This window comes from Pseudohalocynthiibacter sp. F2068 (genome assembly GCF_023015645.1).
Taxonomy (GTDB): Bacteria; Pseudomonadota; Alphaproteobacteria; order Rhodobacterales; family Rhodobacteraceae; genus Pseudohalocynthiibacter; species Pseudohalocynthiibacter aestuariivivens.
The window spans coordinates 1-56843 of the sequence record NZ_JALKAK010000014.1 but is presented as its reverse complement, the minus strand read 5'-3'; the positions used below and the strand labels follow the sequence as shown (position 1 = coordinate 56843).

The window sequence follows — 56843 nt, the reverse complement described above, 5'->3', positions numbered from 1 at the left end:
AGAACAATATGGGCATCCATACCGCCTAGCCGCGTGGAACCTACCGCCACCTTTCCATCATCAGGTCCTGTAATGACGGCTGAGTAAATCGGGTTTAGCGATCGGTTTCCCGCTATTACACCCAATTCGAACCGGGCCGCGCCAAGACGGTTGGGCATGCTTTCTGAATCTGTCCCAAGTTCCAGCCCCGCTGGGCCATTTATCCAGCGAAAAGGACCCAGATCGCCAAAAGCGTCTACCAGTTCCGAGCCATGATTTGGAGGCGCAAGCATAACGACGCGACCCATGGTTTTAGGTCGGTTGTTCTGAAGCCATGCCCGAACAAGTATTCCCCCCATGGAATGCGTTACAAAATGTGTTCGCTGCGCATCACATGCTGCGACTGCGTCGGGCAGCGTTTCAGCAACCAGTTCTTCAATCGGCGCGTTGGTAGATCGATGAGCGGGTACAACTGTTTTATACCCTGACCGTGTCAGCGCCTCTTCCATCACGGCCAGTGATGCGGGTCCACGCGCCAACCCATGTAGAAGGATCACGCAATCCGCAGCCGCCTGAAGCGGCCACATAACAAAGATCAGAAGTGTAAAGAGATACCGCATTGAGGTGATATAGGTGAATTGAATGATGGTTTCGAGACCTACTTGTACGCGCCGGGGTTCAAAGGCATTCTGCGGCCATGGACCATTTACTCAGCTCAAAGTCGCCACGGCTGGCAGCGCGCGCGATCATATTGCACGAAGAAAGGTTGCTATTGGTTAATGCTTACCCTGCAGGCCTGTCAGATCTATGGTGCGCGCCGGGTGGCGGAGTTGAGCGCGGAAGCTCGTTACACGACAGCCTTATCCGGGAAGTTTACGAGGAAACTGGCTTTTCAATCACTGTCGGCACACCTGCGCTCGTCAATGAATTTCACGACCCATCGCGGGATTTTCATCAGGTCGACATTTACTTTCGTTGCCATATCACATCTGGCTCTCTGGATATTAAGTGGCAGGACCCGGAAGGTATTGTTTCGTGTCGTAAGTTTTTCACACGGGCTGACATGTCGGATATTCGTTTCAAGCCAGACAGTCTGGCAGATGTTGCATGGAGCAAGGACGACGCGATTTCTTATGACCCGATAGAGCTCATCGTGCGATAAAATGTTTAAGTAGTCGAACGCGTGAAGCACATGCTAACGCCGGATCGAAATCGCGATTCCACCCAAAACCAATACCGCTGCGATCAGGAACCTCAGGGTAAGAGCCTCTCCCAGAAAAACCATTCCGCCCGCCAATGCAATAATAGGCACCGTAAGCTGCGCGACCGCAGCAATGCTCGCATCAAGCCGGGGAAGAACCGTGTACCACAGAGCATAACCAAGCCCTGATGTTACAACACCCGAAAGAACAGCAAGGACTACGCCCCAAAAGGTGATCGGCAAAACATCTGGGAAAACCAGCAATGGGAGCAGCCCCAAGGGCACGGCGAGTATAAAATTTACAGCGGTTGCCGCCAGCGGGTCTTTTGCTTTTCGACCATGAAGGGAATAGATACCCCATCCCAGAGCTGCGGCTGTCATAAGGATTGCACCCAGGATTTCCGGAGCAGCGGCACCCCCTGGCCACAGCAGATAGACCAGACCGGCAAACGCGACCCCAGCCCCAAGCCAGCGCGTTGGGGGAAGCCGTTCAGACGAAAGTATTGCACCCGCGAACATTGTGATCTGGACACCACCAAATAGGATCAGCGCGCCAACACCAGCTTCTAGCGTGACATAGGCAAACGAGAACCCAATGATATATAAAACAAGCGAAAGAGGCCCAGTAATGCCCCCAAACTGGCTGCTTGAACTCGCCCCATTTCGCACCCAGACCATTAAGGCCAGTGCTAAAGCCCCCGATACCAACCGGATCGAGGCAAAACCAGAAGGTCCGATTGCCCCATCTGCCAAAGCGAGGCGATTCAATACAGAATTTGCCGCAAAGGCGACCATCGTCAGAACTGTAAGAAGGATCAGGCGTAAAGGACCGTTGTGCGAGGCTTTCACTTTAACTTCATTTCTTTCCAATTTGGGCAGGCCCGCGACTTAGAACGTCTTCGACATTTTGACTTTGTTTCCGCTTCGCTCAACCTCTTGCCATCCAAGATGGATGTAAAGTGAAACATTTTCCGGCATACCAACATGCGTGGAAAGGCGCATTTCAGCACATCCCAGCCCGATGCATTCGCGCTCCGCGAGCAAGATCAGGGCTCGTCCTAGTCCCTGCCCTTTTGCTTTGGGGTCTACCGCAATATTCGCGAGGCGTAGGGCAGCACCCTCGTTAACAAGGACGATTCCACCCCAAATTTCACCGTTACTTTCAGCAACCCAGACATTGTGGTTTGCGATGTCGTCCTCAATTCCTTCGGTCACAGCAGGCAAATCAGCTATCCGGTCGCGATAAGCTGCGTAAGCGGCTGCAATACACTCTCTGAATTGAGTTGCGTCTGATGGCTGGGCCCGCCTTATCTGCCAGTTCTTCATTGTATTCTCAGTGGCTTCAAATTCTTACCATGTATAAAGATTGCTACGCGCAAAAGAAAAGGGGCCTCGAAAGACCCCTTTCCGTTAACCAACAGGTTGGCGTGACTTACATCATGCCGCCCATGCCGCCCATGCCACCCATGTCTGGCATACCGCCACCAGCGCCAGCACCTTCTTTAGAAGGCTTGTCAGCAACCATAGCTTCGGTTGTGATCAGCAAGCCAGCGATAGAGGCCGCATCTTCGAGTGCAGTACGAACCACTTTGGCAGGGTCGATAACGCCGAATTTGAACATGTCGCCATATTCTTCGGTCTGAGCGTTAAAGCCAAAGGTCGGGTCTGTGCTTTCACGGACTTTGCCCGCTACGACAGCACCGTCAACACCAGCGTTTTCTGCGATCTGACGCAGCGGTGCTTCGAGTGCTTTACGCACGATCGTAATACCAGCGTTTTGATCAGAGTTATCGCCAGTCAGCCCTTCGAGCGTTTTTGCTGCCTGAACCAGAGCAACACCACCGCCAACGATAACACCTTCTTGAACGGCTGCACGGGTCGCGTTCAGGGCATCGTCTACGCGGTCTTTGCGCTCTTTCACTTCGATTTCGGTCATGCCGCCAACACGGATGACTGCAACACCGCCTGCGAGTTTCGCAACACGTTCCTGCAGTTTTTCACGATCGTAATCAGAAGAAGTTTCTTCGATCTGACCGCGGATCTGCGCAACACGTGCTTCGATCTCTGCTTTTTCGCCAGCGCCGTCGATGATTGTTGTTTCATCTTTGGTGATGGTGACTTTTTTGGCAGAACCCAGCATGTCCATAGTGACAGATTCAAGTTTCATGCCCAGATCATCAGAAATTACCTGGCCACCGGTCAGGATAGCAATGTCTTGCAACATGGCTTTGCGGCGATCGCCGAAACCAGGTGCTTTAACAGCTGCAATTTTCAATCCGCCACGCAATTTGTTAACAACGAGAGTTGCAAGCGCTTCGCCTTCAACATCTTCAGAAATGATAAGCAGTGGTTTTTGCGACTGAATAACAGCCTCGAGCAGCGGCACCATTGGCTGAAGCGAAGACAGTTTCTTTTCGTGCAGCAGGATGACGACGTCTTCCAGATCTGCGATCATTTTGTCAGGGTTAGTTACAAAATAAGGTGACAGGTAGCCACGATCAAACTGCATACCTTCAACAACATCGGTTTCTGTTTCCAGACCTTTGTTTTCTTCGACGGTGATTACACCTTCGTTGCCTACGCGCTGCATAGCGTCTGCGATTTGGCGGCCAATTTCAGCTTCGCCGTTTGCAGAGATCGTGCCAACCTGAGCAACTTCGTCGCTGTCTTTGACAACCCGCGAAGCAGCTTTAATCGACTCAACAACTTTTGAAACAGCGATGTCGATACCGCGCTTCAGGTCCATTGGGTTCATGCCAGCGGCAACCGATTTCAGGCCTTCTTTAACGATAGCTTGGGCCAGAACAGTCGCGGTTGTTGTTCCGTCGCCTGCTTCGTCATTGGTGCGAGAGGCAACCTCTTTCACCATCTGGGCGCCCATGTTTTCGAACTTGTCTTCAAGCTCGATTTCTTTTGCAACGGTAACACCATCTTTGGTGATGCGTGGTGCGCCAAAGGATTTGTCGATAACAACGTTACGGCCTTTGGGACCAAGTGTTACTTTCACAGCATCTGCGAGGATATTAACGCCGCGCAACATACGATTGCGGGCATCGGTATCGAATTTGACTTCTTTAGCCATATTGCAAACTCCTAAAGTCTGTTTCTATTTTGAAGGGGACAGGGGGCGGATCAGGTAATGATGCCCAGGATGTCGCTTTCCTTCATCATCAGCAGCTCTTCGCCGTCGACGGTAACTTCGGTGCCGGACCATTTGCCGAACAGAATCTTGTCGCCGTTTTTCACAGCCATTTCGATCAGTTCGCCAGAATCTTTCCGCGCACCTTCGCCACAAGCGATAACTTCGCCTTCAGCTGGTTTTTCTTTTGCGGTGTCTGGAATGATCAGGCCGCCTGCTGTTTTCTCATCGCCTTCAACGCGACGAACGAGCACACGGTCGTGCAGCGGTTTCAATGCCATCTCTAGAACGCTCCTTGGTTCGAAGTTTATGTACTGTTGTCACTCGTCTCTGCCGAGTGCTAACGACATGGAAATAAGGATGACAGACGGGTGAGTCAACCAGAAGACTGCGAAATTTTGTTATTGCAATTTGGGTTTGCGAAAATCCGACCCAACGTTTCACGTTACTTGGGCGCAAACCCATAGGATTTCAGGCCACTTAAGCCCGTCGGCGTAACGGTATAAACCCCCGTGGAAACGCGTTCAAACCAACCATAGTGATCGTCAGACATAATTCGAGTCGCATTCTCGACGCCTGTTGTATGGGCAACCTCTGCACCTTTGGTGGCCCCGTTCTCAGCCAGATACCCAGCGCAACGCAGCGCATCCTGTCGATAGGCTGTAACCAGCCCTTTTCGCGTTGCACCGCCAGTGTTCGGATCACCCTCACGACGCGCGAATTCGCGAAGCAGACGGGTTTTCTTCGTCTTAGATTTGCGTGGCTTGAAGGACCCCGGATCAAGATGCACCTCGACCAGTTGATCACGCAAACGAACCGTAATCAGACCTAACCCCAATCGACGACAAAGGCTGATATTATCTTTTAGTGTTTTGCTGAACAAACGCCCCTTCCCCATGGGAACCGCCAGATACACAATATCTGTAACCGACTGACGCGCGACACCCTGATGAAACAGCGAAAGGGAAAAACCGGTTTTCAGTTCTACAATCACAGGCTCTTCTTCGTCACGACAAGCCACAACATCTGCAGCCAGAACCTCACTTTTGACAACATAACCCTGTGACTGAAGATATGCTTTAATAGGAGGATAGAGTTCAGTTTCGCGCAAACGGGTCATAGTTTCTTTTAACTTCAAGAAACCTGCGTGTCAGGAAAAACTGCCCGGTTTTGTTGAATGTTTTTTATGGGCCAAAAAGCCACAGCCAGGCCGCGTGACAACCTAGGGCCACCCCCCTATAAGGACGACAAAATTTACCCTGAAATGGACCGCAACATGACAACCTTAGTTTTTGGCCACAAGGCCCCCGACACTGATTCAACCGGCTCGCCTATTATCTGGGCATGGTACCTGAACGAAATCAAAGGAACGCAGGCCAAACCGGTGTTGCTTGGAAGGCCGAACACTGAAGCTGCCTTTGTCGTGAACCGCTGGGGGTTTGAAACACCCGAGATCATTTCGGGCGTCACCGCCGATGACACCTGCGTTGTTGTTGATACCAACAATCCTGCTGAACTGCCCGAAGCAATCAACGACGCGAACGTTGTGCAGATCATTGACCACCACCTCCTGGTCGGAGGCTTGAAAACACGGGGCCCAATCGACATTACGATCCGCCCGCTCGCCTGCACCGCAACCATCATGTATGACCTGATGGGTGACAACGCGGCGAAAATGCCCGACAATATCAAAGGCGCAATGCTGTCCTGTATTTTGTCTGATACGCTCGCGTTCCGCTCACCAACAACAACCGATGCAGATCGTGCACTGGCAGAAAAACTCGCAGGCGAACTGGGCATCAATATCACTGATTATGCTTCTGAAATGTTCGAAGCGAAGTCTGACGTTTCTGCCTTCTCAGACGCCGAACTGCTGCGGATGGATTCAAAAGAATACACTGTTGGTGACACTAAATTCCGTGTCTCGGTTCTGGAAACCACGGCACCAAAAATCGTCCTCGACCGTAAAGCCAGCCTGATGGAGAGCATGACCACCGTCGCAGCCGAAGATGCTGTTGATCAGGTCTTGTTGTTCGTCGTCGATATTCTGAACGAAGAAGCAACCATGCTAGTCCCGAATGAATTGACAAAAACCGTGGCTGAAAAAAGCTTTGGTGCGACTGTCGAAGGCGACGCTGTCGTTCTGCCGGGCGTGATGAGCCGCAAAAAACAGATCATTCCTAATCTGGCGGTCTGATCCGAACCAAAGTAAGAACAACGGGGCGCTTTTTAGCGCCCCTTTTTTCTGCATCTGCAATAAGATCATTTTGCGCATATGATGCGCGAAGAACATATTTACCTGCCGAGGCCCAAATGACGCAAATTATCGAAGCACTCGACGACGTATCTGCACGCTATGATGCGCTGTTTGTCGATCTCTGGGGATGTCTGCACAACGGTCTGGAACCATTTCCGGATGCAGTAAACGCGTTACAGCGTTTCCGAGCAGGCGGAGGAAAAGTTGTGCTGCTTACCAACTCCCCTCGTCCCCGTGCCAGCGTTGAGGTGCAGCTTGAACAGATAGGTGTCCCAAAAGACTGCTGGGATACAATCACCACATCCGGCGACAGTGCGCGCGCAGCTATGTTTCAGGGTGTCGTTGGCGAAAAGGTCTTTCACATCGGCAAGAAGGATGAGGAAGGCTTTTTCACCAAGCTAAAAATCATCGAAGATGCCGCAGAAATTTTGCTGGTGTCACTGCAAGACGCTGAAGGCATCGTCTGTACTGGCCCGGAAGACCCGCTTGCCCTGCCCGAGGTTTATCGCCCGCAATTTTTGTATGCGAAACAAAAAGGTCTAAAACTGCTTTGCGCCAACCCGGATATCGTTGTCGACCGAGGGGAGCGGCGCGAATGGTGTGCAGGTGCATTGGCGGCGCTTTACACGGAAATGGGCGGTGAAAGCCTGTATTTTGGCAAACCGCACCCTCCGATCTACGACCTCGCACACCGAAGGTTGTTGGCGCTCGGCTCCGATTATCCCGACCATCGCATCCTGTGCATCGGTGATGGAATCGCAACCGATATTCAGGGTGCCACAGGTGAGGATCTTGATTCGCTGTTTATATCTGGTGGCTTAGCAGCAACAGAAACCAAGACAGTCCGGCAGCCTGACCCAGCTGCGCTTGACGCGTATCTTGAGGCTGCACAGCTCACGCCGCGCTATTCCATTGGGTTTTTGCGCTAATCGTTGCCAAAACAGCAACAAAATCCGCCACGCAATAATATTTCACCAGAAACACGAAATTTGCCGTTTTATTACTTTACGACTTGCCTGCACTGCAGCACTCCTTTATGCTGCAGTGCAACATAATCCTTCTGGAGAGACGGGATGCTCGACAATATGCCGCGTGGAACAATCTGCATAGAAGACATCGAAATCGGCATGAGCCGACATCTGAGCAAAGAAGTCACTGACCGTGATATCGAAATGTTTGCAGAAGTGTCGACAGACCGAAATCCGGTGCATCTGGATGATGCCTATGCTCAAGACACGATATTCGAGGGGCGTATTGCACATGGTATGCTGACGGCCGGGCTGATCTCTGCAGTTATTGGCGAGCAGCTTCCCGGGCACGGCACAGTTTATCTTGGTCAGACATTGAAATTCATGGCCCCCGTTCGCCCCGGCGATATTGTCTATGCCGAAGTCGAAGTCATAGAGATCGACTATTCCCGTCGCCGGGTAAAAATGGACTGCCATTGTGCTGTTGATGGCAAAGTTGTGCTGAAAGGCGAGGCAATCGTACTTGCCCCAAGCCGGAAATTCGACTGACGACTTGCAAGGGCGCTTAGGCCTCGGTAGTTGGTCTTATGCGTATTGTTCGAGACACCCAGTTTGTGGAAGAAATAGATCGCGGCGCCAGTGCCGCGATTGGCAACTTTGATGGGGTGCATCGCGGCCATCAGGTTGTCATCGAAATTGCCCGTGAGCAGGCCGAAGGACTGGGCTGCCCGCTTGGCGTTATGACGTTTGAACCACACCCGCGCCAGTATTTTGCGCCCGACGCCCCACCCTTTCGACTGATGAATGCCGATGCGCGCGCGCACCGGCTTGAAAAACTCGGGGTGGAACGGCTTTATGAACTTAATTTCAACAGTGTTTTATCTTCACATTCCGCTCGTGAGTTCGCGGAACAGGTGATCGTAGAAGGTCTTGGATTACGTCATATTGTGGTTGGCGAGGATTTCTGCTTTGGCAAAGGACGGTCCGGAAACGCGGAAGACCTGAAGGCCTTTGGCGAAGAACTAGGGTTTGGTGTCACGGTTGTTCCGCTCGTTTCTGATGGTAAGGGTGAGTTTTCTTCCACCTCAATCCGCAACGCCCTAACCGATGGCCGACCTGGGGATGCCGCGCGAATGCTGGGCCACTGGCACCGCATTGAAGGAGAAGTGATCCACGGCGAACAGCGCGGACGAGAGCTTGGCTATCCAACGACCAACATGTCAATCGACGGGCTTCACCCGCCAAAATTTGGGGTCTACGCCGTCAAAGTTGAAGTTCTGGATGGACCGCACGCAGGCCAATACGACGGTGCAGCCAGCATGGGTGTGAGGCCAATGTTTGGCGTCAATCAACCAAACCTTGAAACTTATCTATTCGATTTCAAAGGCGATCTTTATGGAGCAAACCTATCTGTCGCGCTTATCGAGTATCTGCGACCAGAGCTGAAGTTTGACAGCCTTGACGCCCTGATTGCACAAATGGATGCAGATTGCGCCAAAGCGCGCGCACTTCTCGCTGACGTGTGATCCTATGAAAGATCCGATAAACCGCGATGGGCTACGACCGAAATTCTGGGAAAAAGTAGCGTTAAAAAACCTAACCGCCAAAGAGTGGGAAGCGCTTTGCGACGGCTGCGGAAAATGCTGTCTGAACAAGCTGGAAGACGAAGAATCCGGTGAAGTTGTGTTTACTCGTGTGGCCTGCCGGTTGCTTGACGACCAAACCTGCCGCTGTGGGCAATATGATATCCGCAAGCAGTTTGTGCCTGAATGTGTTGTTCTGACACCTAAGACATTGCCTGATGTTGCGTATTTTATGCCCGCCACATGCGCCTATCGCCTTTTGCACGAAGGCAAGCCGCTTTACGACTGGCACCCGCTTATTTCCGGAACACCCGAGTCGGTACATGAAGCGGGCCAATCAGTACGTGGATGGACGGTACCTGAATTCGAAATCTCAGAAGAAGACTGGGAAGATTATGTGATCGAGGAACCCTGCTGATGTTTTTTGCCTCCGACAATTCTGGCCCGGTGCATCCAAGTGTTATGGAAGCCCTAGCACACGCGAACGAAAGCTACGCGATGCCTTATGGTGCAGATGTCCTGATGGTCAACGTTCACACCCGCATCCGTGAAATATTCGAGGCACCAGAAGCTGCGGTCTATCTGGTAGCGACAGGGACAGCAGCGAACTCCCTCGCACTGGCCACACTCTGTAATCCCTGGGAGACAGTATTCTGTTCTACGGTCGCCCATATCCACGAAGACGAATGTAACGCACCAGAGTTTTACACGGGCGGTGCCAAGCTGACCCTAGTCAAAGGCGACGACGCAAAGTTTACAGCAGACGCGTTGCGTGAAGCCGTCGAAAAAGAAGAAACCCGTGGTGTGCATGGCCCTCAGCGCGGACCGGTATCAATGACCCAGGCGACAGAGCGTGGAACGATATACAGTCTGGATGAAATTCGTGCCATTGCCAAATCGGCCAAGGCCTTTGGTTTGCCTGTCCATATGGACGGCGCGCGGTTCACAAATGCGCTTGTTGCGCTGGGTTGCAGTGCTGCTGAAATGACCTGGAAAGCAGGAGTTGACGTTGTCAGTTTCGGAGGTACAAAAAACGGCCTGATGGGCGTCGAAGCAGTCATCTTTTTCGACCCGAAACATGCATGGGAATTTGAGCTGCGTCGCAAACGCGGAGCGCATCTTTTTTCCAAGCACCGGTACCTTTCGGCTCAGATGGCCGCCTATCTGGATGATGATCTGTGGCTTCGATCGGCTAAAGCCGCAAACGACGCGACAGCGCGGCTGGCGCATGGGCTAAAGCAAATCGAAGGGACAACCTTTGTGCATGAACCCGCTGTCAATATGATCTTTGCGGGATGGTCGCGTGCAGGGCATCAACGTCTTCACGACGCTGGCGCTCAGTACTACATCTGGGAAGGTGCATTAGACGGAAGTGACCCGGATGAGATTTTGACAGCCCGGCTGGTGACCGACTGGTCAATGACGGATGAAAACATCGACCGGTTTCTTGATCTGGTTCGGGGGTAACAGTACCCCCTTCTCAACCGCTACCAAAACCCTGCAAACCTAGATCTTTCCAGCGAGGTGCAGATCCAGATCATCTAGTCTGTCCTGTCCCCAAAACCTTTGGTCTGAATCCGTGACATAAAAGGGTGATCCGAATGCACCACGCTTCACTGCGTCTTCCAAGTTTGCCGCATAGGTTTCCGCCCCGGCAAGCAAGCCACTGTCAGCCAATGACGGGTCGAACCCGGCGGTTTTCAGGCAGCCTTTGATCACCTCATCTTCGGCTATATTTTTATCTTCGGCCCAACACGCTGCCAAAATACCATGTGCGAGTTTCCCCAAATCGCCACCACCAGCATTTTGTGCGGCAATGATAGCGTAGGCACTGGGTGCCATATTCGTTGGAAAGAACGCGGGCTTCGGATTAAGCGGCAACCCGGTTTTTTTCGCCTGTCTTTCTATTTCCTGTGCGCGCATTTCAATTCGCGAAGGATGCCGATCTTTTGGTGGAACGCCACCCGTGCGCGAAAATAGCGCCATAAGATCCAAAGGTTTGTAGGTAATGGTTGCCCCGTGCTTAGCAGCAATTTCTTCCAACCGGGTCCCCGCGAGATACGCAAAGGGTGAAATTGTTGCGAAATAGTAATCTATATGAGCCATTTGGCCCTCCTGGCGTGTTGCATTCTTTGCAAGACCCTAGCTGGGTGGTAAGCGGTGTCAACGTCACGATTCTGTCATCTCGACGACTTCACCTGAGGACCAAAAACATGCCGACCGTAACTGAACCGAAACTCATTTCCGGTAATGCCAACCTAAGTCTGGCAAAATCTATTGCCCGCAGAATGTCGATGCACCGTGGTGTTAACATTGACCTGGTAGATGCTCGCGTAGAGCGCTTCAATGATCAGGAAATCTTTGTTGAAGTCTACGAGAATGTGCGCGGCGAGGATATGTTCATAATCCAGCCAACGTCTAATCCTGCCAATGACAACCTGATGGAACTGCTTATCATGGCGGATGCGCTGAAACGCTCTTCAGCGGCACGTGTCACAGCAGTGATTCCTTATTTTGGTTACGCCCGGCAAGATCGCCGCACAAAGGCACGCACCCCCATTACCGCGAAACTTGTCGCAAATATGATTACCGGAACAGGTATTGAGCGGGTTTTAACGATGGATCTGCACGCGGCGCAGATTCAGGGTTTCTTTGATATCCCGGTCGATAACCTGTATGCATCCCCTGTCTTCGCACTCGATATTCAGCACCAGTTTAAAGACAAACTCAACGATGTGATGATCGTCTCTCCCGACGTAGGCGGGGTTGCACGCGCGCGCGAACTGGCGCAGCGGATTGGCTGCCCACTTTCGATCGTTGACAAACGACGTGAGAAGGCAGGCGAAGTCGCGGAAATGACAGTAATTGGTGATGTGACTGGAAAGACATGTATAATCGTTGATGACATCTGCGATACCGCTGGAACGCTCTGCAAGGCGGCTGAAGTGTTGATTCAAAGCGGCGCAAAAGAAGTACATTCCTATATCACGCACGGCGTTCTGTCTGGCCCGGCTGTAGAGCGTATTACCAATTCAGTCATGAAAAGTCTGGTGATCACAGACTCGATCGAGCCAACTAAACAAGTTAAAGCTGCCAAAAATATCCGTATTGTACCAACTGCGCCAATGTTTGCGCAGGCAATCCTGAACATCTGGCACGGCACTTCGGTTTCGTCTCTATTTGACGTAAAAACACTCGGGCCAATTTATGAAGGCATGTACAGCAGCTAACCAAGCCTAAAGGCTTTGATGCCTCGTCATGCCGAAACTTAGAAGATTTGGCGTGCGTTTCTTCGCACCAACGGGGCTTTTTTAGTAAAGCTCCCATTCTTCCTCGTCAGGCAAATCGCCAATCGCAATCCAGGACGCCCGAATACGGGCGACCCTGCTGTCAGCCCATGTACGAAAAACAAGATCAAAGCCAGTTTTTGAAATATTTTCTGCCTGTATGTCTGCGCGCATGTTTGTGAGACGGTCCATGTCCCACATCGACATGGATACCTGCACAACAGGAATTGATTGAAATGAAGATGAGAATTTCACTCTTGCACGCGATGCACGCGGGCCGGTTCCGGTCCACATGTCACCGCCATCCTCAAAATCAGAGAACAGCGTTTTTTCCCCTTGGTCGACACCAACCAGATGGCTGTGCAATCGCTTCATTCAAAATACCTTTCGGACTGAACCTTATCCGGAGAAATTGGCAAAACATTGCCCCGAATACGTCAAAGCCCCGCAAAGAAGTAGCAGGGCTTTGAAATCTGTTCAGAAAACCGAATATCAGCTTGAGGCTAGCCCGATTTCAGATGCTAGCGCCGCAATATCGGCAACGCGCTTAGCAGTCACATCCTTTTCCTCAGGTCTTGCCTGTTGTTGCTTTTCAGCTGCGTCGGCAGCAAACCCGTTCAGAATGTCCTGCGTCATCTCAGACACTGGTAGTGCGTGTTCTGCCAATACAGAGGCCGCACCGCTGGTAATTTCAGCAAAACCGCCACTGACGACGTACTCTGTTGTTCCCTCAGAACTGACAACCCGCACGATTCCGGGACGCAATGTCGTAATGACAGGTGCGTGATCCGGCATTGCGGTCATGTCGCCATCGGCTCCCGGAAGCTGGATTTCCGTCGCCTGAACAGAGGCAAGCCTGCGTTCGGGCGACACCAGGTCGAATTGCATCGTATCGGCCATCAGGCCCTCCCTTAGGCTGCGTCTGCTGCCATTTTCTCGGCTTTAGCGACAACTTCGTCGATGCCACCAACCATATAGAATGCACCTTCTGGCAAGTGGTCATATTCGCCGGCAACAACAGCCTTGAACGAAGAAATCGTATCTGCCAGCGGAACCTGTTTACCGTCAGAACCAGTGAACACTTTCGCAACGTCGAATGGTTGGCTGAGGAACCGCTGAATTTTACGCGCACGTGCAACGGTCAGTTTATCTTCTTCGCTCAGTTCGTCCATACCAAGGATGGCAATGATATCCTGAAGCGACTTGTAACGCTGCAAAATTTCCTGAACGTCAGTTGCCACTTTATAATGCTCATCCCCGATAACAGACGGGTCAAGAAGCCGCGAAGTTGAGTCAAGTGGGTCAACAGCAGGATAAATACCAAGTTCTGAAATCGCACGCGACAGAACGGTTGTCGCATCGAGGTGCGCAAACGATGTCGCTGGTGCAGGGTCGGTAAGGTCATCCGCAGGTACGTAGATCGCCTGAACCGAAGTAATCGAACCAGCTTTGGTCGATGTAATCCGTTCTTGCAGCGCACCCATGTCAGTTGCCAGTGTTGGCTGATAGCCCACAGCAGATGGAATACGGCCCAGAAGTGCTGACACCTCGGAACCCGCCTGTGTAAAGCGGAAGATGTTATCAACGAAGAACAGAACGTCTGTACCAGATTGGTCGCGGAACTGTTCCGCCAAAGTCAGACCTGACAGAGCAACACGCATCCGCGCTCCGGGAGGCTCGTTCATCTGGCCATAGACCAGCGCCACTTTGGACTTTTCCAGATCATCCGGAACGATAACGCCGGATTCGATCATCTCGTGGTAAAGGTCGTTTCCTTCACGTGTCCGCTCTCCAACCCCAGCAAACACAGAGAAGCCTGAGTGCACTTTCGCGATGTTGTTGATCAGTTCCATGATGAGAACGGTTTTACCCACACCCGCACCACCAAAGAGGCCGATTTTACCGCCCTTCGCATAAGGCGCCAGAAGGTCGATCACCTTGATGCCTGTTTCCAGCACCACAGATTCTGTCGACTGTTCCGAAAACGCAGGGGCGTCCCGGTGGATCGAACGGTGCTCATCCGCCTTTACAGGACCCTTCTCGTCAACCGGATCGCCGGTAACGTTAAGGATACGGCCCAACGTTGCATTGCCGACCGGCACCTGAATCGGAGCGCCAGTGTCTTCAACCTCTGCACCGCGAACCAAGCCTTCAGTCGCATCCATCGCGATACAGCGTACTGATCTTTCGCCAAGATGCTGGGACACTTCAAGAACCAGTTTCTTGCCATTGTTTTCTGTGTTCAGCGCGTTCAGAATTTCGGGAAGTGCATCCTCGAACTGAACGTCGACAACGGCGCCGATGACCTGAGTCACTTTGCCTTTTGCATTTGCCATGTCGTTTCTCCGGTTCTTTAGAGCGCTTCAGCGCCCGAGATAATTTCGATAAGCTCGTTTGTGATAACTGCCTGACGCGAACGGTTGTAAATGATCGTCAGTTTGTCGATCATTTCACCAGCGTTGCGTGTTGCGTTGTCCATAGCGGACATACGCGCGCCTTGCTCAGACGCGCCATTCTCTAGCAGAGCGGCGAAAATCTGGGTGGCAATTCCACGCGGCAGAAGATCAGCAAGGATTTCTTCTTGATCAGGCTCGTAGTCGTAAACCGTACCCGTTTCACCCGTATCTTCAAAAGTTGCAGGGATAACCTGCTGTTCAGTCGGTATCTGACTGATCACACTCTCAAAACGGTTGTAGAAAAGGGTTGCCACGTCAAATTCGCCTGCGATAAAGCGGTCGATAACCCCACTCGCAATCCCATCGGCGTTGGCGTAACCAACACGTTTGACCTCGGAAAGGTCAACGTGATCGACAAAATGACTGCTGTATTCACGCTTAAGCTGCTCTCGACCCTTCTTGCCAACTGTCAAAATCTGCACCGTTTTACCGGAAGCGATCAGCTGTTCTGCCTTGGCACGTGCAAGTTTAACAATTGACGAGTTGAAGCCGCCACAAAGCCCCCGTTCCGCCGTCAACACCACCAATAGGTGCTTCTGGTCGGAACCGGTCCCTGCGAGCAGTTTAGGCGCGGAGTCTGATTTGCCAACTGAAGCTGCCAACCCACTCAGAACGGCATTCATCCGCTCCGCGTATGGGCGTCCAGCTACAGCAGCGTCCTGCGCACGGCGAAGTTTTGCCGCGGCGACCATCTGCATGGCCTTCGTGATCTTGCGAGTCGATTTGACACTCGCGATCCTGTTCTTAAGGTCCTTCAGGTTTGGCATGTATCCAATCCTATCCCCTGGCCACGTTAATTAAGCGAAATCTGCGGCGAATTCATCGAGTGCCGTTTTGATTTTATCCTCAAGCTCACCTTTAACCTTACGGTCATTGTCGGTGATGTCTTTCAGCAAATCGGCGTGGTTTTGACGCAGGTGGTTCAACAGGCCTGCTTCGAAACGACCAACTTGTTTCACATCGATCTTGTCCAGATAGCCTTTGGTGCCTGCGTAAATCACGCAAACAATCTCGGCGTTGGTCAAAGGTGAATACTGTGATTGCTTCATAAGCTCGGTCAAACGCGCACCACGATTCAGCATCGCTTGTGTTGATGCATCAAGGTCAGACCCGAACTGCGCAAAAGCTGCCATCTCACGATACTGAGCCAGTTCTAGTTTAACCGGTCCAGCGACAGATTTCATTGCATCGGTTTGTGCCGAAGAACCAACCCGCGAAACCGAAAGACCGGTGTTCACAGCCGGGCGAATGCCTTGGTAGAACAGTTCGGTTTCCAGGAAGATCTGACCGTCAGTGATCGAGATCACGTTGGTAGGGATAAACGCAGAAACGTCTCCACCTTGGGTTTCAATGATCGGCAGGGCGGTCAAAGAACCGGAACCATTGTCTTCGTTCAATTTAGAAGAACGTTCCAGCAGGCGGGAGTGAAGGTAGAAAACGTCACCTGGGTAAGCTTCACGTCCGGGCGGACGGCGCAGCAACAGAGACATCTGACGGTAGGAAACAGCTTGCTTACTAAGGTCATCGTAAATGATCAGCGCGTGGCGTCCGTTGTCACGGAAATGCTCAGCCATAGTAGTCGCCGAATAAGGTGCAAGGAACTGCATTGGTGCCGGATCAGATGCGGTTGCAGCCACGACGATTGTATATTCAATCGCGCCGGTTTCTTCGAGCTTCTTGACCAACTGCGCAACGGTTGAGCGTTTTTGACCAACAGCAACGTAGATACAATAGAGTTTTTTGCTCTCATCGTCGCCAGCGGCGTCGTTGTAAGCTTTCTGATTCAGGATCGTATCCAACGCAACGGCAGTTTTACCGGTTTGGCGGTCACCAATGATCAGCTCGCGCTGGCCACGGCCGATCGGGATCATAGCGTCAACAGATTTCAGGCCCGTCGCCATTGGCTCGTGAACCGATTTACGCGGGATGATGCCAGGCGCTTTCTGGTCAGCAACAGCGCGTTTCTTTGTTTTGACAGCGCCTTTGCCATCAATTGGGTTCCCAAGGCCGTCAACAACGCGACCAAGCAGTTCGTCACCAATCGGAACGTCCACAATCGATTTTGTGCGTTTAACGACATCGCCTTCTTTGATGTCACTGTCTGAGCCAAAGATCACGACCCCTACGTTGTCTGCTTCCAAGTTCAGGGCCATGCCCCGAATTCCGCCCGGGAACTCGACCATCTCACCGGCTTGAACATTGTCCAACCCGTAGACCCGCGCAATACCATCGCCAACAGAGAGCACGCGGCCCACTTCTGCGACTTCAGCGTCTTGCCCGAAGTTTTTGATCTGCTCCTTGAGGATCGCAGAGATTTCGGCTGCTTGGATACCCATTATCCGACCTCTTTCATTGAATTCTGGAGGGTGTTTAGCTTGGCCCGAATCGACGTATCGATCATTTTCGAGCCCACCTTAACAATAAGGCCACCGATGAGACTTTCATCGACGGCCACGTTAATTTTGACATCTTTTCCGATTGACGCTTTCAGCGTTTTGGCAAGTTTGTCCGATTGCGTTTTGGTCAGCGCTTTTGCTGCCGTCACGTCTGCTGTCACCTCACCTTTTTCATCAGCAATTTGCTGACGCAGTTCGGCGGCCAGATAAGGCAGCACAAACAGGCGGCGTTTGCTTGCCATAAGACCTAGCGAATTAGACACCATTGGCGATAGTTTCATTTTTTTGGCAAGCGCACTTAGGGCCCCCGCCTGATCTTCGCGAGAATAAACTGGCGAAGAAATCAATGCAGCAAAATCGCTGCTTTCGGCAATCGCGGCCTCAAGCGTATCAAGGTCGCCTTCAAGCGCTTTAAGGCTTTTGCCTTCTTTGGCCAATTCAAAAATGGCCGTGGCATAGCGCTTAGCAATGCCTGATGAGATCGAAGCTGGTTCTGACACGTCCACCCTTCCGATGTCACGAGCCCCGACTTACATCTTCTCAGGATGCATGGCAGGGCGGCTTATAAGCGCAAACGAATGTAAGCGCCAAATTCGGCAGGGGTGTAGCAGACGCATTCTCACCTATCAACTGCCTTTGATGTTATTCCGTTCATTCTCTAGGCCTGTAAAACAAGGGTTTAGGCCGGGTGCGACGGAATGCGTCACGAAAAACATCGAAAAAAATTAAAGAATCCCTGTCTCTAGGCGATTCCTATTGACTAGATTGGTTTCACTTCGGGTTTCGTTAAACCATCAAGAACATTTAACGGACGACGGATCGCTTCCGGCAATCCGGGCTTCGTTGGGGCGAAAACCTGCTTCGTCGCCTCTACAATCAATACCCCGCCTGCAAGGTACGACGATATTTTTCGCCCCCCTTTCTCCCAGATTTGTCCGGTGCGCAGCCAGAAGCGTCGATCGCTCGGTGGGGCGAATAATGCAGCGACGTGGCGTTCCGGAACAAAGTTGTGACGGCGTAACTGGTTTTCCAGTTGGATCAAACTGAAAGGGCGCCCGTATCCAAAAGGTGTTTTGTCGCGACGGGCCCACAACCCAGCACGGTTTGGTACAACAAACAGTGCTCGACCACCGGGTCCGAGTACGCGCCAGCATTCCTCGAGCAATGCGGTTGGGTGTTCACTGGTTTCCAAACCGTGCATCAAAACAAGCTTATCAACCGAGCCCGTCTGCAACGGCCAAATCGTTTCCTCGCAAAGCAAGGCGACATTCCGTTCCCCCGTAGGCCAATGCATCACACCTTGCGGGCCGGGCATAAGCGCCATAACGCGCCGTGCATCCTTTAAATACGGCCGCAACAAAGGTGCTGCGAACCCGAAACCGACAACGGTTTGCCCCTTCGCTTCTGGCCAGAGTTTGAAAATCTGATCACGCACTGCTTTTTGCGCAGTGCGTCCCAGCATACTGCGGTAATAAAAGTTCCTCAAATCTAACACGTCGAGGTGCATAAAATTTCACCGTGTATAGTGGTGTCAGGACAGACCATACTCAATGAGACTGAAAATGCCACGATTACGTTGTTTAGCGTTAAACCGGGGATTCAACTATTTTTTGGGAAACAAGCGACAGGTTGTTCGCCGGCATTTCTACCTGCTCTACGCGACCAAGCCCCGAATCCTTCATTTGCCGCCACATCCAGGCGACATCTTTATATCCAATTTCCGGGTCCTGAGCGGTAAGGTTTGAATCAAACCGCGCATCGCCTTCACTGCGATACTGTTCATGTTCTTTGAATGGGCCATAAATAAAGACACGCCCATCATTCCCCAACGAATCGGACATTCCTTTGAGAACTGCCACTGCGTCCTTTTCCGAGATCAGGTGGAACAGGTTGACGACATAAATCAGTTTCAAATCTGTTAGGTGATCGTCCCATTTCCCTGCGGCGTTCAGTTGAAGCGCTGGTAAGAGATTGTCCAACCTAACCGTTTTGCGCCAAGCTTCGATGCTACGCAGCCGGTCAAGGGCAATATCGCTGGGTTGCCAATTCACCCTCGGGAACCGTTTAGCCAGAGTTGCAACATGTTGCCCCGTCCCGCTTGCAATCTCCAGTGCCGTCCCCTGCGCTGGAACATGGTTCGCGAGCTGCTTAATAATCGGACCAAGATTGCGCTCTGCAGAAGGGGAAAACAGCTGACCATCCTCATTATGTTCTTTTAAGAAAGGGGCATCAGGCATGATCAGAGGTGTTTTTGTCATATCATCACTATATTTTTGCTGTGTTTTTATTGCCACTCAATATTGCGCTCGCCAGTTCTTTGGGCAAGACTTTGGGGACTCAAAAGAAAGGTCTCCTCCTCGTGCCCCTCGAAATCATCACCGTTCCCTGCCTGTCCGACAACTATGCTTTCCTTATGCATAGTCCGGAGCATAACCAGACCGCTTTGGTTGATGCGCCAGAAGCAGCCCCAATCATAGAAGAACTTGAGCGACGCGGCTGGTCGCTCGACATGATCCTTCTCACACATCACCATTATGACCATATCGACGGTGTCGCTGCGCTTAAGGAGCGTTACGCACCGGTCATCGTAGGTGCTGCGGCTGATAAGCATCGGTTACCCGCACTTGATACCGCTGTGTCAGATGGAGCGGAATTCACGTTTGCAGGCCAAAATGTACGTGTTTTAGACGTTTCGGGCCATACGGTTGGTCATATCGCGTATTTTATCCCCTCTGCCAATGCCGTCTTTACTGCAGACAGCCTTATGGCGCTTGGATGCGGAAGACTGTTTGAAGGCTCAGCCGCGCAAATGTGGAACAGCCTTTCAAAGCTTGCGGCATTGCCTGATGATACAATCGTGTATTCCGGGCATGAGTACACTCAAGCGAACGCCAGATTTGCGCTGACCATTGAACCGGATAATGAGGCACTTATATCAAGAGCGCAGTCAATTGCCGCAGCCAGGGCCTCGGGCCGCGCAACGGTCCCTTCAACCCTGACAGAAGAAAAGGCGACCAATCCGTTTCTCAGGGCGCATTTGCCATCAATGAAATTAGCGCTTTCAATGACGGATTTCGATGATGTCTCTGTCTTTGCTGAAATTCGCCGTCGAAAGGACAATTTTTGAGGTTTTAAAAAAAGAACAGTGTCAAGCCACATTAATTTCGCCCAATGACATGAAATGTGACATGATTTGATAAAAAAGACCTTGAAGCTCGCGGGAACACAACCGAACTTTAAGAGTAACAGGCCACGGTCAAGGTGGGCTTCCCATCCGGACCAAATGAAAGGAGCACCACGTCGTGCCTTCATTTTCAAATACGCTCGAGCAGGCAATCCATTCTGCGTTAGCCTTAGCGAACGCACGTCAACATGAACTTGCCACCCTGGAACATTTGCTTTTGGCGCTGATTGATGAGCCTGACGCAGCGAAGGTCATGTTGGCCTGCAGTGTTGATCTGTCAGAACTGCGCCAGACTCTAAGCGAATTCATAGACGATGACCTGAACACGCTCGTCACTGATGTTGAGGGGTCTGAAGCTGTGCCAACCGCAGCTTTCCAGCGCGTCATCCAACGCGCGGCCATCCACGTTCAGTCTTCGGGGCGTTCTGAAGTAACGGGTGCAAACGTACTTGTGGCTATTTTCGCGGAGCGCGAGAGCAATGCGGCTTACTTCCTGCAAGAACAGGAAATGACACGTTACGATGCGGTGAACTATATCGCGCATGGAGTCGCCAAAGACCCTGGCTTTGGCGAAGCCCGACCAGTTACCGGCTCCTCCGATTTTGAGGAAGCGACGCAGGTTGCTGAAGAAGAGGGTAAAGAATCTGCCCTTGCAAAATATTGCGTCGATCTGAACGCGAAATCACGCAAGGGCGATGTTGACCCGTTGATTGGCCGCGAACACGAGGTAGAGCGCTGCATTCAGGTGCTATGCCGCCGCCGCAAGAATAACCCGCTTTTGGTAGGCGATCCCGGTGTCGGGAAGACTGCTATTGCAGAAGGTTTGGCACGCAAAATCGTACAGGGTGAAACACCTGAAATCCTTTCTCAGGCGACGATTTATTCGCTTGATATGGGCGCGCTTTTGGCGGGCACACGTTACCGCGGGGATTTTGAAGAGCGGCTGAAAGCTGTGATGTCTGAACTCGAAGAGCACCCAGATGCGGTTTTGTTCATTGATGAAATACATACTGTAATCGGGGCCGGTGCCACGTCTGGTGGTGCCATGGACGCCAGCAACCTGCTGAAACCCGCGCTTCAAGGTGGCAAGTTGCGCTGTATGGGTTCTACCACTTATAAAGAATTCCGTCAGCATTTTGAAAAAGACCGCGCACTTTCGCGCAGGTTTCAGAAAATTGACGTGAACGAACCTTCCATAGAAGACACTGTAAAAATCTTGCGCGGACTCAAGCCATATTTTGAGGACCACCACGATATCCGCTACACGGCTGATGCAATCAGGACCGCAGTGGATTTGTCAGCACGCTACATTACGGACCGTAAGCTGCCAGATAAAGCCATCGATGTGATCGACGAAGCAGGTGCTGCGCAACATCTTCTAACGGAATCCAAACGCCGCAAAACGATTGGCACCAAGGAAATTGAGGCTGTGGTTGCAAAAATTGCCCGCATCCCACCGAAAAGTGTCTCCAAAGACGACGCAGAAGTTCTGCGCGATCTTGAGAAATCTCTGAAACGGGTGGTCTTTGGTCAGGATAGTGCAATCGACGCGCTGTCTTCGGCTATCAAACTGGCCCGTGCCGGTCTGCGTGAACCAGAGAAACCCATTGGCAACTATCTATTTACCGGTCCTACGGGTGTCGGCAAGACTGAGGTCGCCAAGCAGCTCGCTGATACCCTGGGTGTCGAGCTTTTGCGCTTTGACATGTCCGAGTACATGGAAAAACACGCGGTATCACGGCTAATCGGCGCACCTCCGGGTTATGTCGGGTTTGATCAAGGTGGTATGCTGACAGATGGCGTCGATCAGCACCCACACTGTGTACTGCTGCTTGACGAAATGGAAAAAGCGCACCCGGATGTTTACAATATTCTGTTGCAGGTCATGGATCACGGCAAACTGACCGACCACAATGGCAGAACGGTTGATTTCCGTAATGTGATTTTGATCATGACATCAAACGCTGGTGCAGCCGAACAAGCCAAAGAGGCTATCGGATTTGGTCGTGATCGGCGCGAAGGCGAAGATACCGCAGCGATCGAGCGGACATTCACACCAGAATTCCGAAATCGTCTGGATGCGGTGGTCAGCTTTGCGCCGCTCAGCAAAGAAGTGATCCTGCAAGTGGTCGAGAAATTCGTGCTTCAGCTTGAAGCGCAGTTGATGGACCGCAATGTTACGATAGAGCTTAGCCGCTCTGCCGCGGAATGGCTGGCCGACAAAGGGTATGACACAAAAATGGGTGCGCGCCCACTTGGCCGTGTCATTCAGGAACACATCAAGAAACCTCTGGCCGAGGAACTGCTGTTTGGTAAACTGGCGAAAGGTGGCGTGGTCAAAGTTGGCACCAAAGGGGGCGAGCTTAAAATCACAATGTTAGCACCAGAAAAACGACAACTTTCAGGAAAAACACCGCCGCTGTTAACTGCCGACTGATCACATAGGTCAAATGTTCAAGAAAGATCTCCCGCTGCGTTCAACGTTGCGGGAGATTTTGTTTGCAACCAAACCGCCGCATTCCCTATTTCTCTGTAAACTTAAGCTCAATACGACGGTTCTGCGCACGGGCCTCGCGCGTTGGTTCTGGATTGATTGGGTGGAACTGCCCGAAACCCGCAGCGGCTAGCCGATCTGGCTGTATTCCAAGTTCTTCAATCATATATCGAACCACCGACAACGCCCGACCTTGACTAAGCTCCCAATTATCCTGGTACTTCCCGGTGCTGATCAATGGAACATCGTCCGTATGACCATCTACACGAATGACCCAGTCAAGTTGGGGTGGAATGTCATCGACAACTTCTTGCAATATCCGGGCGACTTTCGCGATTTCACCGCGACCTTCTTCTGATAGATCAACTGCGCCGGGCGCAAACAGAACTTCGGAAGAGAAAACAAACCTGTCACCCTCAATCCTGACACCTTCTTGTTCGCCCAAAACATCACGTAACTGGCCAAAAAACTCTGACCTGTAGCGCTCCAAGTCCAGCGCCCGTTCTTCCAGACGCTTGCGTTCCGCTTCTTCCAGTTCACGTCTTCGGCGTTCTTCAGCTGCAACTTGCGCGAGGGCCGTGTTCAACTGTGATCCAAGCGCTTCAATCTGAACATTTGCAGCTACATCTTTTGCCGCGGCTTCGTCTAGAATAGCTTGCAAAGACCCAAGCTGTGAGCGCAATGCTGCAACCTGTTCACTGAGCAATGCCATACGGCGCTGGCTTTCAGCTGACTGTGCTTCCTGTTTTTCCAACTCGCGGTTTGCTGTTTGCAAAAGAAGGGCGTGTTCTTCAGCGCTGGTCAGCGCTTCTGCTTCTCTTTCTTCTGCTGCCAGTTTCGCCGCAAGTGCCTCGGCCAGAACGGCATCACGCTCATCAGCACTTGCAAAGGCGCGTTCGGCGGCTTGTTCAGCAGCCATTTGGGCGGCAAGCGCTGCTACAAGCTGCGCCTCAATCTCCTCTTTGGTTGCAGCAACGTCACCCAGTGCTGCGACCTCTGCGATCATCGCTTCTAGCGCTTGTTCAGCTACAGCCAGGTTTTCTTCTGTATTGTTTTTCGCAAGCAGGGCTGCAGCCAATTGCGTTTGAAAAGCGTCTCGCGCCTCGGTCGCTTCCTGTCCTGTCGTCAAGGCCGCAGCGAGCCTTACGCTCAAATCTTCACGCGCGGCTTGGGCGGCCGCAAGAAGGGTCAGCGTATCTTCCGCCTTTTTACGTTGCTCTTCCAAAGCAAGCGTCATTGCCGTCAACTCGCTATCTGCGTTTTGCAGTCTTTCGCGTAGCGCTTCTGCTGCTGCGGCTTCAGTCAGGCGCAAACGCTCTGCGTCGCTAAGCTCCGATTGCGCAGTTTCAAGTTGTGCCTGCAGGTCTGTATTTTTCTGACCAGCCTCAGCATTTCGCTGGCGCATATCGGCAATCAGCGCATCCAGAGCCTCGCGCCGGGCGGCTGCTAAGCGGGCCGTTTCAACCTGCACATCTATTTCATCACGTGCCCGCGCCAGTGCCAGTTGCAGCGCTTCCTGATCGCTAATCAGTTCTGCACGCGCGGCTTCCAGTTCTTCAACGGCGACAGAAAGTACATCACCCCGCTCTAGTGCATTGTCGCGTTCTGCCAGCAAGGTTGCGACCTGTGCTTCAAAGCTGGTGATGCGCGCACGTTCTGCTGTAAGCTCTTCGGTTTGAAATGCAGTCTGCGACTGCAATTTCGCGATAAGTGCTGCCTGAACTTCGGCTGTGTTTTGCGCACCTTCCAGCGAAGCCCCTAAACGCGTCACTTCAGACTGAAGTTCACGTGCGCGGTTTTGTTCGAGCCCCAGCGCATCAGCCAGACTCATTATCTGTTCTGTCAGTTGATCAAGTTCCGACTCTTGCCCGGTGATCGTTTCACGCAGCACAAACTGGACGACCATGAAAATGGTCAAAACAAACATAAGCACCAACAGCAGCGCAGTCATCGCGTCAACAAAGCCCGGCCAGATAGAGGCCTGCAACCTGTTTCCTGTTCGACGACTTAGCGCCATGACTTATCCTTGTTCCTGTTCTGTCGATAACTCTCGGATTGTTCGGTTTAGTTGTGCCAGTTCCCCGCGCAGCTCAGCAGTTGATTCCTGCCTGCCCGCAGAAATCTCTTCCAGGATACGCAACAGTTGCACATCAATAGACCGTAGACGCATGCGGCTTTCAGCATCAACATGGGCACCGCCACCTTCTTCCAATGAAGCTTCTATTGTATTGATGAGCCTGGCTTGCCCTTCAGCAACCTGTCCAAGCGCTTGTATCACAGTTTCTGTGCCGGATTGCCCTTTTCCAGCTGTTTCGGCCATCTTCTCAACCGATTTGACCAGTTTTCCAAGTTGTTCATCCAGAGAGGTGCGGCTCGCATCGGACTGGCCGAACATCTCTTGCATGGCCTCCATCTGTCTGGACATTTCGTCGAGCACCACAGCGACCTGCCCGTGTTCACCGCTACCTTCGGTTTCACCCGTGGAAAAGCCGACCCGTGTGATTGTCGAAAGCCATTCTTCCAGTTCGCGGTAAAAACGGTTTTGCCCGTGGCCTGCAAACAATTCCAGCAGCCCGACAACCAGGGATCCTGCCAGCCCCAACAAAGACGATGCAAAAGCAGTGCCCATGCCACCAAGCTGGGCCTCAAGGCCGCTCATAAGGCGGCCAAAAACTTCGATCCCGCCTTCACTATCTTGCGGGGCAAGGGATTTGATGGTTTCCACAAGTGCCGGAACAGTCGTTGCAAGGCCATAAAAGGTACCCAACAGACCAAGGAATATCAGAAGATTAACGATGTAGCGCGTGATGTCCCGGGCTTCGTCTATTCGGGTCGCTACTGAATCCAGAATCGAAGCGCTGGATGAAGAGCTGATTTGCACCCTTGTGCCACGCGAGCGTAACAGCCCCGCTAAAGACGCAAGCAACCGCGGCGCTTTGGTCATTTCATGGCCAAGTCTTTGTGCGGCAAAGCCTTCAATCCAGCCTACTGAAGATACAAGCTGAGCAACCTGCCAAAAACAGGCGAAAACCCCGATCACAAAAACAAACAGAATAAATCCATTCAGATACGGATTTGCTAAAAAGACTGGGGCGACCTTAGGAAAGGCCACATAGGCTCCAAGACCCACCAACCCTAAAACGATCAGCATCGTCATTATCTGACGCACTGGTTGTGTAAAGTACGGCTCGGCCTCGCGATCTGGGTGGCCCATCATTTGGACATGTCCTGACGCTGTTGTTGTTTCGGGCAGAATAGGGGGTCGCGCAGCATTCGCCAACCTTCAATCTTATTTGATTAACCGGACAATGCCCGGACATGACCAGACAACCATGAAAGGTCTGGATCACGGATGCCCAGTTCTTCCAGATGTGCTGCGGTGTTAAACAGGTACTCGTTATTTGGCCCCCTACCCCCGACAGCTTTGGCAATAATCCCGGCCTGTTCTTCCAGCGGCAACCCACCGCAGTATTGAACGTGGTCCGGATCAACAATGTAAGTGATCGAAGTCACCAATCGACCATCTCGGAGTTTGATTTCAAGTTCTGCCTCAAGATATGCAGAAGAAATCAATTCCCGCTCTCGCAACCCAGCCAAGGTTTCGTCTGCATGTTCGGGTGCGACGCAAAAGGCCAGCCCATCGCAGCTTGCCCCTACAGCCCGATCAAGTGCGAGCACCAAACCCGGCTCTTGTTCTGTTCCTCGATGGTGGATGGACCGCATACAAAAACACCTGTGAAAATCCGACAAAGTCGCAATCTGGCGCTCCGCAAACGGAAAACCCGGGTTCCACATCAGTGAACCATATCCAAAGACCCAAAGGGACGCATCTGCCATTGGTCTGGCCCTTTCCTTTTTACGCCTATAAACACCAAGGCGCAGGATCATGGAAGGGGTGATAATGCGACTGCTAAGTATCATTGTCGTGACCGCTGCATCGCTTTGGGGTGGTTATTGGTTTGTCGGATCGACTGCTGTCGAAAAAGGTCTTGTCACGTGGTTGGCAGAGGCACCTAAGAACGGCCTTGCTGCTGAGTACAGCGCCTTGGAAACGCGCGGTTTCCCAAACCGGTTTGATACCACAATTGAGAACGTTTCTTTTTCGCACGCAGCAAGCGGCATCACATGGCAGGCACCGTTCTTTCACCTTTTTGCGCTAAGCTACAAACCAAACCACATCATCGCTTCCTGGCCCAATGAACAACGTTTAATTTTGCCCGGCATTGCACTTGATATCACCTCCGAAGATATGCGCGGCAGCGTTGTTTTCGAACCCAATACCAGCCTAGCGATAGATCGAGTTAGATATTCAATCGATAAGCTGACCATTGTCCCGGAAGGCACCGACCAATTTGAGGCGGAGCGCGTTTTTTTTGCATCCCGCCAGACAACTGCCCGTCCCTTCGCGCATGATGTGTCGCTGCGGCTTTCAATGCTGAAACTACCAGAGACCTTGAGCAATATCCTTGACCCAACGAGTAAGTATCCAAATCTAGTCGATGGGCTAACCGCCGATGCAACGTTTGGCTTAACAGCCGCTATTGGCCGTATATCGGACGGTAGCCAGCCACCTGAGGTGACTGATGTTGCGATTAAAACCATTCGATTTGATTGGGGTGACATGGAGCTTAGCCTGAGCGGAACGCTCAAAGCCGACGATCTGGGATATGCGGAAGGAACGCTTGATCTTCATGCAGCAAACTGGCGTGAGGTTTTTCAGCTTCTTGTAAAGCTTGGGCTGGTCGAACCCGCATGGGAAGGCGCACTGGCACCGCTCTCAAAAGATGTTGCCGGGGTGGCAACGCTTGATATTCCGCTCACCTTCGAAAACCAGGTTTTCTATTTTGGGCCGCTTTCTTTTGGGACAGCCCCACGTCTGCGCTAGCGGCAGTAAGACCCGCCCCTGTGTCTTGCCGTGTCGAGATGAAAATGATCCCGGTGATGGCGATCTGCATCAGGACCAAGCACTGTTCCAAACGGACCACACGCGGAACTGTGTATTCTGCGCAGCACACGTCTTTGGGTGCGATCCCGCCAACCTGTTAAAACCGTCAGCGAGCTGCCATTGTTAAGGTTAATAGCAGCGATATCAACGGCCTTACCCCTGCCATGTTCAGATACTCGCGCACCGGGTTGGTTGTTTCGCGTGCGACACGAATAATGCGCAATTACCCGCAAACTGGAAACGCCTCCTCCAAGCCTGCCGACCGCAGGACGCACACCATTGTTAATCCAGGTTTTCAATGCGCGTGCCGTTTCGCAATTGATTGTTGCTGGCTGAGTGAGGCTGACACCATCAATTTCAGTAATCCGGACTGGGCTCGAAACCCCGCATCCACGCAGTCGACCACGAATAGACGAGATTTCCTGCCCCCGTATGCTGCGGTCTCCGCAAACTGATCCCTGACGTGTCTGACGCGTGCGTTGACGCCGGTCGCGTCGTGTTTCACGCCGGGGCGCTGTTTCTGCTGGTTCAGAGGACGCAACCCGAACAGGGCTTTGCGACTGGTTTCGTGCAAGAACTGCAATGTCCCTAGGTCGTGCAACAGGCCGGAGCGAGCGTGCAACACCCGGAACAGAGCTTGCGATACGCACGGCAATCATGGGCAGACTGGCAGCGCGGACAATATACTGTGCTGATTCACTCGAACCAGTCAAACCTGCTGAAGGGCGCGGTATTGGACGGATAGATGCGTTGTAATAGACCGGAACGGTTGTTTCTCGTGGCAAGATTAATTGGCTGGTAACAGCACGTGCTGAAGGGCGTAAAGAACGTTCCGGTGCGTTCGCTAATGCTGCAGATGTGGTCCAAAGACCAGCCAATACAAGCACTAAAGCGGTTGCGCCTTTTCTCATTCCTTCGCTGCTCCTCGCCCAAAATCGGGGGCGTCCGTGTCTTGCCCTGCCTCAATAATACCACGCCGGATCGCCCGTGTGTGGGTAAAATAGTCAAACAGATGATCGCCATCCCCCGTTCGGATGGCACGCTGCAGCGCAAAGAGTTCTTCTGTGAAGCGCCCCAGAATTTCCAATGTTGCATCTTTATTTGTCAGAAATACGTCACGCCACATTGTCGGGTCACTTGCCGCAATGCGGGTAAAATCGCGAAAACCGGCTGCGGAGTATTTAATGATTTCGCTGTCTGTGACGCGGCGCAGATCATCCGCAACACCCACCATCGTGTATGCAATCAGGTGCGGTGCGTGGCTCGTAACAGCAAGCACTAAATCATGATGATCGGCCTCCATTTCATCAACATTGGCCCCCATCGCTTCCCAAAGCTTTCTTAACCGCACAACAGCTTTGGTATCTGCGCCTTCTGGTACCAACAAACACCAGCGGTTTTCGAAAAGCTCTGCAAAACCGGACTTCGGCCCGGAATGCTCCGTTCCGGCCAAGGGATGCGCCGGAACAAAATGAACATCTTTTGGTAAATGGGGTTTAACAGCTTCTATAACCGCACGTTTCACGGACCCGACATCGCTGACGGTTGCGCCTTTTGCCAAATGCGGTGCTATCTCGACAGTAACAGCTTCCATTGCACCGATAGGTACACAGAGCACGACAAGATCCGCACCCTCCACTGCCTCTGCTGCGCTTTCGCAGACGCGATCACACAATCCAATTTCACGCGCAGTCGCACGCGTCTCTTCAGAGCGCGCGTAGCCCGTAACCTCGCCGGCCAAGCCACCCCGCTTCATCGCCCAGAACATTGATGATGCTATAAGCCCGAGCCCTATCAGGGCAACCCGATCATAAATCTGGCTCATTTTTCCAACGCCTTGAAACCCGCCACCGCATGTGCAACCCGACGGCAGGATGCCTCGTCTCCTACGGTTATCCGCAGGCAATTTGGCAAATTGTACCCGGCAACACGCCGTACGAGAAGCCCCTGTGATTGCAGGTAATCATCACATGCTTCTGCTTCGGCCTGATCCGCAAACCGGGCAAGAATGAAGTTCGCGCAAGACGTGTCTGACGGCACGCCCAGCTCAGCCAGCGCTTCTGCCAACCACGCCCGCATACGGGTGTTTTCTGTGCGACACTTTTCAACATACGCCCGATCTTTCAATGCCGCTTCTGCGGCATCCAGTTGCGGTTGTGAAAGGTTAAAGGGGCCTCGAATACGGTTGAGAACGTCAATGATTTCCTTTGGGCCATATCCCCAGCCGATCCGTAATCCGCCAAGACCGTAAAGTTTTGAAAAGGTCCGCGTCATAAAGACATTTTCGCGCGCTTCAACCAACGCAGCCCCGCCGTCGAAACCTTCGACGTATTCTGCATAGGCTCCGTCCAGCACCAGCAAAGCCTGAGGCGGAAGCCCGGCTGCAAGGCGTGCAACATCATTCCCACCAATCATTGTACCAGTCGGATTGTTGGGGTTGGCAATAAAGACAAGCCTTGTCTTCTCGTTGCACGCAGCAAGGATTGATTCAACGTCCGCGACGCGCTCGCGCTCAGGTACTTCGATAGGTGTTGCACCGGCGGCAAGTGCGGAGATACGATACATTGAAAAGCCATGTTCCGTGAAGATTACCTCATCCCCTTGTCCGGCATATGCCTGACAGAGGAATGTGATAATTTCGTCGGAACCGACGCCACAAATTATCTTATCAGGATCCAGCCCGTGAACGGCGCCGATTGCTTCACGCAATGATCGATGATCCGTTGGGGGATAGCGGTGCAATTCATGTGCGGCACGGCGGTAAGCTTCTATCGCTTTCTCAGACGGGCCAAACGGATTTTCGTTAGATGAAAGCTTAATGACTCTGCTTGCACCTTCGATGTTGGCCTTGCCTCCCTGGTAGAGCGAAATCTCCATAATCCCGGGTTGTGGCTGAATCTCTGTCGTCATCTGAAATCTCCTGCTCGGGCTTTTCTATTCGGTGGCGACTGCCTTTACTACACAAAATGACAAACTTCTGTGCGGGCGCCAAACGACTGTGGTAATTCTTCTTTTCGGCCACCGTGCCTAAAAAATCTTCTGCTCATCTCGTGAACCCATAGACTTGCCCGAACACATTGAACGAAAAAAGCCGCGTCGGTTTCCCGGCGCGGCTTTCTGAATTCGGTGTGGCGAAGATTAGTTCTTCGCGTAAAATTCCACGACGAGATTTGGTTCCATCATTACTGGATATGGCACATCGCCAAGGCCTGGTGTCCGCACGAATGTTGCGATCATTTTGGAATGGTCTGCATCGAGGTAATCAGGCACGTCGCGCTCAGCCAGTTGAGTGGCTTCCAGCAGAACCGCGAGTTGCTTAGAGCGGTCACGCACTTCGATAACGTCACCCTCTTTTACAAGGTATGAAGGGATGTTGACCTTTTGGCCATTCACACGGACATGCCCGTGGTTCACGAATTGACGTGCTGCGAAAATTGTGGCGACGAATTTAGCGCGGTACACAATCGCATCGAGACGGCGCTCCAGCAAACCGATCAGGTTTTCACCCGTGTCGCCTTTCAGGCGCTCGGCTTCAGAGTAGATGCGGCGGAATTGTTTTTCAGTCAGATCGCCATAGTAACCCTTCAGCTTTTGCTTTGCGCGCAGCTGAATGCCAAAGTCGGACAGTTTGCCTTTACGGCGCTGACCGTGCTGGCCGGGGCCATATTCACGACGGTTAACCGGAGATTTCGGACGACCCCAGATGTTTTCACCCATCCGGCGGTCGAGTTTATGCTTGGCAGCGGTGCGTTTCGTCACGGCTGATATCCTTCTAGTCGTATGAAGGGCGTTGTCCTTTGTCTCCCCCTTAACGGTTTGACCGACAGGCATCCCCTTACGGGGGCCACCAACACCAAATAAATGCCCCGGCCATCGCTGACCGGGAACGAAGCGGGGTTTAGGGGGCTGTCAGCTCAGAGTCAATGGCAAACACCATCTTTTCAGGCAACCTTATACCTTAAGATTGCCGCTTCTGAATCAGATAAGTTACGGCGCGCAAAACCACCATAGTTGTTTGGGTCATCCGCGATATCGGGGAACCTATGCAACATGCGCGCACGCTGCTCTTCTTCTACAGAACTCAATGAGGTGTTGGCCGGATGGAAGCTCTCGGTCTCAACACCATTTGCCCAGACGATTTCGTGCGAGTCCAATAAAAGGTGAATGTAGGTAATTTCCCGGGCGTTATGATCAATCAATATCGTGCGGTCATTCAATAGATCTTTAGCAGCTACCAATACTTCGGGCGTGTTGAACAGGATTTGCGCTTCGTTTCCCTTGATCAGAATGCGATGATCGGGCGAAACGATCAGGTCCTGATCAGGCTCACCGCCCAAAAGAGCACCGGCACGTATACGAATGGGCCGCAGATGTGGAAGTGCGTGCAGGCGCGCGCCAGACATCCGGCGCTGTCCTATCCAGCAAATCTCCTGATCACCGCTGTCTTTTGTGCAAACCCTATCGCCTTCGGCCAGGTCTTCGATCAGCCTGGGGCCATCAGGGGTGCGAAGCCAGGTTCCGGGTGTGAAGCAAATCACCCCGTCTTTCGAACGTTCGTCTAAATTCACCGTGTGATCGCTCATGATGCGATGAACAATCCAAAGGTCAGTGTCTGTTGGTGGCAACTCATCCAGCATCATCAACAATGGTGGTGTATCTTTCGTAACATCAATGATCGTAACTGTAAAAACGCGTCTGCCATCAGTGACGACAAAGCTGCTTTCAAAAAGCGGGTCGTCTATATCAATAGAATTGATGTTTTGGGTAGGTTCCAGCGCGACGCCTACCAACCTGCGGACAACACGTGCTGCCCGTTTCCTTAAGTCTGCCTCTCCATTGGCCATACCCAGACATAAAACGTCGCTCGAGCCATCCACTCGAACTGGTCGTCCACTCCAGCGCCACGTCGCGCCGATGGTTAACTCGTCTGTCGTTGTGGCCTTTTGACCATCAACTTCTGTCTGCTGCCAGGAGATTACAAACGTGCCCTGAAAGCCCGTCATCATGCCTGAATGCCTGCTCTTTTATTTTTTTATTACCAAGAAGGTAACAGGAACGAATCAGTCTGGAAAGGGGGACGATCGCCCGCTCGTCTCTACCGGATCATCCTGTGTCCAATTGGACTCAAAAATTTAATCTCAGATTGATCGAGCCAACGATCTGACTGTCATTCTGCGCCTCAAATTCGCGGCCAAGCCACGTCAGACCGTAGAAAACGCCTGTACGCTCTCCTTGCCAGTGAACGCCGGCACGAAGCCGGTCGCGGGAGTCTGTGAGAACGTAACCATTGGCATCCGGCAAGTAGATCGAGCTATCCACTTTTGCGATGTCCCCGCCCACGACAAAACTCGTACCTTGGTCTCCCTGCCGGACAGCACTATAAAGCTGACCTGATGAGACATCGCGCACGAAAAGGTCACGCTGACCAAAACGCCCGATAATCATATCTGCGCCGATGCGAACCAGATCTTCGGCGCCAACCTGCATCTCAACAAACGGACGAACCATGGCCGTTTCAGAAAGACGAAACGGCCGCCCTGCCTCATAGGTTACCCCCGGGTGAAAGCCATCGGCGATCTGGTTCCCCAAGACAGTTGGAACATCCACATCAAGCAGTTTGTGCGCTTCGCGTTGAAACGCGCCCAAACCTGTCTGTGGACCTGTCACAACCAAATCAGCACCAAGGCTCATTTCGGTTTGGCCGCGTTGAAAATGCGTGTGCATCCCCAATGACAATGCGCCCGCATATCTGCGGTCACCGGCTGCAGGTGTTACCAGATTGTCAGGAGCCAGAATCTCGGCCCTAAGTCGAAACTCCAGTAGGTCACTAAATGCTTCGGGTCTTTCGCCATCCCATTGATAGCCCCGGATTCGGCTCATTGCATAAGAGCCGGTACGCCAACGGTCTTCACCGTCTCCAAGAAAATCGTTGGTGAAAAGACGCCCATATCCAAGCGTCTCGCGCTCAAGCGGAACGACAGTAGAATCCTGCGCATTCACAGGTAAAGCAGAAAGAAAAAACGCACAAAAAATTCCGGCGAGGGTCGTTCGCATCAATACTTCCAGTTCGAATTGCCCCCCCGGGCAGCATTCTTTTGAGTTGTGCACCGTCAACGAAACTTGCGCAAGCCCGCAACTTGCTCGCACGCAAAAAAACAATACGACGGGCTTACTTAAGAGATAAAACTGCCCGCGCCAGAACGTTATTCACCACCGTTCAGGTTTAGTGTTGGATCATCCAGCGTTAAGTCGAAGCGATCCGGAACAAGCCCTTGATGAAACCAGTTCACAAAACTGTAGATCGAATAAACAGGCAAACTCGTCAACTTGCGAATATCTGCTGCATAGGGCGTCATGTTGGTACACTCCAAAACGATTGCCCCAATGTCATCATGTTTTGTCATCAACTCCCGTGCAGCATCCAGCAAATCAAGGCGGCACTCCTCAAAATTAATACTGGGCTGATCGTCCAGAATTCCGTGCGTGAAGGCGCGTCCGTTGTCCGTTCCGACAATTGGGGTATCAAGCGGCGCGCCTGCTGCTTTGAGATGCGCCCCTGTGAGGTTTGCCTTTGAGATGGTTATTACGCCAACCCGTTTGGACTTTGGCAGCAATTGTTGAACAACGGGGATCTGCATCAAAGATGATGTCGCGACAGGCACCGGAACAGCCTCGGAAATCTTATCCTGGATCAGTGCAAGAAACCCGCAGTTCGTCGTCAACCCGTCACATCCGTGTGCTACAAGGTCTTTTGCCGCGGCAATAAATCCATCCACCAACAGGATTGGGTCCTTGCGAACCACGTTATCCGGCGTAGCGCCACGCACGATCCGGTACTGGACAGGGAACGGCCATGTAGCCGCATTGGCGATATCGCCAAAAATGCGTGGAAACTGGGTTTCCAGCATCAGGATTCCGATATTCGCGCCGTATATGGTTTTACCACCGTATTCGACAGACATTGGCTTTCTCCTAAACATGTTTCGCCTAATGCGAGGGAACGTAAAGTTGTGAATATGCGATGCGTACCGCTTCGGTCGTTTCTTCGCGGCGACGCTCAATGTGGCCACGCAATGCGTTCACGGCTGCTGTTTTGTTGCGCCGCGACACTGCCTCTATGATCGTCCGATGTGCAGACAGCTTTGCACCATCGGCAACCAGACTCTGGTTCCCTAATCTTAGCAATTGCAAATTGATCAGCCGCACATACCGAATGCGACTGTTCAGATTTTCAAGAAGCCTCAAAAGCTCTCCATTGTTGGAAAGTTCAGCCAGACGCATGTGAAAGGCCTCATCCATCTTCAAAAGCTCTGATAGATCTTCGCAAGTGTCATACGTGTCTTCCGTCTGATCAAGATAGTTGACCACCGCTTGAATTTCTTCATCAGTTGCCCGTTCAATCGCTCGGATCACCGCCTCCGTTTCAACAGCCGCGCGCGCTTCATAAAGCTCTTGTATGCGCGATGGGCTTAGCGCACGGCAAAAGAAGCCCCTGCCATTCTGGAAGGTTAACAAGCCTTCGGCGACAAGACGGTTCAACGCTTCGCGGAGAGGCGTGCGGCTTGCGGCCAACTCGACAGAAAGCGCGCTTTCGTTCAACCGTTCTTCAGGCTTGAACTCAAAATTGACCGCCATTTTACGCAGGCGTTCATAAACACGTTCGACGCTACTTTCCTGCTTTGCCATTTCAGACTCGCTCTCTCAAACCAGCAATTGGTTATTTCCTACGCATATCTGGCCTTGCAAGTTGTCGCAAGATTTTTGTCTTCACTTTTGCATTTATTGCTGTATACAATTTTAGGAACACGGTTTTCGACGGACGGATCCTTAACTTCCGCCTGTGGTGATCTTGAAGCTTTGGAACGGACAGGTGACCTTTGACGAACAAACCGAATGGCGCAGAAGCAATGGTACGCATGCTGGAGGCACATGGTGTTCAGCACATTTTCGGCCTCTGCGGTGATACAACACTGCCGTTTTATGATGCGATGCATCGGCTCGATCACAAGATCACCCATGTTCTGACGCGGGACGAACGCTGTGCAACCTATATGGCTGATGCCTATTCCCGTGTGACCGGGCGCGTTGGGGTTGCCGAGGGTCCGTCAGGTGGCGGCGCAACCTATATTTTGCCTGGGCTGATCGAAGCGAACGAAAGTTCTTATGCCGTTCTTGGAGTTACCACCGATATTTCAGTTGCCTCCTATGGGAAATACCCCCTGACAGAAGTCGACCAGGATGCGTTGATGAGACCGCTGACGAAGTGGAACACGGTCATCAAGCAATCTCAGCACATTCCCCGTATGGTGCGATCTGCATTCAGGGCAATGACGACTGGCCGTTCCGGCTCTGCCCATCTCGGCCTGCCGTATGACATTCAGTATGACGCCGTTGATCCGGGTGACATCTGGGCTGACCCAAAGCTCAGCACCTACCCGGCGTATCCGACGGGGCCGGAACCCGGTGCGACCGAGGCCGCAGCAGATGCGATATTGTCAGCCAAAAAACCACTCATCATATGCGGCGGTGGCGTTGTGATTGCTCGTGCGATGGAAGAACTTCATCGCCTTGCAACACGCCTCGACATTCCCGTTGCCACCTCTATTTCTGGCCAGGGCTCACTGGCGGAAACCAACCCTCAGTGCCTTGGCGTTGTCGGCTCGAACGGTGGGACGGATCAGACCTGGGAACTGATGGAAGCGGCTGATCTTGTCGTGTTCATGGGATGCCGGGCAGGCTCTACCACAACGTCCCGATGGGAGGCACCAGCCGCTGGCACCCGGATCGTCCATTTTGACAATGACCCGATGGTGATCGGTGCGAACTACCAGACCGAAGTCGGTGTGGTCGGCGACCTTAGGCTTTCTTTGGCCGAAGTTAACGCAGTGCTTGATACACGCGATCAGGGTACTGCAACTTTTGGTGGTACTGCTGCAATCGCAGACATAAAAAAACGTAAGTTTGAAATATTTGACCAGCTTGCCCAATCAAACGAAACACCCATGCGGCCCGAACGTGTTATTGATGCGATGATGAAAACCCTACCGGAAGACGCAACAGTGCTTTCGGACCCCGGCACAAGTTGCCCCTATTTCTCTGCCTACTATCAACTACCCAAAGCCGGCCGTCACTTTATAACCAACCGGGCACATGGCGCGCTTGGGTATTCTTTGTCCGCCGCTTTGGGCGCCTGGTTTGGACGCCCGACATCAAAGGTTGTCGCGATGATGGGGGACGGATCGTTCGGCTTTACATGTGGCGAGCTTGAAACCGTCTCGCGTTGCCGCGCCCCTATTACGTATATCGTATTCTCAAATTCCAACTTTGGTTGGATCAAGGCCAGCCAGTTCGCTGACAAAGACGCGCGTTACTACAACGTTGACTTCAACCGCACTGACCACGCTGCAATTGCTTCGGCGTATGGTGTAAAATCATGGCGCGTCGAAAACCCCGAAGACCTTGAGCGTGTGATGAAAGAGGCAATCAACCACGACGGCCCAACCTTGATAGATGTTATCTGTCAACCGCTTGAAGAATCGAACGCCCCCGTCCGTCGCTGGATGGGCTAAACGTAATTTATTTAGGGAGAAACCGCAGTCGTCTGATTTCAGAACGAAAGAAACAAATACCGTAAAGTCTTGACCGGTGGGTCTAAAAGGGGTCGACTGCGCGAGTATTTAAGCACAGCTAAATGTGCGAATCTGGACCTTGCTGCCTGTTTTACGGAAGGTCCGGACTAAGAAACCAAGTCCATGGGAGGATACATAATGACAAAAACTCTAACAAAAATGGCTGCAACACTGTCGGTCTCAGCGGGTGTTGCTTTGGTGGCGAGCGCTGTTGCTGCGGAAACCTGGGATATGCCTATGGCCTATTCCGCAACCAACTTTCACTCAGCGGTTGGTGCGGAATTTGCATCCTGTGTAACAAGTGGCACGGGTGGCAATCTTGAGGTTGTTGTGCACCCTGGTGGGTCGCTCTTTGCTGGTGCCGAAATCAAGCGCGCCGTACAAACAGGGCAAGCCCTGATCGGGGAGCGGCTGCTGTCTGGTCACCAGAATGAAAACGCGCTTTTTGGTTTTGATTCAATTCCATTCCTCGCGACATCCTTTGATGATTCAGCACGGCTCTGGGAAGCGGCCAAAGGCCCGTTGACAGATTTGCTGGCAGAGCAAAACCTTCATCTTCTGTATTCTGTTCCTTGGCCGCCGCAAGGATTGTATTTTGATCGCGAAATCAATTCGGTTGCTGAAATGGCAGGCATCAAGTTCCGTTCGTACAACAGCGCAACTGCACGGCTTGCAGAACTATCCGGCATGTTGCCCGTTCAAATCGAAGCAGCTGAGATCAGCCAGGCGTTCGCAACGGGTGTTGCTGAATCGATGATTTCTTCGGGCTCTACCGGATACGACCGCAAAGTCTGGGAAAGCCTGACGCATTTTTATGAAGTGGATGCCTGGCTGCCACGGAACTACGTCTTTGTGAATATGGAAGCGTGGAACGGTCTGGATGAAGGCACCCAGAACGTTATGCAAGGCTGTGCTTCGCTCGCGGAATACGCAGGCAACTGGCGTTCGGTTCAATACACCGATTTTACGCTGAAAGAACTTGCTGCAAATGGCATGACTGTTGGTCCTGCAAATGACTCGCTGAAAGACGAGCTTCGCGAATTTGGCGTCATCATGACCAATGAGTGGCTGGAAAATACGGGCGACGCAGGCAAGGCCATTGTCGATGCGTTTAACGCCTCTGCCAACTAAAAACATCTGATCCCAAAATACCCCCGGCGCCCGTCGCCGGGGTTTCAAACATAAAAGGGAGACAGAAAATGGTTGGATTTGGTAAATCGTTGCGTCGGTTTTTAGATGGTCTTTATCTTTCTGCTGGCATCCTATCAGCACTTTTTCTGATTTGTATCCTTGTTCTCATCGTCATTCAGATGATTGCCCGCTGGACCGGAGAAGTCTTTGCCGGGGCGCCTGACTATGCGGGTTATTGCATGGCAGCATCTTCGTTTCTTGCACTTGCTTACGCGCTGAACAGCGGCAACCATATTAGGGTGAGCCTGCTGTTAAACGCCCTAGGGCGGTTCAGGCGTTTTGGTGAAATTTGGTGCTTTGGGATCGCGACCTTCCTGTCACTGTTCTTCGCACGTTACGCGGTCAAGGCGACTTATGAATCTTACCGTTGGCACGACATCAGCCAGGGTCAGGACGCAACACCTATATGGATTCCGCAACTCGCGATGAGTGTTGGAGTTGTCATTTTGGCAATTGCGTTCGTTGACCACCTCATCCGACTGATCTTCGTTGGCAGCCACAACATCGAAGAAGAAGCGCTTGATGCGCATACGGAGTAAGGGCCATGGAAGAATTCTATCTCATTTCGATTTTCCTCTTTGCCCTGTTCTTCCTATTGGGGACAGGCGTTTGGGTTGGACTCGCGCTATTCGGTGTAGCCTATCTTGGGTTGGAAATGTTCACCTCACGCCCCGCAGGTGACGCAATGCTCACGCGAATCTGGACATCGAGTTCCAGCTGGACTCTTACCGCCCTGCCCTTGTTTATCTGGATGGGTGAGATCCTTTACCGAAGTCGATTATCCGAAGACATGTTCCGCGGCCTCGCGCCGTGGATGGCCCGCCTGCCCGGCGGATTGGTTCACATTAACATCGTGGGCTGTACGATCTTCGCCGCTGTCTCGGGTTCCTCTGCGGCGACGTTGACAACCGTTGGCAAGATGTCAATTCCTGAACTCCGAAAACGAAAATACCCCGAGTATATGATTATCGGCACGCTGACGGGCGCGGCAACGCTCGGCCTGATGATCCCACCGTCCCTCACGCTGATCGTCTACGGCGTTACGGTCGAGCAAAGTATTTCCAAGCTGTTCATGGCTGGCATTGTGCCGGGTATGTTCCTGGCTCTTTTGTTCATGTCTTATGTTGCCGGTTGGTCCATATTACGCCGCTCCGAAGTTCCCGTCATTGCCAGCAAGATGAGCTTTTCGGAAAAGGTTTCAGAATCCCGTTTTCTGATCCCGATCATCGCGCTAATTCTGATTGTGATCGGATCGATGTACGGCGGCTGGGCGACGGCCACTGAAGCCGCCGCTATAGGCGTTATCGGCTCTCTTATCCTGGCAGGAGCACAAGGTTCTTTATCCTGGCGCGCTTTTGTTGACAGCCTTTTGGGGGCCACACGAACCTCTGCGATGATCGCATTAATTCTTATGGGCGCAACCGCACTGACGCTTGCAATGGGCTTTACCGGCCTGCCCCGCGCTTTGGCTGAGTGGATCGATACTCTTGGATTATCTAGGTTTTCGCTGCTCGTAGTACTAATGCTATTTTACATAGTTCTAGGCATGTTCCTTGACGGAATATCATCGGTGGTTTTGACAATGGCAATCGTGCAGCCCATGGTCGAAAGCGCGGGAATTGACCTCATTTGGTTTGGAATTTTCATTGTGGTTGTCATTGAAATGGCGCAGATCACACCGCCGATTGGGTTCAACCTGTTTGTGATGCAGGGGATGACAAAGCATGAAATGGGGTACATCGCCAAAACCGCTTTGCCGCTATTTGCGATCATGGTCCTGATGGTCTTTATACTGATCGCCTTTCCGGAAATGGCGACTTACTTACCAGACAACATGCGTGACGCCGCGAGCAGGTAGCCGACTAAAGGACAGACAGGGACGATCATGGTACAGGCCATACATGCTGTCCTTGTCTGGACCGGCGAACGCGCGCGCTGGGTTTTGCTCGCAGGGTGTTTTCTGGCGTTTCTTTTGCCTTTTCTTTCAAGCGCAATGCGGCCATTCCTTCCAGCCCTCATCGCACTGGTTCTTGGGTTGTCGGTAGCGCGGCTTGATCTGGCGGCGTTCTGGCGGGGAATTTTTTCAGCGCGTCGCATCGGTTTATTGATTGGATTAACCTTATTGCTGATGCCCGTTACAGCCCTTTTGTTGTATTGGACTATACCGCTGCTCGGTCTGCCTGATGGATTCACAAAATCCGCCCTTCTGTTTGCCCTTGCTCCGCCTATCTCTTCTGCTGCAGGGCTTTGTTTTATTCTGGGGTATGACCCGCGCCGCGCACTTGAACTCACGCTTGTCGCGACGCTGCTCACACCCCTTATTGGCCCGGCCATGCTGGTCTTCTTGATGCCCGGAGTTCCGGGGCTCGAGGTATTTCCTTTGATGGCGAAACTAAGCCTGATGATTGCCTTGGGGCTTGCGATTGGGTTATCCATCCGAGCTGCCATTGGTGGTGACAGAATTGCAGGACTTAAGACGGAGTTTGATGGACTGTCTGCCATTGGAATGGTTCTATTTGTTATTCCCCTGTTCGAAGGTGTGGGCCCTGAAATTTTGGCCCGGCCTATGCTTGCCTTTGGTGTCGCTGTGTTTGTTCTCGTCCTGAATTTCGGAAGTAACTATTGCGTCAAGACGATTGCTCACATCACCTCGTCCCCTGAAGTTGCAGGGGCGCTTGGGTTGATGTGGGGAAACAGGACTGTTGCATTGTACTTGGCAGCATTGCCGTTTGACCCACTGTTCAGCCTGTTTGTGGCACTCTATCAGTTCCCAATGTATGCAACGCCGTTGGTCTTCAGGCGGATTTCATCGACGTAACGTCTCTGAAAGTCTGGTCTATCAAAAAAAATGGTTCCGAAAAAAATTGGGCGCACCGGATTCCCCAATGCGCCCATACTCGTACTAAAAACCAGCTTCGTAACTTACTACCTATGTGCCTTTTCGGGCATAACTAAATACAACCCCATAATATCGCCGCCACATGACAGTTCATTGACAAATATCAAAGTGAGAGAAATTTTTTTGGTGCGCCCTGACTTATGGCTAACAAGTACAAAACAAAGCCATTTCCAAATTTGAAGAGTACTTCGCTTGGGTAATATCACTTCGATCGCAGGAAAATCAGCCGAGCAATGTCAGCCAAACCCATGCAGATAGCACCGACCCGGCCGTTGCAAAAAGCACCGCCGATGCCGCAACCCTTTTCGCGCGACCATACATGTTTGCAAACACATAGGCGTTGATCCCGGGGGCCATAGCACTTGTCAAAACTGCGGACCGAAACGCACTCTGAGAGATTTCCAGTCCGCTGCCCATCGTCCAGACAATTGCCGGATGCACAAACAGCGATACGACACATATATAGGCGATGGTGCGCATGTCCCCTTCGGGACGGTATTGAACCAGCACTCCTCCCAGACCGAACAGCGCTGCGGGAAGCGCTGCACGCACCATCAGGCTTATCGCGTCCATGAATACGCCGGGCATCTGGATGTTGGATAGATTTACGACAAACCCCAGCGCAATTCCGATCACAAGTGCATTTCGAAACATTGCCCGGCTAACGGCTCGCAAGGTCTTCATTCCACCGCCACCGCGATTTCGCACAATCTCCATCACTGTAATTCCAAGCCCATAGCAAAACGGCGAATGGAGCGCGATTATCGCATAGTTCGCAGCAAGTGCATCCACACCATATGCGCGCTCGGTTATTGGCAGGCCCAACAGAACCGAGTTTGAAAACAGACAGCAAAACCCGATAGCAACCGCGTCTTCCCAGGGCCGATTGAAAATATACCTTGCCCCGAGCAAACCCAGTATGAACCCCGATGTCGCCCCAAGGTAAAAACTGAACAACAGCCGGGCGTCAAAACTTTGCGATAAATCCAGCGTCGATATCGCGTTGAACAGAAGGCAGGGAATAGCGAAATTCTGGGTGAATTTCATCAGGCCATCTACGCCTGCCGGGGAGAACAGGCCACGCCAGACCGCAAGGTAGCCAAAACCGATAACAAAGAAGACCGGCAGGATAACCTCGATCAGCGCCTGCATGTCAGTCTTCTAATACGATGGTCATACCATCATAGGCAGGTGTCACGTGGTCGGGTGTTTCGTCCTCAACCGTCGCATAATCCAGATCATTATGCATATTCGTCAGGATGGCACGTTGGGGCGTCATTTTTTCGATCCATTCCAGCGATTGCGCCAGATGGGTGTGCGTTGGGTGTGGCGCGCGCCGCAATGCGTCCAGCACCCAAACCTCAAGCCCCTCGAGGAAAGGCCAGGATTCCTCGTATATTTCGGCCACGTCTGGCAGATAAGCCAAACCGCCCATACGGAACCCAAGGGATTCAATTGCACCATGTCCGACCCTAAAGGGCTTCAGGATGATATCACCGCCTGCGCCGCTGATCACAATGTCACCGTCAATGGTATGAAGATCAAGAATTGGCGGATAGGAAGAGCCTTCGGGGCGTACAAACGCATAGTTAAACCGTGTCAAAAGCTGCTTTTGCGTTGGTTCATCAGCCCAAACAGGAATGCGGGCTTTCATATTGAAAACGATCTGGCGCAAGTCATCAAGTCCATGCACATGATCCGCATGTGAATGCGTGTATACCACCGCGTCCAACCGGCTGACGCCTGCATCTAAAAGCTGCGCACGCATATCAGGCGAGGTATCAATCAGAACCTGAGTTATACCTTCATCCGAAATCCGTTCGACCAACATGGAACAGCGCCTGCGGTTGTTTTTTGGGTTCATTGGATCACAGTCACCCCAGTTATTCCCGAGCCTTGGAACCCCGCCGGAAGATCCACTTCCCAGTATTGTAAAACGCAGCTTCGCCATTACGCAGCCACCTGTCTGAAACTCGCGACTTTGGTAAAAAGCCGGTCAAAGTTCTGTTGGGTCTGAACCGCGAAATCCGCGTAGTCCATTCCAAAAACGCCTGCACCGACACGGGCCGTGTGTACGGTATAACTCGGCTCGTTCTGCTTTCCTCGGTACGGTGGCGGCGCCAGATATGGCGCATCGGTTTCAACAAGAATGCGTTCGACAGGCGCATTTGCAAAGATATCTCGCAGGTCCTGTGATTTTGGGAAGGCCGCAATACCCGACATCGACAGGTAGAACCCTAAATCAAGGGCTGCTTTCGCCAATTCTGCGGAAGATGAAAAGCAATGCATAACGCAGGAAAAAGCACCTGCAGCGTGTTCCTCGGTCAAGATGCGCACCATATCGTCATCTGCGGCCCGGGCGTGAATGATCAAAGGCAAGCCGGTCTGGCGTGCGGCCTCAATATGGATGCGCAGGCTTTCTTGCTGCACTGCCTTTGACTCGGCCGTGTAGTGGTAGTCGAGCCCCGTTTCTCCGATCCCTACGAACTTCGGGTGTTTTGCAAGCGAAACGAGCTCTTCCACAGAAACAAGCGGTTCTGAGGCCACGCTCATCGGGTGCGTGCCAGCCGCATAAAAAATGGGCGCGAAACGCTCTGCAATGGCGCGCACCTGCGGTTCAAGCTTTAGCTTGGTGCAAATCGTAACCATTCGGGTCACACCAGCGGCTATTGCCCGATCAACAACTTCCGGCAGTTCCTCGGCAAACTCCGGGAAATCGAGATGGCAATGGCTATCAGTGATGTGTGGAATACTGGTCATTAAGTCGCCTTACCGGGCGTGTGTTTTCGCCGCCGTCTGATCTATCTTAAGAACCATATCAAGGATGAGCGCGGCGGGGTCAAGGTTGACCGCCTTTCCATGACGTGCGCGGGCACCAAGGTGTTGCTGAAGTTCTGCCCAAAGGCGCCCTGCATTCGGGCCTGATGCGAGGCGTGCCATCATTTCAGCTTCGCCAGGAGCAGCCTCTGTCAATGGCCGGCCCGAAACACCTGCGCGCGCCAGCCGGGCCAAAAACAGGTCCAGCAAGGCAAGCAGCAGACCAAAGCGTGGTTCGGCATTTTTACCCACAGCAGATTCGGCAAGTTTCAAGGCGCGCTGGCGATCAAGTTTCGGGGCAGTGGAAAACAGCGAAACGATTTCGTAATAGGTTTGAATACCACCAAGGTTGATAAGTCGAAGCGCCTCACCGACCGATCCGGCCGCAAGTGTTGCAAGGGCTACCGGGTCTGTTTCAACCGGAACCTCGGCAACTTCCAACGCCTTTGCCATATCCTCGGGTGACAACGGATGCAGCCTGAGCACGCGGCACCGGGACCGGATCGTAGGAAGCAATCCGGAAGGCTGATGGCTGATCAGCAATAACGTTGCATCTTTCGGCGGCTCTTCCAGCAGTTTCAACAACGCGTTGGCAGCAGAGGTGTTCATTTCATCCGCAGCGTCCACAATCACAACTCTTCGACCACCATCCGCTGCTGAAAGAGCAAAAAAGTTTTTCAGGCCCCGGACCTCATCAACCGTTATTTCCTGACGAAGACGGTCCTTTTTTTCGTCATAAGGACGGCGAACAAGGTAAAGGCATGGCTCTGATAGCGCAGCAAGACGGTGCGAAACAGGGTGATCATCCGAAATATCCAGTGAAGTTGGCTTCGGCGGGGTATCACCGAACAACCCGCCTTCACCGGCAGCGGACTCTGCCAAAAGAAACCGCGCAATTTTCCAGGCAAGTGTCGCTTTTCCGACCCCACGAGGACCCGTGATCAGCCATGCATGATGTAATCGATCACGCCCATAGGCATCCAGAAAATCAGCTTCTGCCGATACCTGCCCGATCAAGACTTTCGTATCCCGCGGATGAATTGCCCCCGCAATGCGATCTGGTTCAGGCCTGTCGCTCATGCCAGTCGCTCAAGCGCCAGTTCTGCAACTTCTGCCGCGACAACATCTGCGTTACGATTTCCATCAACGACCAGACATCGATCAGAAAATTCTTTGGCTATGGCCAAAAATCCAACGCGCATTTTTTTCTGCAATTCTTCACCAAAATCTTCAAACCGCTCTTCCGAAGTCTGACGCGAAAGCGCACGGGCAAGACCCGTGGCAGGGTCCATGTCGATGATAAAGGTAATATCCGGCTCTCGCCCAATCATCAGGCCATGCAGTGTATCGACCACACCTCGAAGATCGCCCCGCGTTATTCCCTGATAAAGGCGGGTAGAGTCGGCAAATCGATCGGAAACAACGATTTTTCCGGCATCCAAAGCAGGTTGAATGGTTTTTTCCAAATGATCACGTCGCGCTGCTGTAAACAGCAGTATCTCGGTCTCAGCGGACCAGCGATCCGGATCGCCTTCCAGAACCAAAGCCCGGATTTGTTCAGCGCCAACAGACCCGCCCGGTTCTCGCGTCAGGACAACATCTTTCCCAGTTGCGCGTAAGGTCTCAGCCAGCATTCGTGCCTGGGTGGATTTACCAGAGCCATCAATACCCTCAAAAGTGATGAACACGCCTGAACCTTTCACTGCACGCCTAGCGCCTTGCCCAAAATCTGGCGCACTAAAACGCGCGCTGACGTTCGCATAAGAGGCAAGAAACCACCTCGCTCGACAGCTCTGTCAGAAACAAGCGGCAAATGTGTATCTGGCAAACCGTTCAACGAAACAACGAGCTCGCCCAGCTGCTGACCCTGTTCGATGGGCGCTTCGATTGGGGTCCGGTATTCTACCTGAGCCGTCAAATCATCTTGTGACAACGCCGGTACCAACAACGTGAAATCCTTTGGTGCAACAAGGCCCACACGTGTTTCGGAACCAAGCCATACCTCTACTTCTGCAAATTGGGCACCCTCAGTAGCGATTTTTCTTTCAGAAAATTGGCGAAAGGCCCAGTTCACGACACGCTCAGCCTCTTCCGCACGATCAATTTCGCTTGCAAGACCACTGATCACAAAAACAATCCTGCGCGTTCCCTGTGTTGCTGAGCCAACCAGACCATAACCTGCCTCGCTTGTATGACCGGTTTTTAATCCATCGGCACCTATGCCAAGCGATAGCAGCGGGTTGCGATTGAACCGGTTGTCAGGGGACCGACCGTCATAGCCAAACTCAGACTGACCGAAGTAACCGTAGTATTCCGGAAACTCGGTAATCAGGCGTTGTGCAAGAATGCCAAGATCACGCATGCTCATGCGCTGAGCCGGGTTTGGCCAGCCTGACGAATTTGCAAATGAAGAATTGTTCATTCCGAGCGAGCGTGCGCGATCATTCATCATGCGGGCGAAGCCATCTTCAGACCCGCCAAGCCCCTCGGCGACTACCACGCAAGCATCGTTCCCTGATTGAACGATAATTCCCTGAATAAGATCCTCTACAGTCGGTCTGTCCCGGGTATTCAAAAACATTGTAGAACCACCCATCGCAGCAGCGCGGGTCGACACACCAAACTGCGTATCCATCGAGACACGCCCATCGCGCAATGCCTCAAACAGCATATTCAGTGTCATCAGCTTTGACATGGACGCTGGCGGCAATGGAACATCCGCCTGCTTTTCCATCAAAACCGTTCCGGTTTTCAAATCAAGAACAAATGCGGCTGTTGCGCGCGTTTCAAAGGCCTGCACTGCGCTGCCGAAGAACAGAGCTGTGCAAACCAAAACAGCGAAGGAAAGCAGGCGATTTGGAATTTTCATATCAACTGCACTTTCCTAATTGGTTACGAAATAGGCGTCCTCAAAACCCAACTCTTTTATCTTACTTAAGAGAGCTGCGCGTTCGGAAACCGAGGTCGCCGGGCCGACCACAACACGCCAAAAGATTTTTCCACTGCTGTCATGCTGCGTTACAATTGGCACCATGCCGGCGAGCCGCATACTGGTCGCTGTGCTGTTGGCGTTTTCTTCAACACTGAAAATGCCAATCTGTATAAAGGGCTTTTCTAGTGCGCTTGCAGCCCTTGCAGGCGCCGAAGCGGGCGCGGTTGTTGCAGGCGCCGCCTCTGATCCAGCCTCTGACTCAACGGCGTCCAGCGCTGCTGTTGCTGATGCAATCGGATCAATCTCGATCTCTTCAATTGCTTCAGGGTTTTCAAGCCCGGCCTCGCTCGGCGCTTCTTCGGGTACTTCTGGGGTAACTTCCTCTCGCCGCAGCGCAGTTACGTTCATGCGTGCGGGTTGCCCTGCCAACATACCAAGCGCCTCTGCTGCGTCCGATGAAACCTGCAGGCGCGGCCCCAAAGATTCCCGCTCGCGCCGGAACAAAGCCCCGATCACAAATTTATCGTTAGTTTCGTTGCGAATGATAACGCGTTCCGGGTCAGTGACGTCTGGATGCGCGACCCAAACGCCCCCAAGCGATGGCCGCCCATCCCAAAGCCCGTTTTCCGTGACTTGGAAAACCTCGGGGGCTTCCACGTCGCGTTCGACAAGTCTTGTGGAACTTGGTGAAGAGCTTTCTTCGTCTGACTGTGCTGCCGGTTTGAACGGGTTAAAACCGGCCCCCTCTTCGCAGCCTGCTAACACCACTGTCAGCGCCAATGCGGTTGCCAATTGCCCAAGCGTTGAATTTCCCATGCCGTGCCCCCTTGCGTGAAAAAATTCACGCGTTTGCCGATTTTCGGTCTTATCTGCTCTGCCGGGCTTTTGCCCGATTACGCGCATCTTAACGCCGAGCAGCCCACTTGGGAAGAGTCACAACAACAGTCGGCAAAAAACCCCACAAGTTGTGCAAACCTGTTTCTGAGCGGTAAAAGGGCTGAAAAGCACAGCAATTCACAAAGCAAATTTCTGTGACAATCAAGCCTTTCAGAATCAATTCCAAATCGCTAGACCACAGCTCAGTCGGAGGAGTGGCAGAGTGGTTGAATGCACCGGTCTTGAAAACCGACGTAGGTGAAAGTCTACCGTGGGTTCGAATCCCACCTCCTCCGCCACTTGCCCTCGCGAAAGCGTTCTCCCGATCCGGCTGCGGCCGGATTTGTCCGTTGTTTTCGGGGGTTATGCGGGTTGGGCTGAGCACCGACCTCGGTTCCAGGACGCTAGGAAGCGTTCTCTCTGGGCCGATATTCTCCGGACCTGATGACTGTGACGGTTTCGGTGAATAGCTATAAGTATCTGAAATCCAATGACTACTTCTCGGTATAGCTTCGGTCCGTTTGGAGCGGCCACGCGGATGCCAAACGGAACTGTCGTCGAAACACCTATGTCATGCGGCACAGATGCGAGGTTCTCTTGTTCCTTCCTCCTTTGGGTCAAAGCCCCCGGCCACCCCTGCGCGGTGCACTTGAAGCTATACTTTTTCACTGGATAGTAAGACCTCAAACTCCTCTCCGACTCGAAGGTTGCTCGGCTTCCATTCAGTTTCTGAGGGGCGAATTTCTGCGGCTTCAGTCCAACGAAATCCTTCGTTCTCGACTGGCGCCATCTCGACGAGTGAATGACTAGCCAGTTCGCGTACCCACGGCTCGGCGAGGCCGGAAACGATGTATCCCGTCTTGCGGGCGTCGAGGTGATCGACCTCAGCGATTTGCCGAGCGAAGGTCCGACGGGCCATCTCTATCACATCTACAGCAAGGCCGTCGGCGACGATCTGCGCCGGCTTCTAAATGCTGGCGAGGGCGCGTCGAGGCGTCGGGGCCTCGTCGCCGAAAGCGACAACCTGTGGCGTCTTCGACGCGAAACGTCGGAATAACCGCGCGTCGGCTCAGTGTATGACGTGTTTGACGATCGCAAGCAGCAAGCCGACGCCACCCGCGAAAACGGCCCCGAGAAGTGCGGGAACCAAGCGGCGATCCAGAACCCAACCCGCTCTCCCGCCGAGGAGCGCCAACAGCGTCACGCACAAGACCTGAGACAGCAACAGGGCCGCATCGATTCCTATCCATTCCTGCCAAGCCGCCAGAAAAAGCACAGTCGGCGCGTTGGCGACAGCCAGTGTCGGCGTGCTGTGATGCCAGGCGGCGTGCCAACTGCCTCGGCTCATGCGTTCTCTCGTGTCCAGCGCATGGGACAGAAGTTCGGCAAACGCCTTTGCCAGAGTGATCGCCAGCACCGAACCGAACAAGACGACGGCCGTCTCCAGCGGCGGCGCCGGGTGGCCGCCCTGTGCTAGCAAGATACTCAACACCATGATCGCGCCGTAGATGATGCCGAAAGCAGCCTTATCCAAGCGCTGCCAGCCGTCGACCGTGCCGTCGCTCATGTTCCGTACTCCTCTCGCCCGTCCTCGCTCGGATCGCGTTTCGCATGGTCTTTCAAGCTTGGGATACTGCTTTTGCGAGCGCGATCGGTCATACGTCTCCTGTCCTGATATGCACGTCCCGCTGTGGATATGGGATGGAGAGGCCCGCTTCTGTCAGGGCCTCTTTCATGCGGTGCGTTAAATCCCAATAGACTGTCCAGTAGTCCGAGGTTTTCGTCCATGGACGGCAGATGAAGTTAACAGAACTCTCCGCCAACTCATGGACCCGAATGGTCGGTTCGGGATCGCGCAGAACCAAAGGGTGTGCCCGGACGGTTTCCTCGATGACGCGGAGCGCATCGGGGATCGAATCCTCATACGAGATGCCAAAGACCAGATCGACACGCCGGGTATCGCTGGCGGTAACATTGGTGATGACATTGCCCCACACGTTTTTGTTCGGGATGACAATGACCTGGTTGTCTGGCGTGATGACCGTCGTTGCGACGATGCTAACGGATTTAACCGAACCACCTACGCCCCCAACGAGGACGTAGTCTCCCTCATCAAACGGGCGGTTGATCATGATCATCAGCCCGCTTGCGAGGTTGCCCAGCGTATCCTGAAAGGCAAATGCAAGGATGAAGGACGCACCACCGATCATCGCGAAGAGCGGCGTAACGTTGACGCCCAGCGCCGCCAGGACGAACAGCAGACCTACGGCGATCACCAGCCAGAAGACGGCTGCTACGAGAAATGCCTCAAGTAGCTTGGAGATGTTGGGCACACGTCCGATCCAGCGCCGCGCCAGCCCGCGCGCGGATCGCGAGACGATCAGAAGGGCGACAAAGGCCAGGATGACAACACCAATGTCCATCGCGATTGCCAATCCCCCGTCAGACCTTGTGAGCCAGGACAGAAAGGCCAAGGCAATGGCTTTGGGACTTGCGAGGATGGTCTCATTAAAGAGAACAGAGTCGCGATAGGCACGAAAGTCGGCAATCAGTGCCGCGTCTCCGCCCTTGCTCTCGAACGCATCAACGACCATTGAAAACCGCTCGAACAGCGCCGCACGTTCTTCGACCATTCGTGCAAGTGCCTGAAAGGCCGAGTCCGTCGCTTGCGACGGATCGTTCAGCAAGGCAACCTGGCGCTCGGAAATCTCCGCCGTCTTGTCCCGGACGATTCCTTGCCAAGTGGTCGCCAGCGGCTCCAGTTCGCTTTTGGTCAGCGGGATCAGGCGGTAGGCGAGTTCGTCGGTTGAGATGCCGGGCGCAACAAGCTGGACCGGGATGGCGACGTCCGTGCCGTCGGCCGCGGCATCCTCGGAAAGCGCCGGGCCGGAGAAGCTGCACAGGACCAAAAAGACGAGGGCGGAAAACCAGGCAAATGGCGTACGTGATGTTTCGCTTGCGGTGCCTGTCATCAGTCGCGTGTCATGAGATGGTCCGCGACAGCCTGGTAGGCCGGCAGCGACGTGGGATCGATGAAGCCGTTCTGCGCACGGGGATATGACGCAAGGCGCACCAGCACCATCTCGGCGGTCGGGTCGACATAGATCGTCTGGCCGTGCACACCCCGCGCCGCATAGGCGCCGTTCTCGTTGTGGAAGACCCAGAACTGGCTGGTGTAACTGCCGTTCGGGATGGTCGGGAAGCCTTTGAACTTGCTCTGGTCCCCGCCGGCCGCAATCGTCTCGACGACTTCGGCAGGGAACAGGCGTGTTCCGTCGGCGGCCACGCCGCCGTCGAGCAGCAACTGCCCCAGCCGTCCAAGATCGCGCAAACCGGCTGTGACGCCGCCACCCGCGAAAGGCACGCCCTTGCCGTCGACCGTCTGGTAGGCGTCCTTCTCGGCGCCCATCTGGCTCCAGAGACGTTCGGAGGCCAGATCAGTCACGGCCTTTCCGGTGACACGCGAAATCATCCAGCCCAGCATGTCTGAGTTGATGGTCTTATAGTGGAACTCGGCCCCGTGCTCGCCGTCAGGCGCAACTTGCTGAAGGTACTCCCAGTAGCCGTTTGGCCCGTCGTAGCCCTCGGGCTTCGGCAGTGGGCTTGCGGCGGCGGAATAGAGCCAGATGTCGGCGTTCGGGTCCGAGTAATCCTCGGAATACTGCACGCCCGTGGTCATATCCATGACCTCCCGCACCGTGGCGGTGGCAAAGGCGCTGTCGCCGATTTCAGGGATCACGTCTCGCACCAGAAGAGTGTCGTCCAGCACGCCCTCGGCTACGAGTATTTCACCCAGAAGGCCCGTGATCGACTTGGTCATCGACATGATGGCGTGCTTGCCGTCTTCTTCGAGGCAGCCGAAGTAGCGTTCGTAGACGACCTCACCTCGGTGAAGGATCAGCATGCCGTCAGTATAATTCTCGAAAAGCGACCGCTCCCATGTCATGGGCTCGGTGCCGTTCATCGGCATGAATGTCAACGCGTCGATTTCCGTCCGAAGGTCGGCGAACTCCGCAGGAGACGGGTAGGACAGTGGCATCGGTGCGCCGAGGCCACGGCTGATTTCCTCCGTGGGCAGGAATTCCCTCAGGTGGCATACCGACCAGCGCAACTTGGGAAAGCTGAAATAGTTGCTATCCGGTTGGGTGATCAGCTTGTCCTCGGGGGGCGGAAACCCCTGCATCCAACCCATGACCTTGGGGTCGGACTCCTCGGCCGACAAAGGCGCCGATTGCGCATCTGCGCCAGTTGCTGCGCCGAGTGTCATGACAACTCCCGTTACCATTGCGATGAGTTTAGAAGTTGACGACGACATTCACAAAGCCTCCTGTCCAAGGGTCTGCGCTCCCGCCGACGACGTTGTCGATCCCGGCCCCGGGAAAGGATACCGAGACACCTGCCGTCAGGAACGTATTGCGATTGATGATGCGGCTGTATTCGAGGAACAGATCGTCGGCCAGGTGTGCGTCCGTGACACCCGAAACTACGTTTCCATTCACATCGACACGCGTTGCCTGGCCGAATTGGACAGGGCTATTCAACTCGTTGGCCCGAATATGCGCGTAGCGCAGGGTCCAGGTGTCTTGCCGCGTCGGCTGAACCCGAAGCGCGAGCGTCACGGCGTTCACGTTGGAATTGATAAAGGTCGAGGCAGATTTCGATCCCGTAGCCCAAGCGCTTGGGCTGCCTTGATAGTAGAGGGGATCGAAACGCTCGAGCTTTGCCGTGTCCGGATCATCGCCGGAAAAAGTCTGATATCCCAGGGTCAGGTTCGGCGACCAAGGCAGGCTGGCGAAAGTGTATCCGGCCGTCACGCGACCCGCCCAGGCTTCGAGGTCGATCCTGTCGTTCCACTGGTAGGCGAAATCGCCGGTAAAGGTCCAGTTCTCCAAAGCACCGCTGAACGGGCTGGTCTTGGCGTAGAGACTGAGCGTGCTGGTATCCTCGCGGGCACCCGGCGTCACTGTCGGAGCGCCGACCCCACCCGGGGCAGCCTGCGGGTACGGTGAGTCCGAATTCAGCACATTCACGAATGTTGCACCCAGAAAGCCGCCCGCGGGGTCGCCGAACCGCAGATCGAACCCGGCGAGTTCGTTGTTCCCGTCCGTGGTGGGCAGTTCGTTCGGGTCGAGATAGAATGCGGTCCCGGTCACGTTGCCAAAGGAAAGACGCCCGATTGCAGCCATCTCCCATGCCTTGCGGGGGCCGAACTTCAATGCACCCCGCTCGAACCCGCTGGTAGCGCCGTTCGCAATCAGCATGCCTGTGCCGAGCGTTAGTTCACGCGGCCCCAGCGACAGGTCATACGACAGGCCTGTCCCCAGATCGCCCCGGATCGCGAGATAGGCCTCTTCGAGCGTGGTGGCTCCGGTGTCGCCCGTGTCGAACGCGTCCGTACCCCAGGTGTAGGAGGACACCGCGGAAAGTTTGCCGTAGAAAACCGCGCCGGTGTCGAGTTGATACTCAAAACTGACGCCGGGCTTGATGTACCCTTCCAGCCAGTTGGTATCGGGATCGAACCCGCTGCCAGGAGCGGTCGTCGCAGCTAGGTCCCAGAACAGATTGCGCTCGGCAACGGCGTTCAATCCGAACTGCAAGTGCCCGCGCACGGTCAGACCATCCTGGTCGTATAACAGCATCGGGTCTCGGTCTTGCGCCTGTGTCGGCACCGCAGAAAAGCACGCTAGAAGGACGACGGCCAACCCAGTCGTGGTGCGCTCCCTATGCTCTGCGCGCACTGCGGTTGTGTGCTCCGGTCCTTCACCGCATCGCCTGCGCGTAGGTATGTTTAACGACGCCCTAGTCATTGTGGCCTCACCCTGAGGATCTTTCAAATCCATGGTTAACAGGTTTTGATCGCAAGAGAAGTCCTTTCGCGCCCAAAATGGGCGAGGAGGAGGGAATGCGGCGTGCACAACAACGAACTGCTTAGCTAACAATAGCTGCGTCACAAAGCCGCGAGATGATAGCGAGATCATTTCTGCTCGAGCACTTGTAAGCCCAAAGGCATCAGTTGCACTAACCTAAATAGAAAGCACTATGGGAGAAGCGGCTCACTTTGGTTTGAGCTTGGACTAGCTTCGGGCCAACTGGAAAATGCAAGTCCGTTGGGAACTCCAACTATTTTATTGCACATATCGTCCAAACATTGTGAATGACCAACTCGTTTCAGAAAAAGCGCGCCAGCGCATTAAAAAAATAGAAACCTATGTTTATAAAAATAAACGCAAATATCACACCAAAGAAGGCGGTAACCAATAATACGCCCCATTGCCCTTCGGAGTTGCGGTCAGGGTTGGCCCCTATCAAATGGCCGAAGGCAACACCTACGTAAGCAGCACCAAACATCATAGCCCACCCATGTTCGTAATCGCCAGTGTTGAAACCTTTGTACCACAACATCGGGCTAACTAAACCAAGTACAGTACAAAGCAACGCAGATTTGATGAGCGTTCTTTTGGTCTTTTGCTTTTCATCCATTCAATCTCCCCTCTTCAATCAAAGCTATACGAATTTTATGCCCTTTCAGCCGCAGTAACACATTGATTTAATCAATATCAATCGCACCTAGTCGCGAGCCTCCCAATCGGAGGCGGAGACCTAAAGCTCCTCAGTATTGCCACCATTTCTCAGAAGTTCTTTCCAACATATCCGGTCGAAAGTCCGCTGCTCGAACCTGACCTCGATCGATGCGTTTCGTTGGGAGAGTTCCGCTTGAAGAAGACTGATCGCCTTAGTACTCACGCAACAAACACCTGGATTAGTGTGAAATTCATCTGTGTCAAAAAACACTAACCCGCAACCTGAGCCGAAGTCTTGATCAGGGCCAAGACCAACATCTTCTAGCAAATTGTAGGCCTCGCTATGTGGGTCATAGTTGGCCGCCCACGCGTTAAAGAAGCCATCCCCGATTGCCGGTTGAAACGTTTCTTCGCGTGAGAACCGGCCTTGATCGATCAATCTCCAGTGATCACGCTGGCACAGCGTTCGAAAGGCTCCTTCACCGAATTCACGCTCGATCGCATCGAAGTTAACAAGGCGCCTCGGGAAGGGAAGAGCATCAGTTACGATGCGAAAGCCTCCAACAGTGTGGTCCTCGTACAAGTAGAAAACGCGCGTGGAAGTCCTTGGCCTGATCAGCAGTGGTTCTTCGAAATGCTCGTGATGGTTCAGGATACTCTCGACCAATGGCGTTACTGCTAGGGCTGTTGAACCACGTAGAAAGTCGCGACGGGAAATCATGTCTCAATCCTCTTCTAGAGGCAGGACGGTCGCGCTATTGGTGATACGTACCCCTTCGTTGCCGACGTGGCCGCATCCCCTTTCGGGCGACCACCTTGCCGGGTTGGGCAGGTTGGTGAAGGCCGAAGCCTTACTCTTGATGCAAAATTGAGTGTATTGACGGAGCAAGGCGAATTCAAGGATTTTGACCGACTGTTGCTCTGCCGGGTTAACACATGAACCGAACTTCTATTTTTGTGGAAAGCGGACATTTAAGGCGATTGGCTCGAACGGCAGTTAAGCGGACTTTCCGGACTTGTGCACGCGCAGCCAGTGCTCACGCAGAAAGACCTCGCCTACGCAGCGTCGTTCATTTGGCAGTGCAGCAAATTTCACCGAACCGGCCGTTCAAACGCGCCGATCTGGGTAAATCTAAAACTGATCGTTCGCTGCGGTCTGTTCCAACAATCAAGACGCGGGACGAAGCCGGCTTTCGATGCAGAGCCGCACCATAGTGCTGTTTGAGTGACCGATGTTCGGTCCAGCACGGACATTAACTCTTCATTTGGTCCAACACCTAAATTGAGCTCCCGCAGAAGAATGCTCAGCCACATTTTAGCGCAGCGGGTCGATCCAGATGCGGACCCGAGTGCGCGCGTCGTTAAAAGCGAAAGCAGCCTGCACAGGGGGGGAATAAAGCGGCGAACCGTTGTCGTATCGCCTACAGAAACTGATGTAGGGGGCTCCGTGCACGGAAGAAGATTCTCTGGGGGTGAAGACACAACTCAATCGCTCGTCGGTTGGGTATTTTCCGGGATCAAGTGGCCCGAACCCCAAGGCGAGCTGGTACTGGCGAGGAGACACATCCAAACGGCCGACGAAGCCATTGTCGCATGTTACTGGGCCGGTCGCATAGCCACCGGCATCGGATATTCCCCGCCCGGTGCAGGCGATGCCGCCGTCCTTGACGCGGTAGGTTGCCCGCAAAGGTTCTGTGGCATCCTTCGGCCGTGCAAGTGTCCGGCCTGCCTTGTCGACTATGATGACGGGTTGAAGCGCCTCTCTCTCGTTCTTGGCTCTCAGGGCGTCGTCTATGGATTTGGCTACAAAGTCCGGAACGATCGGAGGGGTTCCGGTGCAGGAGGAAAGCAGGCAAAGCACCATTGCGGCGCATGTGACGGTTGCAAATCTCATCATAAATGGGCCTCGCTGTTCCAACACATCTCACGCGTCTCCAGTGACGCATTCTTTTGCCCAAGCACGCGCGAAAGGTGCCAACTCTGAACCCGACAAAACTGACAGCAGGCCCAAAAAAAGTCAATCGGGCTATGTCTGCTCCGGGCTCAGAACAGTCGTTCGCGGCATCACGGTCTAACAACCGCTATGCGG

At 53.2% G+C, this 56843-nt stretch carries 57 protein-coding genes, 1 tRNA gene and 1 riboswitch (1 of these 59 running past the window's edge); of the genes, 18 read left to right on the top strand and 40 right to left on the bottom strand.

Annotated elements, in window-relative coordinates:
* A protein-coding gene (locus tag MWU63_RS15455; RefSeq protein WP_247078603.1) for an alpha/beta fold hydrolase crosses the window boundary here: on the bottom strand, nt 1-599 show its 5' portion. Its footprint begins 133 nt before the window's first position; only the first 599 of its 732 coding nucleotides appear in the window; it begins with the start codon at nt 597-599; the stop codon falls past the left edge of the window.
* A gap of 77 nt (nt 600-676) precedes the next feature.
* Here MWU63_RS15455 and MWU63_RS15450 point away from each other — a divergent pair, with 77 nt between their 5' ends.
* Nucleotides 677-1141: an NUDIX hydrolase gene (locus MWU63_RS15450; protein WP_213888884.1), complete on the top strand. Its 465-nt coding sequence runs from the start codon at nt 677-679 to the stop codon at nt 1139-1141.
* Nucleotides 1142-1174: 33 nt separating this feature from the next.
* Here MWU63_RS15450 and MWU63_RS15445 read toward each other — a convergent pair whose 3' ends face one another.
* From MWU63_RS15445 to MWU63_RS15425, 5 genes are all read right to left on the bottom strand, one after another.
* The gene (locus MWU63_RS15445; protein ID WP_213889094.1) at nt 1175-1975 is read right to left on the bottom strand and encodes a DMT family transporter; all 801 of its coding nucleotides are present in this window, start codon (nt 1973-1975) and stop codon (nt 1175-1177) included.
* 93 nt (nt 1976-2068) lie between these two features.
* Nucleotides 2069-2506, bottom strand: a complete 438-nt coding sequence (locus tag MWU63_RS15440) for a GNAT family N-acetyltransferase (RefSeq protein ID WP_213888885.1) — start codon at nt 2504-2506, stop codon at nt 2069-2071.
* A gap of 106 nt (nt 2507-2612) precedes the next feature.
* Nucleotides 2613-4262: a chaperonin GroEL gene (groL, locus tag MWU63_RS15435; RefSeq protein ID WP_213888886.1), complete on the bottom strand. Its 1650-nt coding sequence runs from the start codon at nt 4260-4262 to the stop codon at nt 2613-2615.
* Between the two features lie 50 nt (nt 4263-4312).
* Nucleotides 4313-4600 (bottom strand): co-chaperone GroES, encoded by a 288-nt coding sequence (locus tag MWU63_RS15430; protein WP_213888887.1) that lies wholly within the window; start codon nt 4598-4600, stop codon nt 4313-4315.
* Between the two features lie 164 nt (nt 4601-4764).
* On the bottom strand, nt 4765-5439 hold the full coding sequence (locus tag MWU63_RS15425) for a DUF2161 family putative PD-(D/E)XK-type phosphodiesterase (protein ID WP_213888888.1): 675 nt from the start codon (nt 5437-5439) through the stop codon (nt 4765-4767).
* 156 nt (nt 5440-5595) lie between these two features.
* Between MWU63_RS15425 and MWU63_RS15420 the strand changes: the two genes are divergently transcribed.
* From MWU63_RS15420 to MWU63_RS15395, 6 genes are all read left to right on the top strand, one after another.
* Nucleotides 5596-6516 carry a manganese-dependent inorganic pyrophosphatase gene (locus MWU63_RS15420; RefSeq protein WP_213888889.1) on the top strand — a complete coding sequence of 307 codons (921 nt, stop codon included), beginning with the start codon at nt 5596-5598 and terminating at the stop codon, nt 6514-6516.
* 116 nt (nt 6517-6632) lie between these two features.
* Entirely contained in the window at nt 6633-7505 is an 873-nt protein-coding gene (locus MWU63_RS15415; protein WP_247078601.1) for a TIGR01459 family HAD-type hydrolase, read from the top strand.
* Between the two features lie 144 nt (nt 7506-7649).
* The gene (locus MWU63_RS15410; RefSeq protein ID WP_213888891.1) at nt 7650-8093 is read left to right on the top strand and encodes a MaoC family dehydratase; all 444 of its coding nucleotides are present in this window, start codon (nt 7650-7652) and stop codon (nt 8091-8093) included.
* Nucleotides 8094-8131: 38 nt separating this feature from the next.
* Nucleotides 8132-9070, top strand: coding sequence for a bifunctional riboflavin kinase/FAD synthetase (locus MWU63_RS15405; protein WP_213888892.1), 939 nt, complete (start codon nt 8132-8134; stop codon nt 9068-9070).
* Between the two features lie 4 nt (nt 9071-9074).
* Nucleotides 9075-9545: a YcgN family cysteine cluster protein gene (locus MWU63_RS15400; protein WP_213888893.1), complete on the top strand. Its 471-nt coding sequence runs from the start codon at nt 9075-9077 to the stop codon at nt 9543-9545.
* The gene (locus MWU63_RS15395) at nt 9545-10594 is read left to right on the top strand and encodes a low specificity L-threonine aldolase (RefSeq protein WP_247078600.1); all 1050 of its coding nucleotides are present in this window, start codon (nt 9545-9547) and stop codon (nt 10592-10594) included. Before MWU63_RS15400 ends, MWU63_RS15395 begins: the two co-directional genes overlap by 1 nt.
* Before the next feature lie 39 nt (nt 10595-10633).
* Here the strand turns inward: MWU63_RS15395 and MWU63_RS15390 are convergent, their stop codons facing one another.
* Nucleotides 10634-11233 (bottom strand): 2-hydroxychromene-2-carboxylate isomerase, encoded by a 600-nt coding sequence (locus MWU63_RS15390; RefSeq protein ID WP_213888895.1) that lies wholly within the window; start codon nt 11231-11233, stop codon nt 10634-10636.
* A gap of 107 nt (nt 11234-11340) precedes the next feature.
* Between MWU63_RS15390 and MWU63_RS15385 the strand changes: the two genes are divergently transcribed.
* Nucleotides 11341-12357, top strand: a complete 1017-nt coding sequence (locus tag MWU63_RS15385) for a ribose-phosphate pyrophosphokinase (RefSeq protein WP_213888896.1) — start codon at nt 11341-11343, stop codon at nt 12355-12357.
* Between the two features lie 81 nt (nt 12358-12438).
* Here MWU63_RS15385 and MWU63_RS15380 read toward each other — a convergent pair whose 3' ends face one another.
* From MWU63_RS15380 to MWU63_RS15345, 8 genes are all read right to left on the bottom strand, one after another.
* Nucleotides 12439-12789, bottom strand: coding sequence for an H-type lectin domain-containing protein (locus MWU63_RS15380; protein WP_247078598.1), 351 nt, complete (start codon nt 12787-12789; stop codon nt 12439-12441).
* 117 nt (nt 12790-12906) lie between these two features.
* Nucleotides 12907-13314, bottom strand: a complete 408-nt coding sequence (locus MWU63_RS15375) for a F0F1 ATP synthase subunit epsilon (protein ID WP_213888898.1) — start codon at nt 13312-13314, stop codon at nt 12907-12909.
* Between the two features lie 11 nt (nt 13315-13325).
* The gene (gene atpD / locus MWU63_RS15370) at nt 13326-14750 is read right to left on the bottom strand and encodes a F0F1 ATP synthase subunit beta (protein ID WP_213888899.1); all 1425 of its coding nucleotides are present in this window, start codon (nt 14748-14750) and stop codon (nt 13326-13328) included.
* A 17-nt stretch (nt 14751-14767) separates the two neighbouring features.
* Nucleotides 14768-15637 carry a F0F1 ATP synthase subunit gamma gene (locus MWU63_RS15365; protein WP_213888900.1) on the bottom strand — a complete coding sequence of 290 codons (870 nt, stop codon included), beginning with the start codon at nt 15635-15637 and terminating at the stop codon, nt 14768-14770.
* A 30-nt stretch (nt 15638-15667) separates the two neighbouring features.
* Nucleotides 15668-17206 carry a F0F1 ATP synthase subunit alpha gene (atpA, locus tag MWU63_RS15360; protein ID WP_213888901.1) on the bottom strand — a complete coding sequence of 513 codons (1539 nt, stop codon included), beginning with the start codon at nt 17204-17206 and terminating at the stop codon, nt 15668-15670.
* On the bottom strand, nt 17206-17766 hold the full coding sequence (locus MWU63_RS15355; protein WP_213888902.1) for a F0F1 ATP synthase subunit delta: 561 nt from the start codon (nt 17764-17766) through the stop codon (nt 17206-17208). The genes atpA and MWU63_RS15355 overlap by 1 nt, the downstream gene beginning before the upstream one ends.
* Before the next feature lie 260 nt (nt 17767-18026).
* Nucleotides 18027-18773, bottom strand: a complete 747-nt coding sequence (locus tag MWU63_RS15350) for a methyltransferase domain-containing protein (RefSeq protein WP_213888903.1) — start codon at nt 18771-18773, stop codon at nt 18027-18029.
* A 79-nt stretch (nt 18774-18852) separates the two neighbouring features.
* A complete protein-coding gene (locus MWU63_RS15345) occupies nt 18853-19524 on the bottom strand; it encodes a DUF938 domain-containing protein (RefSeq protein WP_213888904.1) in 672 nt (223 codons plus the stop codon).
* Between the two features lie 101 nt (nt 19525-19625).
* On the opposite strand from MWU63_RS15345, the gene gloB reads away from it, so the two are divergent.
* Nucleotides 19626-20393 carry a hydroxyacylglutathione hydrolase gene (gene gloB / locus MWU63_RS15340; protein ID WP_213888905.1) on the top strand — a complete coding sequence of 256 codons (768 nt, stop codon included), beginning with the start codon at nt 19626-19628 and terminating at the stop codon, nt 20391-20393.
* A 175-nt stretch (nt 20394-20568) separates the two neighbouring features.
* Nucleotides 20569-22887, top strand: coding sequence for an ATP-dependent Clp protease ATP-binding subunit ClpA (clpA, locus tag MWU63_RS15335; protein ID WP_213888906.1), 2319 nt, complete (start codon nt 20569-20571; stop codon nt 22885-22887).
* Between the two features lie 85 nt (nt 22888-22972).
* On the opposite strand, the gene MWU63_RS15330 is transcribed toward clpA, so the two are convergent.
* The 3 genes from MWU63_RS15330 to MWU63_RS15320 all read right to left on the bottom strand — a co-directional run bounded on the left by MWU63_RS15330 (nt 22973) and on the right by MWU63_RS15320 (nt 26781).
* Nucleotides 22973-24961, bottom strand: a complete 1989-nt coding sequence (locus tag MWU63_RS15330; RefSeq protein ID WP_247078596.1) for a peptidoglycan -binding protein — start codon at nt 24959-24961, stop codon at nt 22973-22975.
* Between the two features lie 3 nt (nt 24962-24964).
* On the bottom strand, nt 24965-26158 hold the full coding sequence (locus tag MWU63_RS15325) for a biopolymer transporter ExbB (RefSeq protein ID WP_213889096.1): 1194 nt from the start codon (nt 26156-26158) through the stop codon (nt 24965-24967).
* An 83-nt stretch (nt 26159-26241) separates the two neighbouring features.
* The gene (locus tag MWU63_RS15320) at nt 26242-26781 is read right to left on the bottom strand and encodes a gamma-glutamylcyclotransferase (RefSeq protein WP_213888908.1); all 540 of its coding nucleotides are present in this window, start codon (nt 26779-26781) and stop codon (nt 26242-26244) included.
* 64 nt (nt 26782-26845) lie between these two features.
* Here MWU63_RS15320 and MWU63_RS15315 point away from each other — a divergent pair, with 64 nt between their 5' ends.
* Nucleotides 26846-27829: a DUF2125 domain-containing protein gene (locus MWU63_RS15315; RefSeq protein ID WP_247078594.1), complete on the top strand. Its 984-nt coding sequence runs from the start codon at nt 26846-26848 to the stop codon at nt 27827-27829.
* Here the strand turns inward: MWU63_RS15315 and MWU63_RS15310 are convergent.
* From MWU63_RS15310 to MWU63_RS15275, 8 genes are all read right to left on the bottom strand, one after another.
* Nucleotides 27826-28800 (bottom strand): extensin family protein, encoded by a 975-nt coding sequence (locus tag MWU63_RS15310; protein ID WP_213888910.1) that lies wholly within the window; start codon nt 28798-28800, stop codon nt 27826-27828. The genes MWU63_RS15315 and MWU63_RS15310 overlap by 4 nt on opposite strands.
* Entirely contained in the window at nt 28797-29714 is a 918-nt protein-coding gene (locus MWU63_RS15305) for a prephenate/arogenate dehydrogenase family protein (RefSeq protein ID WP_247078592.1), read from the bottom strand. The genes MWU63_RS15310 and MWU63_RS15305 overlap by 4 nt, the downstream gene beginning before the upstream one ends.
* On the bottom strand, nt 29711-30799 hold the full coding sequence (hisC, locus tag MWU63_RS15300; RefSeq protein WP_213888912.1) for a histidinol-phosphate transaminase: 1089 nt from the start codon (nt 30797-30799) through the stop codon (nt 29711-29713). Before hisC ends, MWU63_RS15305 begins: the two co-directional genes overlap by 4 nt.
* A 228-nt stretch (nt 30800-31027) precedes the next feature.
* On the bottom strand, nt 31028-31648 hold the full coding sequence (gene rpsD, locus MWU63_RS15295) for a 30S ribosomal protein S4 (protein WP_213888913.1): 621 nt from the start codon (nt 31646-31648) through the stop codon (nt 31028-31030).
* A gap of 182 nt (nt 31649-31830) precedes the next feature.
* Nucleotides 31831-32895: a Hint domain-containing protein gene (locus MWU63_RS15290; protein ID WP_213888914.1), complete on the bottom strand. Its 1065-nt coding sequence runs from the start codon at nt 32893-32895 to the stop codon at nt 31831-31833.
* A gap of 118 nt (nt 32896-33013) precedes the next feature.
* Complete coding sequence (locus tag MWU63_RS15285; protein WP_213888916.1) at nt 33014-33943, bottom strand: lipid A-modifier LpxR family protein; 930 nt, start codon at nt 33941-33943, stop codon at nt 33014-33016.
* Between the two features lie 149 nt (nt 33944-34092).
* Nucleotides 34093-34851 (bottom strand): aspartate/glutamate racemase family protein, encoded by a 759-nt coding sequence (locus MWU63_RS15280; protein ID WP_213888917.1) that lies wholly within the window; start codon nt 34849-34851, stop codon nt 34093-34095.
* A gap of 25 nt (nt 34852-34876) precedes the next feature.
* Entirely contained in the window at nt 34877-35575 is a 699-nt protein-coding gene (locus MWU63_RS15275; protein WP_213888919.1) for a GntR family transcriptional regulator, read from the bottom strand.
* Between the two features lie 191 nt (nt 35576-35766).
* On the opposite strand from MWU63_RS15275, the gene MWU63_RS15270 reads away from it, so the two are divergent.
* The 5 genes from MWU63_RS15270 (at nt 35767) to MWU63_RS15250 (ending at nt 41527) form a co-directional block, all read left to right on the top strand.
* Complete coding sequence (locus MWU63_RS15270) at nt 35767-37458, top strand: thiamine pyrophosphate-binding protein (RefSeq protein WP_213888921.1); 1692 nt, start codon at nt 35767-35769, stop codon at nt 37456-37458.
* 219 nt (nt 37459-37677) lie between these two features.
* On the top strand, nt 37678-38649 hold the full coding sequence (locus tag MWU63_RS15265) for a TRAP transporter substrate-binding protein (RefSeq protein ID WP_246531698.1): 972 nt from the start codon (nt 37678-37680) through the stop codon (nt 38647-38649).
* A gap of 68 nt (nt 38650-38717) precedes the next feature.
* Nucleotides 38718-39248 (top strand): TRAP transporter small permease, encoded by a 531-nt coding sequence (locus tag MWU63_RS15260; protein WP_213888924.1) that lies wholly within the window; start codon nt 38718-38720, stop codon nt 39246-39248.
* 5 nt (nt 39249-39253) lie between these two features.
* Complete coding sequence (locus MWU63_RS15255; RefSeq protein ID WP_247078590.1) at nt 39254-40567, top strand: TRAP transporter large permease subunit; 1314 nt, start codon at nt 39254-39256, stop codon at nt 40565-40567.
* 27 nt (nt 40568-40594) lie between these two features.
* On the top strand, nt 40595-41527 hold the full coding sequence (locus MWU63_RS15250; RefSeq protein WP_247078587.1) for a hypothetical protein: 933 nt from the start codon (nt 40595-40597) through the stop codon (nt 41525-41527).
* Nucleotides 41528-41830: 303 nt separating this feature from the next.
* Here the strand turns inward: MWU63_RS15250 and MWU63_RS15245 are convergent, their stop codons facing one another.
* From MWU63_RS15245 to MWU63_RS15215, 7 genes are read right to left on the bottom strand one after another with little or no spacing between them, the layout of a single operon-like run.
* A complete protein-coding gene (locus tag MWU63_RS15245; RefSeq protein WP_213888929.1) occupies nt 41831-42760 on the bottom strand; it encodes an AEC family transporter in 930 nt (309 codons plus the stop codon).
* A gap of 1 nt (nt 42761) precedes the next feature.
* Entirely contained in the window at nt 42762-43559 is a 798-nt protein-coding gene (locus MWU63_RS15240) for an MBL fold metallo-hydrolase (RefSeq protein WP_247078585.1), read from the bottom strand.
* Entirely contained in the window at nt 43559-44368 is an 810-nt protein-coding gene (locus MWU63_RS15235) for a TatD family hydrolase (RefSeq protein ID WP_213888932.1), read from the bottom strand. The genes MWU63_RS15240 and MWU63_RS15235 overlap by 1 nt, the downstream gene beginning before the upstream one ends.
* A gap of 9 nt (nt 44369-44377) precedes the next feature.
* Complete coding sequence (locus tag MWU63_RS15230) at nt 44378-45505, bottom strand: DNA polymerase III subunit delta' (RefSeq protein ID WP_213888934.1); 1128 nt, start codon at nt 45503-45505, stop codon at nt 44378-44380.
* Complete coding sequence (gene tmk, locus MWU63_RS15225) at nt 45502-46128, bottom strand: dTMP kinase (protein WP_247078583.1); 627 nt, start codon at nt 46126-46128, stop codon at nt 45502-45504. The genes MWU63_RS15230 and tmk overlap by 4 nt, the downstream gene beginning before the upstream one ends.
* Entirely contained in the window at nt 46125-47294 is a 1170-nt protein-coding gene (locus MWU63_RS15220; RefSeq protein WP_213888937.1) for a D-alanyl-D-alanine carboxypeptidase family protein, read from the bottom strand. Before MWU63_RS15220 ends, tmk begins: the two co-directional genes overlap by 4 nt.
* A 15-nt stretch (nt 47295-47309) precedes the next feature.
* Nucleotides 47310-48173, bottom strand: a complete 864-nt coding sequence (locus MWU63_RS15215; protein WP_247078581.1) for an SPOR domain-containing protein — start codon at nt 48171-48173, stop codon at nt 47310-47312.
* Between the two features lie 269 nt (nt 48174-48442).
* Here MWU63_RS15215 and MWU63_RS15210 point away from each other — a divergent pair.
* Nucleotides 48443-48532 (top strand) — tRNA-Ser (locus MWU63_RS15210).
* Between the two features lie 503 nt (nt 48533-49035).
* Nucleotides 49036-49290: a hypothetical protein gene (locus tag MWU63_RS15205; protein ID WP_247078579.1), complete on the top strand. Its 255-nt coding sequence runs from the start codon at nt 49036-49038 to the stop codon at nt 49288-49290.
* Between the two features lie 12 nt (nt 49291-49302).
* On the opposite strand, the gene MWU63_RS15200 is transcribed toward MWU63_RS15205, so the two are convergent.
* From MWU63_RS15200 to MWU63_RS15170, 7 genes are all read right to left on the bottom strand, one after another.
* Nucleotides 49303-49800 carry a hypothetical protein gene (locus MWU63_RS15200; protein ID WP_247078577.1) on the bottom strand — a complete coding sequence of 166 codons (498 nt, stop codon included), beginning with the start codon at nt 49798-49800 and terminating at the stop codon, nt 49303-49305.
* Between the two features lie 88 nt (nt 49801-49888).
* Nucleotides 49889-51205 carry a mechanosensitive ion channel family protein gene (locus MWU63_RS15195; RefSeq protein WP_247078575.1) on the bottom strand — a complete coding sequence of 439 codons (1317 nt, stop codon included), beginning with the start codon at nt 51203-51205 and terminating at the stop codon, nt 49889-49891.
* Nucleotides 51205-52500 (bottom strand): serine hydrolase, encoded by a 1296-nt coding sequence (locus tag MWU63_RS15190; RefSeq protein WP_247078573.1) that lies wholly within the window; start codon nt 52498-52500, stop codon nt 51205-51207. The genes MWU63_RS15195 and MWU63_RS15190 overlap by 1 nt, the downstream gene beginning before the upstream one ends.
* A gap of 28 nt (nt 52501-52528) precedes the next feature.
* Nucleotides 52529-53872: an alginate export family protein gene (locus MWU63_RS15185; RefSeq protein WP_247078571.1), complete on the bottom strand. Its 1344-nt coding sequence runs from the start codon at nt 53870-53872 to the stop codon at nt 52529-52531.
* Between the two features lie 529 nt (nt 53873-54401).
* Nucleotides 54402-54713 carry a hypothetical protein gene (locus MWU63_RS15180; RefSeq protein ID WP_247078569.1) on the bottom strand — a complete coding sequence of 104 codons (312 nt, stop codon included), beginning with the start codon at nt 54711-54713 and terminating at the stop codon, nt 54402-54404.
* A 120-nt stretch (nt 54714-54833) separates the two neighbouring features.
* The gene (locus MWU63_RS15175) at nt 54834-55475 is read right to left on the bottom strand and encodes a twin-arginine translocation signal domain-containing protein (protein WP_247078567.1); all 642 of its coding nucleotides are present in this window, start codon (nt 55473-55475) and stop codon (nt 54834-54836) included.
* A 44-nt stretch (nt 55476-55519) separates the two neighbouring features.
* A riboswitch (SAM-I-IV-variant riboswitch) is annotated at nt 55520-55623 on the bottom strand.
* A 446-nt stretch (nt 55624-56069) separates the two neighbouring features.
* A complete protein-coding gene (locus MWU63_RS15170; RefSeq protein WP_247078565.1) occupies nt 56070-56651 on the bottom strand; it encodes a hypothetical protein in 582 nt (193 codons plus the stop codon).
* Between the last annotated feature and the right edge of the window lie 192 nt (nt 56652-56843).

Bases quoted from the DNA above. Each gene is read 5' to 3' on its own strand.
- MWU63_RS15450 (WP_213888884.1), top strand. From the start codon at position 677: ATGGACCATTTACTCAGCTCAAAGTCGCCACGGCTGGCAGCGCGCGCG.
- MWU63_RS15445 (WP_213889094.1), bottom strand. From the start codon at position 1,975: ATGGTCGCCTTTGCGGCAAATTCTGTATTGAATCGCCTCGCTTTGGCA.
- MWU63_RS15440 (WP_213888885.1), bottom strand. From the start codon at position 2,506: ATGAAGAACTGGCAGATAAGGCGGGCCCAGCCATCAGACGCAACTCAA.
- groL (WP_213888886.1), bottom strand. From the start codon at position 4,262: ATGGCTAAAGAAGTCAAATTCGATACCGATGCCCGCAATCGTATGTTG.
- MWU63_RS15430 (WP_213888887.1), bottom strand. From the start codon at position 4,600: ATGGCATTGAAACCGCTGCACGACCGTGTGCTCGTTCGTCGCGTTGAA.
- MWU63_RS15425 (WP_213888888.1), bottom strand. From the start codon at position 5,439: ATGACCCGTTTGCGCGAAACTGAACTCTATCCTCCTATTAAAGCATAT.
- MWU63_RS15420 (WP_213888889.1), top strand. From the start codon at position 5,596: ATGACAACCTTAGTTTTTGGCCACAAGGCCCCCGACACTGATTCAACC.
- MWU63_RS15415 (WP_247078601.1), top strand. From the start codon at position 6,633: ATGACGCAAATTATCGAAGCACTCGACGACGTATCTGCACGCTATGAT.
- MWU63_RS15410 (WP_213888891.1), top strand. From the start codon at position 7,650: ATGCTCGACAATATGCCGCGTGGAACAATCTGCATAGAAGACATCGAA.
- MWU63_RS15405 (WP_213888892.1), top strand. From the start codon at position 8,132: ATGCGTATTGTTCGAGACACCCAGTTTGTGGAAGAAATAGATCGCGGC.
- MWU63_RS15400 (WP_213888893.1), top strand. From the start codon at position 9,075: ATGAAAGATCCGATAAACCGCGATGGGCTACGACCGAAATTCTGGGAA.
- MWU63_RS15395 (WP_247078600.1), top strand. From the start codon at position 9,545: ATGTTTTTTGCCTCCGACAATTCTGGCCCGGTGCATCCAAGTGTTATG.
- MWU63_RS15390 (WP_213888895.1), bottom strand. From the start codon at position 11,233: ATGGCTCATATAGATTACTATTTCGCAACAATTTCACCCTTTGCGTAT.
- MWU63_RS15385 (WP_213888896.1), top strand. From the start codon at position 11,341: ATGCCGACCGTAACTGAACCGAAACTCATTTCCGGTAATGCCAACCTA.
- MWU63_RS15380 (WP_247078598.1), bottom strand. From the start codon at position 12,789: ATGAAGCGATTGCACAGCCATCTGGTTGGTGTCGACCAAGGGGAAAAA.
- MWU63_RS15375 (WP_213888898.1), bottom strand. From the start codon at position 13,314: ATGGCCGATACGATGCAATTCGACCTGGTGTCGCCCGAACGCAGGCTT.
- atpD (WP_213888899.1), bottom strand. From the start codon at position 14,750: ATGGCAAATGCAAAAGGCAAAGTGACTCAGGTCATCGGCGCCGTTGTC.
- MWU63_RS15365 (WP_213888900.1), bottom strand. From the start codon at position 15,637: ATGCCAAACCTGAAGGACCTTAAGAACAGGATCGCGAGTGTCAAATCG.
- atpA (WP_213888901.1), bottom strand. From the start codon at position 17,206: ATGGGTATCCAAGCAGCCGAAATCTCTGCGATCCTCAAGGAGCAGATC.
- MWU63_RS15350 (WP_213888903.1), bottom strand. From the start codon at position 18,773: ATGCACCTCGACGTGTTAGATTTGAGGAACTTTTATTACCGCAGTATG.
- MWU63_RS15345 (WP_213888904.1), bottom strand. From the start codon at position 19,524: ATGACAAAAACACCTCTGATCATGCCTGATGCCCCTTTCTTAAAAGAA.
- MWU63_RS15330 (WP_247078596.1), bottom strand. From the start codon at position 24,961: ATGGCGCTAAGTCGTCGAACAGGAAACAGGTTGCAGGCCTCTATCTGG.
- MWU63_RS15325 (WP_213889096.1), bottom strand. From the start codon at position 26,158: ATGGGCCACCCAGATCGCGAGGCCGAGCCGTACTTTACACAACCAGTG.
- MWU63_RS15320 (WP_213888908.1), bottom strand. From the start codon at position 26,781: ATGGCAGATGCGTCCCTTTGGGTCTTTGGATATGGTTCACTGATGTGG.
- MWU63_RS15315 (WP_247078594.1), top strand. From the start codon at position 26,846: ATGCGACTGCTAAGTATCATTGTCGTGACCGCTGCATCGCTTTGGGGT.
- MWU63_RS15310 (WP_213888910.1), bottom strand. From the start codon at position 28,800: ATGAGAAAAGGCGCAACCGCTTTAGTGCTTGTATTGGCTGGTCTTTGG.
- MWU63_RS15305 (WP_247078592.1), bottom strand. From the start codon at position 29,714: ATGAGCCAGATTTATGATCGGGTTGCCCTGATAGGGCTCGGGCTTATA.
- hisC (WP_213888912.1), bottom strand. From the start codon at position 30,799: ATGACGACAGAGATTCAGCCACAACCCGGGATTATGGAGATTTCGCTC.
- MWU63_RS15290 (WP_213888914.1), bottom strand. From the start codon at position 32,895: ATGATGACGGGCTTTCAGGGCACGTTTGTAATCTCCTGGCAGCAGACA.
- MWU63_RS15285 (WP_213888916.1), bottom strand. From the start codon at position 33,943: ATGCGAACGACCCTCGCCGGAATTTTTTGTGCGTTTTTTCTTTCTGCT.
- MWU63_RS15280 (WP_213888917.1), bottom strand. From the start codon at position 34,851: ATGTCTGTCGAATACGGTGGTAAAACCATATACGGCGCGAATATCGGA.
- MWU63_RS15275 (WP_213888919.1), bottom strand. From the start codon at position 35,575: ATGGCAAAGCAGGAAAGTAGCGTCGAACGTGTTTATGAACGCCTGCGT.
- MWU63_RS15265 (WP_246531698.1), top strand. From the start codon at position 37,678: ATGGCTGCAACACTGTCGGTCTCAGCGGGTGTTGCTTTGGTGGCGAGC.
- MWU63_RS15260 (WP_213888924.1), top strand. From the start codon at position 38,718: ATGGTTGGATTTGGTAAATCGTTGCGTCGGTTTTTAGATGGTCTTTAT.
- MWU63_RS15255 (WP_247078590.1), top strand. From the start codon at position 39,254: ATGGAAGAATTCTATCTCATTTCGATTTTCCTCTTTGCCCTGTTCTTC.
- MWU63_RS15250 (WP_247078587.1), top strand. From the start codon at position 40,595: ATGGTACAGGCCATACATGCTGTCCTTGTCTGGACCGGCGAACGCGCG.
- MWU63_RS15245 (WP_213888929.1), bottom strand. From the start codon at position 42,760: ATGCAGGCGCTGATCGAGGTTATCCTGCCGGTCTTCTTTGTTATCGGT.
- MWU63_RS15240 (WP_247078585.1), bottom strand. From the start codon at position 43,559: ATGGCGAAGCTGCGTTTTACAATACTGGGAAGTGGATCTTCCGGCGGG.
- MWU63_RS15235 (WP_213888932.1), bottom strand. From the start codon at position 44,368: ATGACCAGTATTCCACACATCACTGATAGCCATTGCCATCTCGATTTC.
- MWU63_RS15230 (WP_213888934.1), bottom strand. From the start codon at position 45,505: ATGAGCGACAGGCCTGAACCAGATCGCATTGCGGGGGCAATTCATCCG.
- MWU63_RS15220 (WP_213888937.1), bottom strand. From the start codon at position 47,294: ATGAAAATTCCAAATCGCCTGCTTTCCTTCGCTGTTTTGGTTTGCACA.
- MWU63_RS15215 (WP_247078581.1), bottom strand. From the start codon at position 48,173: ATGGGAAATTCAACGCTTGGGCAATTGGCAACCGCATTGGCGCTGACA.
- MWU63_RS15205 (WP_247078579.1), top strand. From the start codon at position 49,036: ATGACTAGCCAGTTCGCGTACCCACGGCTCGGCGAGGCCGGAAACGAT.
- MWU63_RS15200 (WP_247078577.1), bottom strand. From the start codon at position 49,800: ATGAGCGACGGCACGGTCGACGGCTGGCAGCGCTTGGATAAGGCTGCT.
- MWU63_RS15195 (WP_247078575.1), bottom strand. From the start codon at position 51,205: ATGACAGGCACCGCAAGCGAAACATCACGTACGCCATTTGCCTGGTTT.
- MWU63_RS15190 (WP_247078573.1), bottom strand. From the start codon at position 52,500: ATGACACTCGGCGCAGCAACTGGCGCAGATGCGCAATCGGCGCCTTTG.
- MWU63_RS15185 (WP_247078571.1), bottom strand. From the start codon at position 53,872: ATGCTGTTATACGACCAGGATGGTCTGACCGTGCGCGGGCACTTGCAG.
- MWU63_RS15180 (WP_247078569.1), bottom strand. From the start codon at position 54,713: ATGGATGAAAAGCAAAAGACCAAAAGAACGCTCATCAAATCTGCGTTG.
- MWU63_RS15175 (WP_247078567.1), bottom strand. From the start codon at position 55,475: ATGATTTCCCGTCGCGACTTTCTACGTGGTTCAACAGCCCTAGCAGTA.
- MWU63_RS15170 (WP_247078565.1), bottom strand. From the start codon at position 56,651: ATGATGAGATTTGCAACCGTCACATGCGCCGCAATGGTGCTTTGCCTG.